This window comes from Acidobacteriota bacterium (genome assembly GCA_012517875.1).
Classification (GTDB): Bacteria; Acidobacteriota; JAAYUB01; order JAAYUB01; family JAAYUB01; genus JAAYUB01.
The window spans coordinates 1-45,627 of sequence record JAAYUB010000032.1; the positions used below are offsets into that span (position 1 = coordinate 1).

The 45,627-nt window shown below is 65.2% G+C and carries 63 protein-coding genes and 1 pseudogene; 19 read left to right on the forward strand and 45 right to left on the reverse strand.

Annotated elements, in window-relative coordinates; all coding sequences use genetic code 11:
* The 3 genes from GX414_04520 to GX414_04530 form a co-directional block, all read left to right on the forward strand.
* The coding region (locus GX414_04520; protein ID NLI46351.1) for a radical SAM protein at positions 1 to 672 on the forward strand (672 nt) is incomplete at its 5' end.
* On the forward strand, positions 665 to 943 hold the full coding sequence (locus tag GX414_04525; GenBank protein ID NLI46352.1) for a hypothetical protein: 279 nt from the start codon (positions 665 to 667) through the stop codon (positions 941 to 943). The genes GX414_04520 and GX414_04525, both read left to right, overlap by 8 nt.
* Positions 918 to 1,358 (forward strand): hypothetical protein, encoded by a 441-nt coding sequence (locus GX414_04530; protein ID NLI46353.1) that lies wholly within the window; start codon positions 918 to 920, stop codon positions 1,356 to 1,358. The genes GX414_04525 and GX414_04530 overlap by 26 nt, the downstream gene beginning before the upstream one ends.
* 47 nt (positions 1,359 to 1,405) lie before the next feature.
* On the opposite strand, the gene GX414_04535 is transcribed toward GX414_04530, so the two are convergent.
* The 5 genes from GX414_04535 to GX414_04555 all read right to left on the reverse strand — a co-directional run bounded on the left by GX414_04535 (position 1,406) and on the right by GX414_04555 (position 4,677).
* The gene (locus GX414_04535; protein ID NLI46354.1) at positions 1,406 to 1,810 is read right to left on the reverse strand and encodes a 6-carboxytetrahydropterin synthase; all 405 of its coding nucleotides are present in this window, start codon (positions 1,808 to 1,810) and stop codon (positions 1,406 to 1,408) included.
* The gene (locus GX414_04540; protein NLI46355.1) at positions 1,798 to 2,220 is read right to left on the reverse strand and encodes a 6-carboxytetrahydropterin synthase; all 423 of its coding nucleotides are present in this window, start codon (positions 2,218 to 2,220) and stop codon (positions 1,798 to 1,800) included. The genes GX414_04535 and GX414_04540 overlap by 13 nt, the downstream gene beginning before the upstream one ends.
* 40 nt (positions 2,221 to 2,260) lie before the next feature.
* Positions 2,261 to 3,022, reverse strand: coding sequence for an SDR family oxidoreductase (locus GX414_04545; GenBank protein NLI46356.1), 762 nt, complete (start codon positions 3,020 to 3,022; stop codon positions 2,261 to 2,263).
* A 71-nt stretch (positions 3,023 to 3,093) separates the two neighbouring features.
* Entirely contained in the window at positions 3,094 to 4,113 is a 1,020-nt protein-coding gene (locus GX414_04550; GenBank protein ID NLI46357.1) for a hypothetical protein, read from the reverse strand.
* 141 nt (positions 4,114 to 4,254) lie between these two features.
* Positions 4,255 to 4,677, reverse strand: a complete 423-nt coding sequence (locus tag GX414_04555; protein NLI46358.1) for an SHOCT domain-containing protein — start codon at positions 4,675 to 4,677, stop codon at positions 4,255 to 4,257.
* 306 nt (positions 4,678 to 4,983) lie between these two features.
* Here GX414_04555 and def point away from each other — a divergent pair, with 306 nt between their 5' ends.
* The 3 genes from def (at position 4,984) to GX414_04570 (ending at position 7,870) form a co-directional block, all read left to right on the forward strand.
* The gene (gene def, locus GX414_04560; GenBank protein ID NLI46359.1) at positions 4,984 to 5,517 is read left to right on the forward strand and encodes a peptide deformylase; all 534 of its coding nucleotides are present in this window, start codon (positions 4,984 to 4,986) and stop codon (positions 5,515 to 5,517) included.
* 63 nt (positions 5,518 to 5,580) lie between these two features.
* Positions 5,581 to 6,522: a methionyl-tRNA formyltransferase gene (locus tag GX414_04565; protein ID NLI46360.1), complete on the forward strand. Its 942-nt coding sequence runs from the start codon at positions 5,581 to 5,583 to the stop codon at positions 6,520 to 6,522.
* Entirely contained in the window at positions 6,515 to 7,870 is a 1,356-nt protein-coding gene (locus tag GX414_04570; GenBank protein NLI46361.1) for a 16S rRNA (cytosine(967)-C(5))-methyltransferase RsmB, read from the forward strand. The genes GX414_04565 and GX414_04570 overlap by 8 nt, the downstream gene beginning before the upstream one ends.
* A gap of 389 nt (positions 7,871 to 8,259) precedes the next feature.
* Here GX414_04570 and GX414_04575 read toward each other — a convergent pair whose 3' ends face one another.
* The 37 genes from GX414_04575 to GX414_04755 all read right to left on the reverse strand — a co-directional run bounded on the left by GX414_04575 (position 8,260) and on the right by GX414_04755 (position 29,973).
* On the reverse strand, positions 8,260 to 9,099 hold the full coding sequence (locus GX414_04575; protein ID NLI46362.1) for a formylglycine-generating enzyme family protein: 840 nt from the start codon (positions 9,097 to 9,099) through the stop codon (positions 8,260 to 8,262).
* A gap of 160 nt (positions 9,100 to 9,259) precedes the next feature.
* Positions 9,260 to 10,348, reverse strand: coding sequence for a hydrogenase formation protein HypD (hypD, locus tag GX414_04580; GenBank protein ID NLI46363.1), 1,089 nt, complete (start codon positions 10,346 to 10,348; stop codon positions 9,260 to 9,262).
* A gap of 22 nt (positions 10,349 to 10,370) precedes the next feature.
* Positions 10,371 to 11,138 carry a hypothetical protein gene (locus tag GX414_04585; GenBank protein ID NLI46364.1) on the reverse strand — a complete coding sequence of 256 codons (768 nt, stop codon included), beginning with the start codon at positions 11,136 to 11,138 and terminating at the stop codon, positions 10,371 to 10,373.
* Positions 11,139 to 11,167: 29 nt separating this feature from the next.
* On the reverse strand, positions 11,168 to 11,596 hold the full coding sequence (locus GX414_04590; GenBank protein NLI46365.1) for an Hsp20/alpha crystallin family protein: 429 nt from the start codon (positions 11,594 to 11,596) through the stop codon (positions 11,168 to 11,170).
* A gap of 101 nt (positions 11,597 to 11,697) precedes the next feature.
* The gene (rplQ, locus tag GX414_04595; protein NLI46366.1) at positions 11,698 to 12,225 is read right to left on the reverse strand and encodes a 50S ribosomal protein L17; all 528 of its coding nucleotides are present in this window, start codon (positions 12,223 to 12,225) and stop codon (positions 11,698 to 11,700) included.
* 20 nt (positions 12,226 to 12,245) lie between these two features.
* On the reverse strand, positions 12,246 to 13,238 hold the full coding sequence (locus GX414_04600) for a DNA-directed RNA polymerase subunit alpha (protein ID NLI46367.1): 993 nt from the start codon (positions 13,236 to 13,238) through the stop codon (positions 12,246 to 12,248).
* Between the two features lie 17 nt (positions 13,239 to 13,255).
* The gene (rpsD, locus tag GX414_04605; GenBank protein ID NLI46368.1) at positions 13,256 to 13,885 is read right to left on the reverse strand and encodes a 30S ribosomal protein S4; all 630 of its coding nucleotides are present in this window, start codon (positions 13,883 to 13,885) and stop codon (positions 13,256 to 13,258) included.
* A 25-nt stretch (positions 13,886 to 13,910) separates the two neighbouring features.
* Positions 13,911 to 14,318, reverse strand: a complete 408-nt coding sequence (gene rpsK / locus GX414_04610) for a 30S ribosomal protein S11 (protein ID NLI46369.1) — start codon at positions 14,316 to 14,318, stop codon at positions 13,911 to 13,913.
* A 24-nt stretch (positions 14,319 to 14,342) separates the two neighbouring features.
* Complete coding sequence (gene rpsM / locus GX414_04615) at positions 14,343 to 14,699, reverse strand: 30S ribosomal protein S13 (GenBank protein ID NLI46370.1); 357 nt, start codon at positions 14,697 to 14,699, stop codon at positions 14,343 to 14,345.
* A 25-nt stretch (positions 14,700 to 14,724) separates the two neighbouring features.
* The gene (gene rpmJ, locus GX414_04620) at positions 14,725 to 14,838 is read right to left on the reverse strand and encodes a 50S ribosomal protein L36 (GenBank protein NLI46371.1); all 114 of its coding nucleotides are present in this window, start codon (positions 14,836 to 14,838) and stop codon (positions 14,725 to 14,727) included.
* Between the two features lie 17 nt (positions 14,839 to 14,855).
* Positions 14,856 to 15,074, reverse strand: a complete 219-nt coding sequence (infA, locus tag GX414_04625; protein ID NLI46372.1) for a translation initiation factor IF-1 — start codon at positions 15,072 to 15,074, stop codon at positions 14,856 to 14,858.
* A 12-nt stretch (positions 15,075 to 15,086) separates the two neighbouring features.
* Entirely contained in the window at positions 15,087 to 15,836 is a 750-nt protein-coding gene (gene map / locus GX414_04630; protein NLI46373.1) for a type I methionyl aminopeptidase, read from the reverse strand.
* Positions 15,833 to 16,474: an adenylate kinase gene (locus GX414_04635; protein NLI46374.1), complete on the reverse strand. Its 642-nt coding sequence runs from the start codon at positions 16,472 to 16,474 to the stop codon at positions 15,833 to 15,835. The genes map and GX414_04635 overlap by 4 nt, the downstream gene beginning before the upstream one ends.
* A gap of 1 nt (position 16,475) precedes the next feature.
* Positions 16,476 to 17,876 carry a preprotein translocase subunit SecY gene (gene secY, locus GX414_04640; GenBank protein ID NLI46375.1) on the reverse strand — a complete coding sequence of 467 codons (1,401 nt, stop codon included), beginning with the start codon at positions 17,874 to 17,876 and terminating at the stop codon, positions 16,476 to 16,478.
* On the reverse strand, positions 17,869 to 18,321 hold the full coding sequence (rplO, locus tag GX414_04645) for a 50S ribosomal protein L15 (protein ID NLI46376.1): 453 nt from the start codon (positions 18,319 to 18,321) through the stop codon (positions 17,869 to 17,871). Before rplO ends, secY begins: the two co-directional genes overlap by 8 nt.
* Before the next feature lie 10 nt (positions 18,322 to 18,331).
* Positions 18,332 to 18,541 (reverse strand): 50S ribosomal protein L30, encoded by a 210-nt coding sequence (rpmD, locus tag GX414_04650; protein NLI46377.1) that lies wholly within the window; start codon positions 18,539 to 18,541, stop codon positions 18,332 to 18,334.
* Positions 18,538 to 19,044 (reverse strand): 30S ribosomal protein S5, encoded by a 507-nt coding sequence (gene rpsE, locus GX414_04655; GenBank protein NLI46378.1) that lies wholly within the window; start codon positions 19,042 to 19,044, stop codon positions 18,538 to 18,540. Before rpsE ends, rpmD begins: the two co-directional genes overlap by 4 nt.
* 22 nt (positions 19,045 to 19,066) lie before the next feature.
* Complete coding sequence (locus GX414_04660; protein NLI46379.1) at positions 19,067 to 19,435, reverse strand: 50S ribosomal protein L18; 369 nt, start codon at positions 19,433 to 19,435, stop codon at positions 19,067 to 19,069.
* A 24-nt stretch (positions 19,436 to 19,459) separates the two neighbouring features.
* Entirely contained in the window at positions 19,460 to 20,020 is a 561-nt protein-coding gene (rplF, locus tag GX414_04665) for a 50S ribosomal protein L6 (GenBank protein ID NLI46380.1), read from the reverse strand.
* Between the two features lie 23 nt (positions 20,021 to 20,043).
* Positions 20,044 to 20,442 (reverse strand): 30S ribosomal protein S8, encoded by a 399-nt coding sequence (gene rpsH / locus GX414_04670; GenBank protein NLI46381.1) that lies wholly within the window; start codon positions 20,440 to 20,442, stop codon positions 20,044 to 20,046.
* Positions 20,443 to 20,464: 22 nt separating this feature from the next.
* Entirely contained in the window at positions 20,465 to 20,650 is a 186-nt protein-coding gene (locus GX414_04675; protein NLI46382.1) for a type Z 30S ribosomal protein S14, read from the reverse strand.
* A 15-nt stretch (positions 20,651 to 20,665) separates the two neighbouring features.
* Positions 20,666 to 21,217: a 50S ribosomal protein L5 gene (rplE, locus tag GX414_04680; GenBank protein NLI46383.1), complete on the reverse strand. Its 552-nt coding sequence runs from the start codon at positions 21,215 to 21,217 to the stop codon at positions 20,666 to 20,668.
* An 8-nt stretch (positions 21,218 to 21,225) separates the two neighbouring features.
* Positions 21,226 to 21,552: a 50S ribosomal protein L24 gene (locus GX414_04685; GenBank protein NLI46384.1), complete on the reverse strand. Its 327-nt coding sequence runs from the start codon at positions 21,550 to 21,552 to the stop codon at positions 21,226 to 21,228.
* A 13-nt stretch (positions 21,553 to 21,565) separates the two neighbouring features.
* A complete protein-coding gene (gene rplN, locus GX414_04690) occupies positions 21,566 to 21,937 on the reverse strand; it encodes a 50S ribosomal protein L14 (protein ID NLI46385.1) in 372 nt (123 codons plus the stop codon).
* Between the two features lie 9 nt (positions 21,938 to 21,946).
* Complete coding sequence (gene rpsQ, locus GX414_04695; protein ID NLI46386.1) at positions 21,947 to 22,210, reverse strand: 30S ribosomal protein S17; 264 nt, start codon at positions 22,208 to 22,210, stop codon at positions 21,947 to 21,949.
* A 15-nt stretch (positions 22,211 to 22,225) separates the two neighbouring features.
* Positions 22,226 to 22,423, reverse strand: coding sequence for a 50S ribosomal protein L29 (rpmC, locus tag GX414_04700; protein ID NLI46387.1), 198 nt, complete (start codon positions 22,421 to 22,423; stop codon positions 22,226 to 22,228).
* 2 nt (positions 22,424 to 22,425) lie between these two features.
* Positions 22,426 to 22,839 (reverse strand): 50S ribosomal protein L16, encoded by a 414-nt coding sequence (gene rplP / locus GX414_04705; GenBank protein ID NLI46388.1) that lies wholly within the window; start codon positions 22,837 to 22,839, stop codon positions 22,426 to 22,428.
* 3 nt (positions 22,840 to 22,842) lie between these two features.
* Positions 22,843 to 23,496 carry a 30S ribosomal protein S3 gene (gene rpsC / locus GX414_04710; protein NLI46389.1) on the reverse strand — a complete coding sequence of 218 codons (654 nt, stop codon included), beginning with the start codon at positions 23,494 to 23,496 and terminating at the stop codon, positions 22,843 to 22,845.
* A gap of 3 nt (positions 23,497 to 23,499) precedes the next feature.
* Positions 23,500 to 23,847 (reverse strand): 50S ribosomal protein L22, encoded by a 348-nt coding sequence (gene rplV / locus GX414_04715; GenBank protein ID NLI46390.1) that lies wholly within the window; start codon positions 23,845 to 23,847, stop codon positions 23,500 to 23,502.
* A gap of 19 nt (positions 23,848 to 23,866) precedes the next feature.
* A complete protein-coding gene (gene rpsS / locus GX414_04720) occupies positions 23,867 to 24,151 on the reverse strand; it encodes a 30S ribosomal protein S19 (protein ID NLI46391.1) in 285 nt (94 codons plus the stop codon).
* A gap of 17 nt (positions 24,152 to 24,168) precedes the next feature.
* A complete protein-coding gene (gene rplB, locus GX414_04725; protein NLI46392.1) occupies positions 24,169 to 24,990 on the reverse strand; it encodes a 50S ribosomal protein L2 in 822 nt (273 codons plus the stop codon).
* Between the two features lie 24 nt (positions 24,991 to 25,014).
* Entirely contained in the window at positions 25,015 to 25,308 is a 294-nt protein-coding gene (rplW, locus tag GX414_04730; protein ID NLI46393.1) for a 50S ribosomal protein L23, read from the reverse strand.
* Positions 25,305 to 25,931, reverse strand: coding sequence for a 50S ribosomal protein L4 (gene rplD, locus GX414_04735; GenBank protein ID NLI46394.1), 627 nt, complete (start codon positions 25,929 to 25,931; stop codon positions 25,305 to 25,307). Before rplD ends, rplW begins: the two co-directional genes overlap by 4 nt.
* A 13-nt stretch (positions 25,932 to 25,944) precedes the next feature.
* Positions 25,945 to 26,574: a 50S ribosomal protein L3 gene (gene rplC, locus GX414_04740; GenBank protein NLI46395.1), complete on the reverse strand. Its 630-nt coding sequence runs from the start codon at positions 26,572 to 26,574 to the stop codon at positions 25,945 to 25,947.
* A gap of 20 nt (positions 26,575 to 26,594) precedes the next feature.
* On the reverse strand, positions 26,595 to 26,921 hold the full coding sequence (gene rpsJ, locus GX414_04745; protein ID NLI46396.1) for a 30S ribosomal protein S10: 327 nt from the start codon (positions 26,919 to 26,921) through the stop codon (positions 26,595 to 26,597).
* Between the two features lie 349 nt (positions 26,922 to 27,270).
* Positions 27,271 to 28,620: a magnesium transporter gene (gene mgtE, locus GX414_04750; protein ID NLI46397.1), complete on the reverse strand. Its 1,350-nt coding sequence runs from the start codon at positions 28,618 to 28,620 to the stop codon at positions 27,271 to 27,273.
* Positions 28,621 to 28,632: 12 nt separating this feature from the next.
* Complete coding sequence (locus GX414_04755) at positions 28,633 to 29,973, reverse strand: hypothetical protein (GenBank protein NLI46398.1); 1,341 nt, start codon at positions 29,971 to 29,973, stop codon at positions 28,633 to 28,635.
* A 166-nt stretch (positions 29,974 to 30,139) separates the two neighbouring features.
* On the opposite strand from GX414_04755, the gene buk reads away from it, so the two are divergent.
* The 3 genes from buk to GX414_04770 all read left to right on the forward strand — a co-directional run bounded on the left by buk (position 30,140) and on the right by GX414_04770 (position 33,441).
* Positions 30,140 to 31,219: a butyrate kinase gene (buk, locus tag GX414_04760; protein NLI46399.1), complete on the forward strand. Its 1,080-nt coding sequence runs from the start codon at positions 30,140 to 30,142 to the stop codon at positions 31,217 to 31,219.
* A 61-nt stretch (positions 31,220 to 31,280) separates the two neighbouring features.
* On the forward strand, positions 31,281 to 32,177 hold the full coding sequence (locus GX414_04765; GenBank protein NLI46400.1) for a bifunctional enoyl-CoA hydratase/phosphate acetyltransferase: 897 nt from the start codon (positions 31,281 to 31,283) through the stop codon (positions 32,175 to 32,177).
* A gap of 22 nt (positions 32,178 to 32,199) precedes the next feature.
* Entirely contained in the window at positions 32,200 to 33,441 is a 1,242-nt protein-coding gene (locus GX414_04770; protein ID NLI46401.1) for an aminotransferase class I/II-fold pyridoxal phosphate-dependent enzyme, read from the forward strand.
* A 51-nt stretch (positions 33,442 to 33,492) separates the two neighbouring features.
* Here GX414_04770 and surE read toward each other — a convergent pair whose 3' ends face one another.
* Together surE and lpdA are read right to left on the reverse strand one after the other, a co-directional pair.
* A complete protein-coding gene (gene surE / locus GX414_04775; GenBank protein ID NLI46402.1) occupies positions 33,493 to 34,353 on the reverse strand; it encodes a 5'/3'-nucleotidase SurE in 861 nt (286 codons plus the stop codon).
* 68 nt (positions 34,354 to 34,421) lie between these two features.
* Positions 34,422 to 35,819, reverse strand: a pseudogene (gene lpdA, locus GX414_04780) (dihydrolipoyl dehydrogenase).
* 170 nt (positions 35,820 to 35,989) lie between these two features.
* On the opposite strand from lpdA, the gene GX414_04785 reads away from it, so the two are divergent.
* The 10 genes from GX414_04785 to ftsY all read left to right on the forward strand — a co-directional run bounded on the left by GX414_04785 (position 35,990) and on the right by ftsY (position 45,145).
* Positions 35,990 to 36,343 (forward strand): PilZ domain-containing protein, encoded by a 354-nt coding sequence (locus GX414_04785; protein ID NLI46403.1) that lies wholly within the window; start codon positions 35,990 to 35,992, stop codon positions 36,341 to 36,343.
* Positions 36,344 to 36,445: 102 nt separating this feature from the next.
* A complete protein-coding gene (locus GX414_04790; GenBank protein ID NLI46404.1) occupies positions 36,446 to 37,630 on the forward strand; it encodes an alkaline phosphatase in 1,185 nt (394 codons plus the stop codon).
* A 34-nt stretch (positions 37,631 to 37,664) separates the two neighbouring features.
* Positions 37,665 to 38,135, forward strand: coding sequence for a hypothetical protein (locus GX414_04795; protein ID NLI46405.1), 471 nt, complete (start codon positions 37,665 to 37,667; stop codon positions 38,133 to 38,135).
* Positions 38,132 to 39,271 (forward strand): (Fe-S)-binding protein, encoded by a 1,140-nt coding sequence (locus GX414_04800; GenBank protein ID NLI46406.1) that lies wholly within the window; start codon positions 38,132 to 38,134, stop codon positions 39,269 to 39,271. Before GX414_04795 ends, GX414_04800 begins: the two co-directional genes overlap by 4 nt.
* A gap of 63 nt (positions 39,272 to 39,334) precedes the next feature.
* Positions 39,335 to 40,066 (forward strand): PASTA domain-containing protein, encoded by a 732-nt coding sequence (locus tag GX414_04805; protein ID NLI46407.1) that lies wholly within the window; start codon positions 39,335 to 39,337, stop codon positions 40,064 to 40,066.
* On the forward strand, positions 40,063 to 40,725 hold the full coding sequence (locus GX414_04810; GenBank protein ID NLI46408.1) for a ribulose-phosphate 3-epimerase: 663 nt from the start codon (positions 40,063 to 40,065) through the stop codon (positions 40,723 to 40,725). The genes GX414_04805 and GX414_04810 overlap by 4 nt, the downstream gene beginning before the upstream one ends.
* Positions 40,726 to 40,760: 35 nt before the next feature.
* Positions 40,761 to 41,756, forward strand: a complete 996-nt coding sequence (bamD, locus tag GX414_04815; GenBank protein ID NLI46409.1) for an outer membrane protein assembly factor BamD — start codon at positions 40,761 to 40,763, stop codon at positions 41,754 to 41,756.
* A 137-nt stretch (positions 41,757 to 41,893) separates the two neighbouring features.
* A complete protein-coding gene (locus tag GX414_04820; protein ID NLI46410.1) occupies positions 41,894 to 43,105 on the forward strand; it encodes a response regulator in 1,212 nt (403 codons plus the stop codon).
* Between the two features lie 192 nt (positions 43,106 to 43,297).
* Positions 43,298 to 44,167 (forward strand): biotin--[acetyl-CoA-carboxylase] ligase, encoded by an 870-nt coding sequence (locus GX414_04825; GenBank protein ID NLI46411.1) that lies wholly within the window; start codon positions 43,298 to 43,300, stop codon positions 44,165 to 44,167.
* Positions 44,168 to 44,182: 15 nt separating this feature from the next.
* The gene (ftsY, locus tag GX414_04830; GenBank protein ID NLI46412.1) at positions 44,183 to 45,145 is read left to right on the forward strand and encodes a signal recognition particle-docking protein FtsY; all 963 of its coding nucleotides are present in this window, start codon (positions 44,183 to 44,185) and stop codon (positions 45,143 to 45,145) included.
* Between the two features lie 165 nt (positions 45,146 to 45,310).
* Here the strand turns inward: ftsY and GX414_04835 are convergent.
* Positions 45,311 to 45,627: pyruvate kinase (locus tag GX414_04835; GenBank protein ID NLI46413.1), on the reverse strand; the 317-nt coding region annotated here is incomplete at its 5' end.

The following is a 45,627-nucleotide window of genomic DNA, read 5'->3' on the forward strand; positions in this document are numbered from 1 at the left end:
GCCCAGGTGCTCATCCCCATCAAGCGCTACCCGGAGCGGTTCTTCCGCAACATCGTGCTGATGGGCATGGGCGAGCCGCTGCTCAACTACGACGCGGTGATGGCCGCCTTCCGGCTGTTCGTCGATCCGGACGGCATCGCCCTGTCGCGGCGCGGCATCACTCTGTCCACGTCCGGCCTGGTGGACGGCATCCGGCGTCTGGGCGCCGAGCCGCTCCGCCCGAAGCTGGCGATCTCCCTCAACGCCGCCACCGACGAGATCCGCGAGCGGTTGATGCCGGTGAACCGCCGCCATCCGCTGGCGGAGCTTCTCGGCGCCTGCCGCGACTTCCCCCTGGCCCCGGGCGAGCGCATCACCTTCGAGTACGTCCTGATTCGCGGCGTGAACGACACGCCGGCGGACGCTCGGCGGCTGGCGCGCCTGCTTAAGCCCATCCGCTGCAAGATCAACCTGATCCCGTACAACGAGGTCCCCGGCCTCCCCTTCGCCGCGCCGGCCGAAGCGGCGGTCCTCGCCTTCCAGCAGGTGCTCCTCGACGCCCGGTTCACCGCCATGATCCGCAAGTCACGGGGCCGCGAGATCCAGGCGGCGTGCGGCCAGCTGGCCGCCGTCGGCCGGCCGGCGACAGCCGGCCCGGCTGCCCCACTCGAACCCGGAGGATGCCATGCCTGACGACGATGAACGGGTGAACGGCGCAATCGACGCAGTGGGCTTCCACAAGACGACGGATCCCGAAGCCATCGCCGAGCTGCAGGACATGCAGCGGATGTACGAGCGCATCGCCGACGCCATCCGCGACCGGAAGAACGTCCCGTTCACGCGCGTCCTGCAAAACGCCCGGGCCAAGGCCGCGGAAGCCGCGGCGGTCGCCGCCACCGGGCCGGACGCGGAATCGACCGACGCGACAGATGCAGACGATGCTGCCACCGATACCACCGGCTGAGCAGGTGGCCGAGCTGGAACTGCGCGCCGGCCGCCCGGTGTGCTGCCGCGCCGCCGGCTCCAGCATGAAGCCGCTCATCTTTCCCGGCGCCGACCTGGAGGTCCGGCCGGTCCCGGCGGGGGAGCTGCGGCCCGGCGACGTGCTGCTCTTCCATGACGGCACGCGCCTCGTGGCGCACCGGCTGGTGCGCCGCGTCGACGATCCCGATCGGGGGCGGCTGTTCTACGTCCAGGGGGACAATCGGCACGACGTGGAGGGACCCGTTCCGGCCGACGCCATCCTCGGCCGCATCGAAGGGGTGCGCGCCGGCTGGATCCGCTTCCGCCCACAGTCCTGCTGGATCCGCGCCGCCTACCCGCCCCTGCGATGGGGATACCGGTTCGCCGCCCGGATCAAGCGGGCGTTGTTCGACTGAGCGTTGCGACGGGGGGATCGGGGGTTGGGTCCGGCGTCGGGCGCCGCTCACGGTCCGGAATACTCAAAGCTGTTGGTGTCGGTCTCCTGGAGGGTGATCGTCGCGAGCCGCCCCGGCGCCGCCGGCTGCAGGGCCGACCAGATCCACCGGCACAAGTTCTCCGACGTGGGCACCTGGTCGCGGAAGTCGGGGATTTCGTCGTTGATGAAGCGGTGATCCAGCCGGTCCACGACCTGGCGGCGCACCACCCGGTCCAGCTCGGCCAGGTCCGCGATCATCCCGCTGGCGGGGTCCACCTCGCCGGCGATTGCCACCCAGAGCGTGTAGTTGTGGCCGTGGCCGTGGGGATTGGCGCAGCGGCCGTAGACGCGGCGGTTCCGCTCCGGGTCCCACTGGGTCCGGCTCAGGCGGTGGCCCGCCGAGAAGGTGTAACGCCGGATCAGGCGGAGCATGGCGCCTCCGCGGTCCATTCCACGCCCAGGTCGTCGCTCTCCCACAGCCGGATGCGGTGGACCCGTGCGCCCCGGAAGACCGGCTGCAGGAGGTCGCGGATGTACAGCACCAGATTCTCGGTGGTGGGGATGGTGGTCTGGAAATGGGGGATGTCCTGGTTGAGAAACCGGTGGTCCAAGTGGTCCAGCACCGTCTGTTCCAGGATGGCCTTGACGTCCTTCAGGTCGATGATCATGCCGGTTTCGGGGTTCGGCTCACCCGCCAGCGACAGCTCCAGGCGGTAGTTGTGCCCGTGGCCGTGCGGATTGGCGCACGGCCCGAACACGGCACGGTTCTTCGCCTCGTCCCAAGCCGCCTGCCAGTAACGGTGGGCGGCGCAGAAGGTCACGGTCTTGGTGATGAGGATCATCTCGTTCTCCTTGCCCGGCACGGCGGTTCCGCAGCCGCGGTCACGTGAGCGATATCCCGCCGTCCACCGGCAGGTTCACCCCCGTGATCCAGGCCGCCTCGTCGGAAGCCAGGAACACGGCGGCGCGGGCGATGTCCGCCGGCTCGCCCACGCGGCCCAGGGGATGGGCAGGCGCCATCCGCGCCAGGTGCGCGCGGATCTCCTCGGGAGACATGATTGCCTCGAAGATGGGCGTACGCACCACCCCCGGCGAGATCGCGTTGCACCGGATGCCGCGCCCGGCGTGTTCCAACGCCATGCTCCGGGTGAACATCAGCACCCCCGCCTTCGCCGCCGAGTACGCGCTGCAGCCCGGCACGGGCATGTAGCCGAGGGTCGAGGCGATGTTGACGATCGACCCGCCGCCGGCGGCCGCCAGCAGCGGGATCAGACCCTGGGTGAGGACGAACACCGCCTCGAGGTTCACCCGCATGACCCGCGTGTAATCCCCCCGGGGGTCATCTTTCGAGTGAGCGTTCCGGTAGAAGCCGGCACCGTTCACCAGGACATGGACCGCCTCGCCGGCTTCGATCCGGCCGCGCACCCACGTCTGCACCGCGTCGAGATCCTCCAGGTCCAGGTTGTGGATCCGCACCCGGCCCGGGTCCGTGCAACCGACCCGGGTTTCCTCGAGGCGGCCGCGGTTGCGCCCGATGATCTCGACGGCCGCTCCCTCCGCGACGAACTGCCGGCAGATTTCCCGGCCGATCCCGCTGCTGCCTCCGGTGACGATGGCCCGCTTGCCTGCCAGCCGTTGCGCCATACCGGACCTCCTGCCTCGGGTTTGATGATGCGGCCCGCGCCCGGATGCGCCGCTCCGCCCGCGGTCTCCGGTCAGCTGGTGCGCCCCTGCCGCTCAAACAGTTCGTCCAGCCGGGCCCGGACTGCGGCGATCACCGACTCCACGGTGCCCGGCAGCATGCAGCCGGAGGCGCGGGGATGACCGCCCCCGAGCGGCGTCAGGCTGCGGGCGAACTCGCCCACGTTCACGGCGCCCCGCGAGCGGAACGAGATGCGGACGTTGCCGCCCGGCTGCTCCACGAAGAGCAGGCTCACCTCGACGCCGTTGATGAAGCAGATCTCGTCGATGATGTCGCCGGTGTCCTCGGTGGTGGCGCCCGTGCGACGGATCATCTCCAGATCCATCACCGACCAGATGTAGCGTCCGTGCGGGTCGCGCTCCATCCGGTTCAGCACCAGACCCAGCAGCTTCTTCATCGCGTAACTGCGCACCAGGTGCACCCGCTCGGCGGTGTCGGGGAAATTGAAGCCGGTTTCCAGCAGCCGGGCCGCCACCCGGTGCGATGACGGCCGGGTCAGGTCGTACTGGAAGGCGCCGGTGTCGCACAGGATGCCCACGTAGATGAGGTCGGCCAGCCGGACGTCCAGGGGAATCCGCCACGTGGGATCGTCGACGAAAGCGAACAGCACCTCCGTGGTGGAAGCGACCTGACTGCTGCAGATCTCGATGTCGTAGGTGCCGGCGTTGCCGAACGCGTGGTGGTCGATCTTCACCCGCACCGGGCACGCCATGAACAGCGGCCGGACCCGCCCCGCGCGGTCGGCGCCGCAGTCGACCACGATCCCCAGGTCGTAGCCCGTTGCGGCCGCCTCGGCCCGGTCCACCGGGACGATCTCCGGGGCGCCGTGCAGGAACAGGAAACGGGCCGGACAGGGGCGCTCGTTGACGACGTGGATGACCTTACCGCTGCCGGGAAATGCCTGCTCCAGCATGTACTTGACGGCCAGCTCGGCCGCAACGGAGTCGCCGTCCTCCCGTTCGGTGGCCGTGATCAGGACCCGGTCGGCCTGCCGCGCGGCGTCATGGAGGCGCTTCAATTCCGGTTCGAACATGAGATGCCCCATCCGACGGAGAAATAACTGGTCATGTTACCAAAGGGCACGGCCGATTGAAAACAAAAAAGGGACCAACCCCATGGGCCGGTCCCAATCCTGTTGCAGTCGCAGTACTCGCTTCGGCAGCCGCCGGTCTTTTTAGAGCAGGGCCAGCAGCCGGCTCTTTTTCTCTTCGAATTCGTCTGCGGTGATCAGCCCCTCCACCATCAGGGCCTGCAGATCCTTGATGATCCCCGGAATGTCGGCGACATCCAGCGACATCATGATCTCGAACAGGTCCCCCACCTCCACGGCCTCCTTAACCCTCTTGCGCGGTTTCGGCTTGTCCTCACCGCGACGGAAGGACACCGATTCGCCCAGCTTGACGGCGTCCACCAGCCAGTTCACGCGCAGCCAGAACTTGGAGCCGCCTCTCTTGCCGTTGGACCACCAGGCCCGGTGCTTGTAGGCGGAATCCGGCAGCTTGAACGTGGCCAGTTCTTCCATCTGGTCGTAGGTCAGGCTGACGGCGCTCTCTTTCAATGCGGCCAAATACTTCTCGATCGGTTCGTACTTGCTCACGTTCGGAACCTCCTGTTGAAAACAATTTCTGATATGAATGCAAAAGTGATTATAATTCGACTAATTACATTTATCAATAATTTTTACCCAAAAATCATTTATTTTCAATGTATTTTTCCAGCCAGATCCATAATCTACTCTAGAATAAGACGTTACGAATACACTCCAAACGCTCAATACATATATAATCATAATTAAGATTGGGGCGGTGTCCGAACAGAATCTTGTGGCGGACATCTGCTCATTTTTGTATCATATTCATCGTCCGGTGCATCTCACTTGGCGAGAGTGCGTGGGAGTACTTCCATGATATTGCCCATCAAGGTGTACGGCGATCCGGTGCTTCGGCGCAAAGCCGCTCCCGTCAACGCCTTCGATGACGCGCTGACCCGCCTGGCGGCGGACATGGCCGAGACCATGTACCATGCGCCCGGCATCGGTCTGGCGGCGCCGCAGGTGGGCGTGAGCCTGCGGCTCATCGTCGTGGATATCTCCCATGGCGACTTCAAGGACCGCCTCTATGTGATGGCCAACCCGGAAGTGATCGAGACAGCCGCCGAAACCGATCGCTGCGAGGAGGGGTGCCTGAGCGTGCCCGATTTCACGGAATCGGTGGTCCGCCCGCGCTGGGCCCGCATCCGCGGCCAGGACCTGCAGGGCAACACCTACGAGGTGGACGCCCATGACCTGCTGGCCCGCTGTTTTCTCCACGAGATCGACCACCTCGACGGGGTGCTGTTCGTCGACCGGATCATGGCGTTCCGCCGCCGGCTGGCCCGGCAGCGTCTCAAGAAACACTTCGGCACCGTTTCTCTCCCCGACGCCACATTGGCCCTCTGAATCCCTTACGCGCAACGGCGGAAATCTGGGATAATAGCGCAGCCCCACCCGGGCGGAGGCCGTATGCGCATCGCGTTCATGGGTTCCAGCGAATTTTCCGTCACTTCGCTGGCCGCGCTCGTCGACACCGGCGAGACGGTGGCCGCGGTGATCACCCAGCCCGACCGGCCGGCGGGCCGCGGTCTCAGGGTAACGCCGTCACCGGTGAAGCAGTTCGCGACGGCGCAGGGTCTGCCGGTGTTTCAGTACGCGTCCATGAAGAGCGCGGAGGCGCACGCGGGGCTGGTCGCCCTGCAGCCCGACCTCCTGGTGGTGGCCGCCTACGGCCAGATTCTGCCCCAGCGGATCCTCGACGTGCCGCGGATCGCGCCTCTGAACGTCCATGCCTCGCTGCTGCCCCGCTACCGCGGCGCCGCGCCCATCGCCTGGGCGATCCTGCAGGGGGAGACCCGCACAGGCGTCTCCATCATGCGGATCGTCCGCCGGCTCGACGCCGGCGACGTCCTGGTGCAGCGGCCGGAGCCGATCCGGCCCGACGACACGGCCGCCACCCTCCACGACCGGCTCAAGGAGCTGGGCGCCCGCTGCCTGCTGGAGGCGTTGGAGCTGATCCGGGCCGGCCGGGCCACCTACACGCCGCAGGACGAATCGGCCGCCACCTACGCCCCGTCGCTGGGCCGGGAGATGGCCCGGCTCGACTGGACCCAACCGGCGCGCGAGACTCTGAACCGGATCCGCGGCCTCAATCCCTGGCCGGTGGCCCAGACCACCTTCCGCGGCCAGACCTGCAAGATCTGGCTCGCCGAACCGGCGGAGGCGCCTGACGGCGATTCGCGGACGGTTCAGCCAGGCCGGCTCCGGCTCGCCGGCCGGCGCCTGGCGGTCCAGGCCGGCGACGGCGCCTGGCTGCATCTGCTCGAATTGCAACTGCCGGGCCGCGCCGCCGTGGACGGCGAGGCGTTCGCCCGAGGCGCCCGGATCGCCGAGGGGGACGCGTTTGCCTAGCCGCGCGTTCCACCCGTCGCCGCGGCGGCTGGCAGCCGAGCACCTGGGCCGGGTGCTGGCCCGGCGCAGCTGCACGCCCGAGGGACTGGCCGATGAGCCCGCCTACCGGAGCCTGGACGACGCCGACCGCCGGCTCTGCTTCGAGCTGCTGCTCGGCACCCTGCGCCACCTTGCTCTCGTGGACGCAGTCCTGGAGCGGCTGTGCCGCCGGCCGCCGCGCTTCCAGCCGCCGCTGGTGCGCAACATCCTCCGCACCGCCCTCTACCAGTTGTTCTACCTCGAGCGGGTGCCCGACTATGCCGCGGTTGACGAGGCCGTTGGGGAGATCCGCCGCTCGCCGTACCGGGGCATGGGCGGGTTCGCCAACGGGGTGCTGCGCGCCGCGGCGCGCCAGGGCCGGCCGGAGGCGGTCCTGGACGCCGATCCCGCCACGCCGGCCGGCCTGGCCCTGCTCCATTCGCACCCCCAGTTTCTGGTGGAGCGCTGGCTGGAGCGGCATCCTCGCGAGGCGATCGAGGCCTGGCTTCGGCGGGCCAACCGGCCGCCGGCGCACTACCTGGTGGCCAACACGCAGCGCACCGACGCCGCGGCGCTGGCCGCCGCCTGGGCGGCCCGGGGCATCGCCGTCAGGCCGGCCCGGCCGGGGTGGCCGGTGCTCGCCGTAGCCGGCTCTCTGCGCGACGTGGACGGAGAGCTGAACGCGGGGTTGTGCTACCCGCAGGATCTGTGGTCATTCGCCATCAGCCGGCTCGTGCCCGAGCGGCCCTACCGGGCTGTGGCCGACCTCTGCGCAGCGCCGGGCGGCAAGAGCTTCGCCCTTTCCCTGCGTTTTCCGGACACGCGCTTGACGGCCATGGACAGCCACCCCGCCCGGCTGGCGGTGCTGGCCCGCCGCGCTGCCGCGCTGGGCCTGGACCGGATCGCCACCGTGGTCGGCGACGCCGCCGCTCCGCCGCTGCCGTCCGCTGGCTACGATTTGGTGCTCGTGGACGCCCCCTGCTCCGGCACGGGCACGCTCCAGCACAATCCCGACCTGCGCTGGAAACTCAAACCCGAAGACATCCTCCGCCTGAGCCGCCTGCAGCGCCCCATCCTGGCGGCGGCCGCCGGTCTGGTGGCCCCCGGCGGCATCCTGATCTACGCCACCTGCTCCACCGAGCCGGAGGAGAACGAGGCGGTGGTGAGCGATTTTCTGGAGCGTGAAGTCGGCGCCTTCCGCCCGCTCTCCCCCGACGCCGCCGGAACACAGTTCATCACCCCGGACGGATATTTCCGAACATTCCCCGCCGCCACTGAAGGCGAAGGCTTCTTCGCCGCGGTGATGGAGCGGCAGACAACCGCCGAGTGATCTGCCGAAGCACCTCGCGTGCTCGGTGCGCGTGGTCGACCCCGGCAGGATCAAAAGTCCCTTACGCTGCCGCCGCACGCGAGTTCGAGCCCGGCACGATCAACCGATCCGCCCGATCAGTTGTCGCGAATCATCCAGAAACAAGTGATGAGAAATTCGAGTAGAGACTCCCGAAGCCCGAACCGCAAGACCTGAAATCCAAATGGTGGGAAAGCGTATCGAGTGTCGATGACGATGACAATTTCGATCCTCGATTACGATCACGATTACGAATCACGAGCATGAAGAGCCATCAACTCCTAGCACCTGTCTCCTAACTGCTCACTGTTCACCAACAAAAAAAACCGGGCATGCGCCCGGTTTGAAATTTCCGACGGGTCCGATCGGGTTTACTTGTACAGGTCCTTGTACTTGGCCTCGTCTTCTGGGGTGGCGTCCTTGGCACAGCGGAAGCCCACGCCCAGCTGGTAGTTGTTGGGGAAGGCGGCGCGGGCCGCCAGTGGGTACTTCGTCCCGTCGATGTACAGCGACGCCCCCTTGACCACCATCAGCTTGATGCCGTAGTTCCGGTCCTTGGCCTTGGTGCCGGGATACGGATCGTAGTAGCTGGAGGTCCATTCGAAGATGTTGCCCAGCATGTCGTGGGCGCCGTAGAAGCTCACGTCGCCCTTGCTCTCGCCGATGTTCATCAGCACGCGGCTGCCGCTGTTGGCGGCGCCGTCAATCCATTCGTCGCCCCAGGGAAATTTGCGCGGCTTCTGGGTCTTCTCGTCCCACAGCGCGGCCTTCTCCCACTCCTCCTGGGTGGGCAACCGTTTCTTGGCCCACTTGGCGTACGCCTCGGCGTCGGAGTAGATGACGTTGTAGATGGGGTGCAGCGGCTTGTTCGGGTCGCAGACGCGCCAGTTGCCCTTGGTGGCGTAGCCGGATTCGGCCACGAACTGGAGGAATTGCTCGTACGTCACCTCATATTTGTCGAGCCAGAACGCCTTGAGATCCACCTCGTGCGGCGGCGAACTGGTCCTGGTGACCGCGTCCTCAAACGGCCCGCCGATGATGCACTTGCCGGCAGGGACGAACACCATCTCGTTGTAGTCGATCTCCGGCGCGGCGGGTTCCACCGGCGTCGGTTCCGACGTCGGCTCCGGCTGCGTCCCGCAGCCCATGGACAGGAATAGAAAAACGACGGTCAACAGGAGCATGAAAAACCAAACAAACTGTTTGCTCATTATGCCTCCCAAAGCTGACTGATGATCAGAATTGATTGCGACCCGGACTGGTTCCACGATGCAGCATCCTTGAACACGGGTTTTTATTATAGATGGTTCGCCCGGCGTCCACAACAAAATTCATCGGCCGGCGCGCACCCGTCCGGCGGCCGACGGCGGTTCAGTCCCGCCGATACTTGTACCAGGCGGCGCAGGTGCCTTCCGACGATACCATGCACGCCCCGATGGGCGCCTCCGGCACGCAGGCGGTTCCGAACAGTGCGCAATCCGGCGGCTGGCAGATGCCCTTGAGGATGTCACCGCACCGGCAGCCGGCCGGCTCCGCGGCCGGCTCCAAGGAAACCGGGAACCGCACGGCGGCGTCGAACTCCTGGAACTCGTCTCGCAACGCCAGGCCGCTCCCCGGCAGGAGGCCGATCCCCCGCCAGCGGTCGTCGCACGGCTGAAAGGTCTCCGCCAGCAGGCACTGGGCGGCCCGGTTCCCCTCGGGCCGGACCACGCGGGCATATTCATTGTCCACCGTCGGCGCGCCGCGGATGATCTGCTCCGCCAGCAGTCGAACGCCCTGTAGGATGTCCAGCGGCTCGAAGCCCACCACCGCGCAGGCGACGCCGAAGCGCTGCGGCAGAAATTCGTAGGCCCGCGCGCCGATGACGGCGCTCACGTGGGCGGGGCACAGGTAGCCGTGAACCCCGACGGCCGGGTCGCGGGCCAGCACGTCCATCGCCGGCGGGATGAGCTTGTGCGCCACGAGCACGGAGAAATTGCCCAGCCGCTCCCGCCGGGCCTGCTGCACCGCCGCTGCGACGGTGGGGGCGGTGGTCTCGAAGCCTACGCCCAGGAAGACCACCTGGCGCTCGGGCAGGCGGCGGGCCACCTCGAGTGCGTCGAGGGTCGAGTAGACGACCCGGATGTCCCGCCCGGCCGCCCGCTCGTGGCTGAGTGTGGTGTGCGCGCCGGGCACCTTCATCATGTCGCCGAAGGTGGTCAGCACCACCCCCGGAAGCCGGCCGATGGCGACGGCCCGGTCGATGTAGGCCATCTCGGTCACGCAGACCGGACACCCCGGGCCGGAGATCAGGTTCACCGTTTCGGGCAGCAGGTCGCGGATCCCAAAGCGGTGGATCGCCATGGTGTGAGAGCCGCACACTTCCATGAGGGTGATCCGGCGCCTCAGCGGGAGGCCGCGGATCGTATCCGAGAGGCGGCGGGCATCGTCCCGGCCGCGGAATTCCTGGATGTACTTCATGGGAAGCCCGGCCGGCGGCGCGTCACTGGGCGGCGGGTGCGGCCGGCAGCGCCTGTTTCATGTCATAGGCGAGGTCGCGGACCAGGGTGAGTTCCTGCCGCGTGATGGTCATCTCCATCAGCTGGTTGCGCTCGTTGACGCCGACGGCCACCCCCTGGAATCCGCCTACGTCGATGAAGAACCGGCGCAGAGTCATCTCGCCGAGCGGCGTGGTCACTTTCTGCTCGCCCGAAAAGCTGATCTTGCCGCCAAGTTCCTGGGCGATCTTGGGGATGTACAGGCGGATGGGCACGTTCGGTTCCCGAGAGTGGCCGTACTTGCGTAGGATCAGCGCATACTGGCTGAAGACCGCCTCCTCCAGGATTCGGAAGTCGGCGCTCACCTTGGCCGTCCGGCTCAGCGCCTGCCCGCCCATGATGGCGCTGTCGTTGGCCTTGCCTCCGGAAAAGGTGACGTAGACGTTGCTGGGCCGGTCGTTGACCGTGAAATTGTCGGTGTACTCGATGGGGTTGAACTTGTCGTCCATGATCTCCTTCGTCTGGTAGGCGAAGAAGGTGTTGCCGGCGCCTCGCGGGAGCACGAGCTCGCTCTCGGTTTCCATCACCATCCGGCCGTCCGGCTGACGGGCCAGGACGTACTTTTCAAATCCGACTTCGGCGTTCCGGAAGTAGATGATCAGGCGCCCCTCCTCCAGCACCGTCCGGCCGGCCGGGCCGGCGGAGCCGGTCTGGCCGACGGCCAGCCCCGCCAGGAGAATGGCCCACGCTGCGATCCACATTCTGTGCCCCATGACCGCTCCCTCTCATGCCGAATAGGGTATCACTCGCCGCCCACCGGGATGGCCTTCCGCGTCTGCTGCTTGCCCACCTCGATGGTGAGCACACCGTCGCGGATGCTGGCGGTGACGCTGTCGGGCCGGATGGGGGTTTCAAACCGGAACACCCGGTAGCATTCGCCGAATTCCCGGCCCAACTGGTGGAAATGTTCCTGGGCGGCGTCCGGATACGGCTTCTTGAATCCCTTGACCTTGACGGCGTCCGCTTCCACGACCAGCTCGATCTCATCCCGCCGAACGCCGGGGATCTCGAGCAGAATGATGAACCGGTTTTCGGTTTCGAAGATGTCGCTCAAGGGTGTCCAGACCATCGCGTCGGCCGGGAAGCAGTTGCGCTTCTCCCGGATCAGCCGCTGCATCCGGTTCTGGAGGTGGAACAGATCCTCGAAGTCGTCGAACGGTTTGATTTTCATTGCGTCACCTTGCACAACCACCACCTATCTTACAATCTCCCAATAAAAAAGCCAAGGTTCACCTTGGCTTTGGTATGTCGATCGTCAGGCGGCCGGAAGAATCAGGATTCGGGCGTTTCCTCCGCCTTCGGCTTGCGGGCGCGGGGCGCCCGGGGCTTGGTTTCCTTCGGCTCTTTGGCCTTGGCACCCTTGGTGTCCTTTGTCTCGGCGGGCTCGGCGGTTTTCTTGGTCCGGCCCTTCCCCTTGGCGGGTTTCTTTTCGGCCGCTGCAAACTCGCTGCCCAGCAGCTCGAGCAGGGCGATCTCAGCCTTGTCGCCGGTGCGGTACCCCAGCTTGATGATGCGGGTGTAGCCGCCGTTGCGGTCCGCAAATCGTGGGGCGATCTCCTCGAAGAGCTTGTGGGCGACTTCCTTTGTCTGGATGTAGGCCAGAATCTTCCGCCGGTCATGCAGCGTGCCCCGCTTCCCGTCGGTGATCAGCTTCTCCACCACCGGGCGCAGCTCCTTGGCCTTGGGCAGGGTGGTGATGATCCGCTCCCGCTGGAAAAAGTCCGTGGCCAGGTTGCGCAGGAGGGCTCGGCGGTGCGACGTGGTTCGTCCCAGTTTGCGGCCTTCTTTACGGTGACGCATGGTGCAGCTCCTTCACTCCGTCATTTATCCATGGGTTTACGGACGATCCGTCCGTTCTTGTCCAGGGTCATGCCGAGGGCGAGGCCCATCTCGGTGAGCACTTCCTTGATCTCGTTGAGCGACTTCCGGCCGAAGTTCTTCGTCTTGAGCATCTCGGCTTCCGTCTTCTGGACCAGATCGGAGATCGACTTGATCTCGGCGTTGCGCAGGCAGTTCTGCGCCCGCACGGAGAGCTCCAGTTCTTCGACGGACTTCTGCAGGTACTCGTTGAGAACGTTCTCTTCCTCGGTGACCTCAACCTCGGTCTCCTCCGGCTCCTCCTCGAAGTTGATGAAGAGCATCAGCTGGTCCTTCAGAATCTTGGCGGCCTGGCCGACGGCGTCGGCCGGCGTGACGGCCCCGTTGGTCCACACTTCCAGGACCAGTTTGTCGTAGTCGGTCGCCTGCCCGAGGCGGGCGGCCTCCACCTGGTAGTTCACCTTCTTGATCGGGGAATGAACCGAGTCGAGGGGGATGTAGCCGATTTCCAGCTCCTCCTCGAAGTTGGCCTCCGCCGGCAGGTAGCCGCGGCTCATCTTGACGCGCAGCTCCATCTTGAGGCGACCGCCCTCGCCCAGCGTGGCGATGTGGACGCCCGGATCCAGGATGACCACCTCGGGGTCGGTCTTGATATCGGCGGAAGTGACCGTGGCGGGCCCCTCCACGTCGACGTAGACCGTCTTCACGTTCTGGGTGTGCATCTGGATGGGGATCTGCTTCAGGTTCAGGATGATGTCGGTGACGTCCTCCAGCACCCCCCGCATCGAGGAAAACTCATGCAGCACGCCGTCGATCTTGACGGCGGTGATGGCCGCACCCGGGATCGAGGACATCAGAATCCGCCGCAGGGAGTGGCCGATGGTGGTGCCGAAGCCCCGCTCAAACGGCTGGGCATAGAACTTGGTGTACGTCGCCGTAGCGGACTCGGCTTCGTGCATCAGCCGTTTCGGCTTTTGCAGTTTCGGTATCGTCATGAATCAGGCCCTCCCGCTTATTTGGAGTACAGCTCGACGATGAGCTGCTCGTTGATCTCCAGGTCGACGTTTTCCCGCTTGGGCAGTTCCAGCACCCGGACCTGGACATTGTCCTTGTCCACGGACAGCCAGGACGGCACACCCCGGCTCACGGCCGTTTCGAGATTGTTGAGCAGGAAGGCGTTTTTCCGAAAGCCCTCCGCCACGCCGATGACATCGTCTTTCTTGATCTGGAAGGAGGGGATGCTCACGCGCTTGCCATTGACCTGCACGAGACCGTGACGCACGAACTGGCGGCCCTGGGCCCGCGACGCGGCGAAGCCGCACCGGTAGACCACGTTGTCGAGCCGCCGCTCCAGCAGGGTGAGGAGCACCTCGCCGGTGACCCCTTTCTGCCGTTCGGCCTCCTGGAAATAGCGGCGGAACTGGGCCTCCAGCACGCCGTAGATCCGCTTCACCTTCTGCTTCTCGCGAAGCTGCAGGCCGTAGCCCACGATCTTCGACTTGCGGGTCCGGCCATGCTCGCCGGGCGGATAGGGCCGGCGGGCGACGGCGCAGGTGTCCTTGAAGCAGCGGTCTCCCTTCAGGAAAAGCTTGGTGCCCTCACGGCGGCACAGCCTGCATACGGATTCTTTATATCTGGCCACGGCTGATCTCCTTCACAAAGTTAGGTTAGACTCTCCGGCGCTTCTTGGGCCGGCATCCGTTATGGGGGATGGGCGTCACGTCGCGGATGGTGCGGATCCGCAGGCCGGCGATGCTCAGGGCCCGGATAGCCGACTCACGGCCGGGGCCGGGGCCTTTTACTTCCACATCCACTTCCCGCATGCCGTTGTCGTACGCCAGCTTGGCCGCGGCTTCCGCCGCCTGCTGGGCCGCGAACGGCGTGCCCTTGCGCGAGCCCTTGAACCAGATGGAACCACCGCTCGCGCACGCGACGGTATTGCCCACGGGATCCGTCAGTGTCACGATGGTGTTGTTGAACGTCGAATTGACGTGCGCCACGCCCTGGGCGACGACCTTCTTCACCTTCTTCCGGAGCGTCTTCTTACCGGTGGGGGCTTTTGTTTCCTTCGCCATGTCTCACTCCTGTCGTCCCTGCAATTACTTCTTTTTCCGCCGCGGGCCCTTGCGGGTCCGGGCGTTGGTGTGGGTGCGCTGGCCGCGGACCGGCAGGCCCTTGCGGTGGCGCAGTCCCCGGTAGCAGCCGATGTCCATCAGGCGCTTAATGTTCATCGACGTTTCCTTGCGCAAGTCGCCCTCGTAGCCGCCCTCCTCGAGGAGGATGGCCCGGATCCGGGCGATCTCATCCGCGCTCAGGTCTTTCACCTTTTTGGTATGATCGATGCCCGCACGTTCCAGGATCTCCATGGAACGGGACCTTCCGATCCCGAAAATGTGGGTCAGACCGATGAAGACATTCTTCTGGTCCGGCAGGTTGACACCTTCGATTCTAGCCAAGTTCGTCCTCCATCACTCCGGAATACTAGCCCTGTCTCTGCTTGTGCCGCTTGTTTTCACAAATGACACGCAGGACACCCTTCCGCTTGATTATTTTGCACTTCGGGCAAATCTTTTTTACCGACGCTCGCACCTTCATGGATATTTCTCCCAAAATTACTTGAAACGGTAAATGATCCGGCCGCGGCTCAGGTCGTACGGCGACAATTCCACCAGCACCTTGTCGCCGGGCAGGATCCGGATGAAGTTCTTCCGCATCTTCCCGGACACGTGGGCCAGCACCACGTGCTTGTTTTCCAACTCCACCCGAAACATGGCGTTGGGCAACGTCTCAATGATCGATCCATTCAGTTCAAACGCGTCTTCTTTGGGCATGAACTCCTCGAATTACTCACCCAGCCGAGTCAGGATCTCCGGCCCATCGTCGGTGACCAAGATCGTGTGCTCGAAGTGGGCCGAGTAGCCGCCGTCCACCGTCACCGCCGTCCACCGGTCGGATAGTATGCGCACGTGGGGCGTGTACTCGTTCACCATCGGCTCCAGCGCCAGCAGCATGCCGGCCTTGAGCAGCGGCCCCTGGCCCGGCGGCCCAAAGTTGGGCAGCTGCGGCTCCTCGTGGAGCTGGGCGCCGATGCCGTGCCCAACAAAATCCCGCACCACGGCGAAACCGAACCGTTCCACGTGGCTCTGGACCGCATGGGAGATGTCGCTCAGCCGATTGCCGGCGCGGGCCTGGGCGATGCCCTTGTAGAGCGATCCCTCGGTCACCTCGGCCAGCAGGCGGTGCTTCTCGGACACCTCGCCCATGAGCAGCGTGACCGCTCCGTCGCCGTAGAAGCCGTCGTACACGGCCCCCACATCCACGCTCAGCAGGTCGCCGCTCTTGAGCACGTACCCGGACGGGATGCCGTGGACGATCTGGTCGTTGACCGACGTGCAGAGCGTCTTGGGGTACCCCTGGTAGCCCTTGAACGCAGGCAGACAGCCCTGCGCGCGGATGTACGCCTCGGCCAGAACGTCCAGCTCGCCGGTGGTCGCGCCGGGCCGGGCGTGCTCGCGAAGCTGCTGCAGAACCTCGGCGACCACCCTGCAGGCCCGTCGAACCTTTTCGATCTGGGCGGCCGACTTGATCATCATCCCGCCAGCACCCGCCGGATTTGCTCAAAGAGCGGATCAATGTCCAGGCTGCCGTCCAGGCGGACCAGCGTCCCCTGCGCGGCGTAGTGCGCCGTCAGCGGTTCCGTGTGCTGCCGGTAGACCGCCAGCCGGTTCCGCACCACGTCCTCGCGGTCGTCGTCCCGTTGGACCAGGGCGCCGCCGCACCGATCACATCGGCTTTCCTCGGCGGGGGGTGTGAAAAATACGTTGTAGATCGCCCCGCACACCACGCAGTTCCGCCGGCCGGTCAGCCGCCGGATCAGCAGCTCGTCGGACACATCAAAGAACAAAACCGTTTCCCGGAACGCTCCGGCCAGTCCGGCCAGCGCCCGGGCCTGCGCCACCGTCCGGGGGAATCCGTCCAGGGTGCAACCTCCGGCGCAATCGGACTCCTGGATCCGCTCCCGGATGATGCCGATGACCACGTCATCGGGCACCAGCGCCCCCCGGTCCATGGCCGCCTTGGCCGCCAGGCCTAGCGGAGTGCCGCGGCGCACCGCGTCCCGGAGGATGTCTCCGGTGGAGATCTGTGGATAGCCATACGCCTCGGCGATCCGTTTCGCCTGGGTGCCTTTCCCGGAACCGGGGGCACCGAGCAGTATGACCATCCGCGCCATCTTATCCTCGCCGGCCCCGGATCCGGCCGCGCTTCAGGAACCCGTCGTAGTGGCGCATGATGAGCTGGGACTCGATCTGGTTGACCGTGTCCATGGCCACGCCGACGACGATCAGCAGCGACGTGCCGCCGAAGTAGAACGTCACGCCAAGACCCTGGGTGATGAACTCGGGCAGCGAGTCGTGCAGCCAGTCGCCCACCCAGGGGAACGCCGCCACCCGGATGCCGCTGATGAGAAAGTCGGGGAGCAGCGACACCACCACCAGGTAGATGCCGGCGGCGAAGGTCATCCGGGTCATGATCTTGTCGATGAGCTCGGCGGTGGGTTTACCCGGCCGGATGCCGGGGATGGAGCCGCCGAACTTGCGGATGTTGTCCGCCACCTCGTTCGGGTTGTAAATGATGCCCACGTAGAAGAAGGTGAAGAAGATGATCCCCAGGGCGTAGAACAGGATGTAGAGCGGGTAGCCGTGGGAGAGCTGCTCGGAGATCTTCTCCATCCACGACGCCTTGACCATGAACTTAAGCGTCTGGGGGAGCGCCAGGAGCGATGCGGCGAAGATGATCGGAATGACCCCGCCCGCGTTGACCCGCAGGGGCAGGAAGGTGCTCTGGCCGCCGTACACCTTGCGGCCCACCATCCGCTTGGCGTATTGGATGGGGATTTTGCGCTGGCCGCGCTCCACGAAGACCACAAATGCGATCACCACGACCATCAGGGCGACAAGCACCAGCACCTGGATCAAGGCGCCGTCGGTGACCTTTTTGATCATCCAGGCCACGCCGTCGGGCAGGCCGGCCACGATGCCGGCGAAAATGATGAGTGAGATGCCGTTGCCGATGCCGCGCTCGGAGATCTGCTCGCCCAGCCACATGATGAACGCCGTGCCGGTGGTCAGGGTCAGGATGGTGAGCAGCTTGAACCCGAGGCCGGGATTCAGGACGATGGGCTGGTTGGCCGAGATGCTGGTCTGTTCCAGGAAGAAGGCCGTGGCCAGCGACTGGAAGACGCTGAGCACGATGGTGAGATACCGCGTGTACTGGGTGATCTTCTTGCGACCCAGCTCCCCTTCCTTCGACAGGCGCTCCAAGTACGGCCAGACGATGGTCAGCAACTGGAGGATGATGGAGGCCGTGATGTAGGGCATGATGCCCTGGGCGAAAATCGAGAAGCGCCGCAGATTGCCGCCCGTGAACAGGTCAAGAAAGCCCACCAGCGAGCCGCCGGCCTGGGAGGTGAAAAACTCCTCCAGGGCGGTGGCATCGACGCCGGGAGTCGGGATCCAGGATCCGACGCGGTAGACGGCCAGCATGGCCAGCATGAACAGGATCCGGTTCCGCAACTCCGGGATGGCGAAGATGTTCTTGAAAGACTCGAGGATGCGAGTCTCGCCGTTAGCCATTGATGACCTCGACTTTGCCACCGGCCGCCGCGATGCTCTCGGCAGCGGTGCGGCTGAATTTGTGTGCCCGGACGGTGAGTTTCTTCTGGATCTTCCCGTTGCCCAGCACCTTGACGTCGTGCTTCAAATTGCGGATCAGCCCCGCCTCGGCGAGCAGCTCGGGGGTCACTACCGTGCCGGCATCGAATCGGTTCAGCGCCGCCAGGTTGATGATGGCGTATTCCTTTTTGAAGATGTTGGTGAATCCCACCTTCGGCAGGCGGCGGTACAGGGGCATCTGGCCACCTTCAAAGCCGATCTTGTGCGAGTAGCCGGAACGTGACCGCTGGCCCTTGTAGCCGCGGCCGGCGGTCTTGCCGTTGCCGGACCCGGGCCCCTGGCCCCGCCGCTTGCTTGGCCGGTTGGCGCCGGCGTTCCGTTTCAGGTTATGCAAGCCGATTCCCATGATCTCACCTTCAACCAATGATTTTGACCAGGTGGGGGATCTTGGCCACCATCCCCCGGATCGCGGGCGTATCGTCCCGCTCGACCACCTGGTTGAGTTTGCGCAGGCCCAGACTCTTGAGCACAAGCCGCTGGCTCTTGGGAGTCCCAATCATGCTCCGCACGTACTGGACACGGATGGTTTTCTTGGCTTCGGCCTTCTTGGCGGTTCGGGCGCTCATGACATGAACTCCTCGACGGACTTGCCGCGCTTGCGGGCGACGTGCTCCACCTTCTTCAGGCTGTTCAGGCCCTGGATCGCGGCACGGATGACGTTGTGCGGGTTCTTGGTGCCCAGCGACTTGGTCAGGATGTTGTGGATGCCCGCGGCCTCCATGACCGCCCGCACCCCGCCGCCGGCGATCACGCCGGTGCCCGGGCCCGCCTGCTTCAGGACCACCAGCGCCGAACCGAACCGTCCCATGATGGCATGGGGGATGGAGGTGCCCTTCATCGGAACCTGGACCATGTGCCGCTTGGCCTGCTCGATCCCCTTCCGGATGGCCTGGGGAACTTCCTTGGCCTTGCCCTTACCGAAGCCCACGCTGCCGCGGCCGTCGCCGACCACGACCAGGGCGCTGAAGCTCAGGTTCTTGCCGCCCTTCACGACTTTTGTCACGCGGTTGATGGAAACCACCCGCTCGATGAATTCGGCTTCTTCGGTGTTGAATTGGTTGTCCTTGATAGTCACGGCATTCCACCCCACGTTAGAATTTCAGCCCCGCCTCGCGGGCGGCTTCGGCCAGGTTCTTCACCCGGCCGTGGTAGATGTACCCGCCCCGGTCGAACACGACCCGGGCCACACCCTTGGCCAGGGCCCGCTGGGCGACCAGCTGCCCCACTTTTTTGGCGGCATCGATGTTGCTGCCCTTGGCCACCGCTGCGCGGAGTTCCTTGTCGACGGTCGAGGCCGACACGATGGTCTGGCCGTTCGAATCGTCGATGACCTGGGCGTAGATATGCTTCAGGCTCCGGAAGACACACAGGCGGGGCCGGTCGGTGGTGCCGCTGACCTTGGTCCGCACCCTGACGTGCTTCTTGAGATGGCGTTCCATTCGCGATTTGACTTTAAACATGCTGTCACCCGCTGGTTAGTAGTCTTAAGCCGTCTTCTTGCTTTCCTTGAGCTTGATGGTCTCGTCGGCATACCGGATCCCCTTCCCCTTGTAGGAGTCGGGTTTGCGGAAGCCGCGGATCTCCGAGGCCACCTGACCGACCTGCTGCTTGTCGATCCCCTCGACGGTGATGGTCGCAACGTAATTGTTCAGCTTCTTCGCGCTCTTCTCCGCCTTGATCTGGATCCCGGTGGGGATGGGGTACTCGATCAGGTGGGAGTAGCCGAGGGTCAACACCAGTTTCTTGCCCTGGACCTCGGCCTTGTACCCGATGCCGATCACGTCCAGCTCGCGGCGGAAACCGGCGGACGTGCCGGTGACCATGTTGTTGACGAGGCTGCGGACCAGTCCGTGAAGGGTGCGTTGCTGCTTGGAGTCATCGCGGCGGGCGACATGGATCGCGCCGTCCTTGACTTCACAGGTGATCCCGTCCGGGCAGGCCTGGTGCAAGGTGCCCTTGGGCCCCTTGACCTCGATCATGCCGCCCTTGATCTGGAAGGATACGCCGGACGGCAACTTGATGGGTTTTTTTCCGATTCTCGACATGGTATGAACCACTCCATCCGTCATCAGTACACGGTGCAGATCACTTCGCCACCCACGCCCTGCTTGCGGGCGTCCGCGGCGGTCATGATCCCCTTGGACGTCGACACAATGGCCACGCCCAGTCCGCCGAGCACTTCGGGCAGCTCGTCCGAAGCCTTGTAGACGCGGCGGCCGGGAGTGCTCACCCGTTTGATCTCTTCGATGACGGGCGTGCCATCCGTATCATATTTCAAGGCGATGTGGATGTCTTCCATCTTGCCGCGCCGCTTGGTGATGAAATCCTCGACATACCCTTCCTGCTTGAGGATCTCCACCAGGCGGTGAACCAGCTTCGACTTCGGCAACACCACGACAAAATGCTTCGCCTGGAGCGCATTCCGGATCTTGGTCAGGGCGTTGGCAATGGGGTCCGACACACTCATGGCATTACTCCCAGATCAGTGATCACCAGCTGGCCTTGATGACGCCGGGGATTTCGCCACCCAGCGCCAGGTCGCGAAGGCACAACCGGCAGAGTTCAAATTTGCGAAAGTACGCCCGCGGACGGCCGCAGCGTTTGCAGCGGTTCCGGGTGCGCACCTGAAATTTCGGCTTGCGTTGCGATTTGACAATCAGACATTTCCGTGCCACGGCAAAGCTCCTCGTCTAGTTTTTGCTGAACGGCATGCCCATGAGCCGCAACAGCTCGCGGGCCTCTTCATCCGAACGGGCGGTGGTGACGATGGTGATGTTCATCCCGCGGGCCTTGTCCACCTTGCCATAATCGATCTCGGGGAAGATCAACTGATCCTTCAGGCCCAGGGTGTAGTTGCCCCGGCCGTCGAAGGAGCGGGGGCTGACCCCCTTGAAGTCACGCACCCGCGGCAGGGCGACGTTGACCAGGCGGTCGAGAAACTCGAACATCCGGTCGCGCCGGAGCGTGACGCAGCAGCCGATGGGCATCCCCTTGCGCAGCTTGAAGCTGGAGATGGGTTTCTTGGCCTTGGTGATAACAGGCTTCTGGCCGGCGATGCCGGTGAGCTCATCCACCGCCACGTCCATGACCTTGGGGTTCTTGATGGTTTCGCCCATCCCCATATTGATGACGATTTTTTCAAGGCGGGGGACGGCCATCACGTTCGAGTACTCGAAGCGCTTGCGGAGGGCGTCCACCACTTCGGTGCGGTACTTTTCTTTCAAACGGCTAGTGTATTTCATATCCATCCTCACGATTCGATCGTGGTGTTGCACTTCTTGCACACCCGCGCGGACTTGCCGTCGCCGAGACGGGTCCGGCCGACACGGGTGGGTTTGTTGCAGGCGGGGCATACCAGCTGGACCTTCGACACGGGCATGGCCCCTTCCTTCTGCACGATCCCGCCCTTGATCTGCTTCTGCGGGTTGGGCCGGACGTGCTCATACAGCTGGTTGAGCTTTTCTACAATGATCTGTCCCTTGTCGGGGTCCACATGGATCACTCGGCCGGTCTTGCCTTTATCCTTGCCGGTGCGGACATACACGGTGTCATTGCGGCGAATGTTGAGCTTGGGCATGACGCTATCCTCGTTACAGAACTTCGGGCGCGAGCGACACGATCTTCATGAATTTGCGGTCGCGCAGCTCGCGGGCGATGGGGCCGAACACGCGGGTGCCCACCGGCTCGCCCTGGTTGTTGATGATCACAGCCGCGTTCTCGTCGAACCGGATGTAGGTCCCGTCGCGGCGCCGGAATTCCTTCCGCACCCGGACGATCACCGCCTTGACCACCTGGCCCTTCTTCACCGTGCCGTCCGGGCTGGCCAGCTTGACGGTCGCCGAGATCACGTCGCCAAGGGTCGCCCGGGTCTGGGCGGCGCCGTGCTGGGGTGTGATGGCCATGATCTCCTTGGCCCCTGAGTTATCGGCCACTTTCAGCATGGTCCGCATCTGAATCATGATGGCTTCTCCTTACTTGGCCTTCTCGATGATCTCGATGACTCTCCAGCGTTTCCGCCGGCTGAGCGGCCGGCATTCCATGATCCGGACCTTGTCGCCCACGTTACAGGCGCCCGCTTCGTCATGAGCCATGAACTTGCTGGTCCGGCGGACGATCTTTTTGACCGCCGGGTGCTGGTAGAACCGGTCCACCGAAACCACCACGGTTTTCTGCATGGCGTTGCTGGTGACGGTGCCGATCTTCTCGTTCTTCCGGGTTACACTCTGGTTTTCCATTGCCGCACTTCCGCTCTACTGTTGATTGGATTTCTCACGGATGAGAGTCTTCACCCGCGCCAGCTCGCGCTTGGTCACGGACAGGACTCTCACATTGGTCAGCTGGCCGGCGGCCAGCTCCATCCGGTTTTTAAACACCTGCTGGGCGAGGCGTCGCTCTTCTTCACGCAGCTCATCCAGCGTCTTGTCTCTGAGTTCAGACGTTTTCGCCATGGTCATTCTCCGTAACGGCTGACGAATTTGGTCTTGAGGGGCAGCTTGTGGGCGGCCAGGCGGAAGGCCTCCTGGGCCGTGGCGAGGTCGACGCCCTCCAGTTCGTACAGCATCCGGCCGGGGCGAACTACCGCCACCCAGCCCTCCGGCGCGCCCTTGCCCTTGCCCATGCGGGTTTCCGCCGGCTTCTTGGTGATGGGTTTGTCGGGGAAAATGCGGATCCAGATCTTGCCGCCGCGCTTGATGTAGCGGGTCATCGCGATACGGGCGGCTTCGATCTGGCGGTCGGAGATCCAGCCGCCCTCGATCGACTTGAGCCCGTAGTCGCCGAACGCCACCGTGTGGCCGCGCTGGGCGGAGCCTTTCATCCGTCCCTTTTGCGTCTTGCGATATTTGACCTTCTTGGGCTGTAGCATGACTTACTTCTCCACGGCGGGGAGGTGATCCTTCTTCAGTCGCTCCCCTTTGTAGATCCAGACCTTGATGCCGATGGTGCCGTAGGTGGTGAACGCCTGGGCGAAGCCGTAGTCGATGTCCGCCTTGAGGGTGTGCAACGGCAGCTGGCCGGTGAGGTACCACTCGGAGCGGGCGATCTCCACGCCGTTCAGCCGTCCGGAGCAGCGGATCTTGACGCCCAGAGCCCCGTTCTTGGTGGCGGAGTCGACGGCCCGCTTCATGGCCCGGCGGAAGGCGATGCGCTTCTCGAGCTGGAGCCCGATGGCCTCGGCCACGAGCTGGGAATCGAGTTCGGGATTCTTGACCTCGACGGCTTTGATGTCCACGTCATGGCCGGTGGACTTGCTGAGCTCGCCCCGCAGCTTGTCGATTTCCTTGCCCTTCTTGCCGATCAGGATGCCCGGCCGGGCGGCGTAGATGAACACGTTGAGCTTGTCCGCCGCGCGCTCGATCTCGATCCGGCTGATTCCGGCGTGGTAGAACTTCGCCTTCAGGGCTTTCTTGATCTTGAGATCCTCGTTGAGTAGCTTGCCGAAGCTCTTCTTCTCGTACCACCGGGACTTCCAAGTCTTGTTGTAGCCCAGCCGGAAACCATATGGGTGTACTTTCTGGCCCAAGGTCTACCTCCTGCTGTCCGAAACGTAAATGGTGACGTGGCAGCCGTGCCGGCGCTCGCGGTACGCGCGGCCCATGGGGGCGGGGCGGACCCGCCGGCGCCACTTGGTCGGACCCATGTCGACAAACGCCTGGGAGACCACCAGATCGTCCAGGCTGATGGATTCGTCTGCGTACTCGACGTTGGCGATGGCCGACTTGAGTACCTTCTCGATGTGCTTGGCCGACCGCTTCGTGGAGAAGCGCAGCCGGTTGAGGGCGTCCTCCACCGGCAGGCCGCGGATCTGGTCGATGACCAGCCGGGCCTTTTGGGCCGAACCGCGCACGTATTTCCCTACGGCTCGTTTTTCCATGGCAGCATCCTCTCGCTCGCTACTTGGCCGCCAGCTTCTTGGCGGACTTGGAGGTGTGGCCCTTGAAATAGCGGGTCGGCGCGAACTCGCCCAGCTTGTGCCCCACCATATTTTCCATGACGTACACCGGGATGAACTTTTTCCCGTTGTGGACCGCGATGGTCAGTCCCACCATGTCGGGGATGACGACGGACCGGCGGGACCACGTCTTGATGACCTGTTTCTTGTCGGTATCCCGGTTGGCGTCCACCTTCTTTGCCAGGTGCACATCCACGAACGGGCCTTTCTTGATTGAGCGGGTCATGACGAACTTCCTCCTGCTTACTTCCGCCGTCTGATGATGACGTTGTCGGTCCGCTTGCTGTTCCGGGTCTTGTAGCCCTTGGTGGGCTGGCCCCAAGGCGTGACCGGATGGCGGCCGCCCTTGGTGCGGCCCTCGCCGCCGCCGTGCGGGTGGTCGATCGGGTTCATGGCCGTGCCGCGGACGGTGGGCCGCACGCCCAGCCAGCGGGTCCGACCAGCCTTGCCCGTGGTGATGTTGCTGTGGTCCAGATTGCCCACCTGGCCCAGGGTGGCCCGGCATTCGATCAGGATCCGGCGCAACTCGCCGCTGGGCAGCCGGATGACGGCATACTTCCCTTCCTTGGCCTGGAGCTGCGCAGCGCAACCGGCGCTGCGGACCAGTTGGCCGCCTTTGCCGGGGCGCATCTCCAGGTTGTGGATGAAGGTGCCTACCGGGATGGACCGCAGCGGCAGGCAGTTCCCGACCTGCACGTCGGCCTTCTCGCCACTCATGACGGTGTCGCCCACCTTCAGCGTGTCCGGAGCCAGGATGTAGCTCTTGGCACCGTTGCTGTATTGAAGCCGCGCGATGTTGGCCGACCGGTTCGGGTCGTACTCAATGGCGACCACCTTGGCCGGAATGTCGTCAATGTTGCGCTTGAAATCCACCACGCGGTAGCGCCGCTTGTGGCCGCCGCCCTTGTGGCGGACGGTGACCCGGCCGATGTTGTTCCGGCCGTTGGTCCGCTGCTGGGGCTCCAGGAGCGACTTCAAGGGCTTGATCGGAGTCAGCTCCTCGAAATCCAGGGTGGTGATGTACCGGCGGCTGGGTGTGACTGGTTTATGCGTCTTGATGCCCATCGCTATCTTTCCTGTTTCCCGAGATTAAATGTTGTCGAAATACTCGATCATTTTTTCGCCCGGCTTCAGCTTGACCAGGGCTTTCTTGTACGCCGGCTTGTGGCCCTCGTAACGGCCCATGCGCCGCTTCTTCTGGGGCATATTCAAGATCCGGATCGATTCGACCTTGACGTTGAACAGGCGCTCGATGGCTGCGGCGATCTCCGGCTTGTTGGCGTCGGGATGCACCCGGAAGGCCACGAAACCAGCGTCGTTCTTCAGCGTGACCGATTTTTCGGTCAGATGGGGCTTCCTCAGGATCTGATAGATGTCTTTCATTTTCCAAGGACCTCCTGGACCTGGAGGATGGCGTCCTTCGAGAAGAGCACCTTCTCGTGGTTGAGCAGATCGACGATGTTGAGTCCCGAGCCCGTCACGTACTTGACCTTGGGCAGGTTACGCGCGGACAGGATCGCGTTGGTGTTGTCCAGCGAGTCCACCACCAGCAGGTTGCGCGCCAGCTCCAGCGCGCCCATCACGCCAAGGAACTCTTTCGTCTTGGGGGCTGGGATCTCCAGCCGGTCCACGATCACCAGCTGGTTCTGGCGCAGTTTCTCGGACAGGACGGAGCACATCGCCCCCTGGCGTTTGCGCTTCGGGAAGGCGTAGCCGTAATCGCGCGGCTGCGGGCCGAATACGGTGCCGCCTTTCCGCCAGATCGGGTTGCGGGTCTGGCCGGCGCGGGCGCGGCCGGTGCCCTTCTGCCGCCACGGCTTGCGGTTGCTGCCGCTGACCTCGCCCCGGGTCTTGGTGGCGTGCGTGCCCCGGCGGCCGTTGGCCTGGTAGTGCCGGACCGCTTCCCAGATGAGCGTCTCCTTCAGGGGCACCCCGAAGACGTTTTCATTGAGCTCCAATTGCTCAACGGTTTCGTTCTGCAGATTTTTGACTTCCACGACTGGCATGGCTGCACTCCGCTTAGTTCTTCTTGATCGTGACGTAGCTGCCGGAGTAGCCCGGCACCGCGCCCTTGATCAGGATGATGTTCTTCTCCGGCAGAATCCGGACCACTTCCAGGTTCTTCACCGTCACCCGGCTGTCGCCGAGGTGGCCGGCCATCCGCATGCCCTTGATGACGCGGGACGGATAGGCCGAGGCGCCGATGGAGCCGGGCGCCCGGTGGAACATGGAGCCGTGGCTCGCGCCGCCGCCGGCGAAATTGTGTCGCTTGATGACGCCCTGGAAACCGCGGCCCTTGCTCTGGCCGATGACGACCACCTTCTCGTTGATCTGGAAGACGTCGTCGGCCTTGATCTCCTGGCCCAGCTCGATCTCCGCCATCGCCTTGGTGGGGCGGAATTCCCGCAGCATCCGGGTCGGCGCGGTGTTGGCCTTCAGGAAATGGCCGCGGAGCGGTTTGGTCACGTTCTTCACCGGCCGCTCCTCCATCAGACCCAGCTGGACGGCTTCGTAACCGTCTTTCTCCAGCGATTTCTTCTGGACGACCACGCAGGGGCCCAGCTGTATCACCGTCACGGGAATGACCCGTCCATCTTCGTGAAAGATCTGAGTCATGCCAAGCTTTTTGCCAATCAGTCCTTCAACCATCGGTCACTCCAGCTGTTGATTTATTTATGATCGGAGCCGAACGCCTTGATCTCGACGTCGATAGCCGCCGGGAGATCCATCTTCATCAACTGTTCCAGCGTTTCGGGAGTGGGTTCCAGGATGTCGATCAGCCGTTTGTGGGTCCGGATCTCGAACTGCTCGCGCGATTTCTTGTCGACGTGGGGCGAGCGGTTGACGGTGAACCGGTTGACGGTCGTGGGGAGGGGGATGGGGCCCGACACCCTGGCCCCGGTCCGGAGCGTGATGTCCACGATCTCGGCGATGGACTGGTCCAAGACCCGGTAATCGTACGCCTTCAGACGAATCCTGATGATTTCGTTGATCATATCCTCACCAGCTCAACAAAGTTGTCGTTGTCCGTCCGACAGCCACTGCAGCCGCCATCTCAAGCGAGCCGCGATCGGTCTCGTGCTGGCACGGGGATGCCCGCCGGACCGTGCGTCAAAGTGCCCAAGGTGTGCCGCGCTGCAGTCTAACTGCCGCTTGTCAGGCCTGAAATTGGAACCGGGGGCGGTTCGTAACAGACCTATAGTTCAAATTAGGAGGTCCGAAACCTCACCTCAAAGAAAGAACCGCGATTATACCCATCGCGAAACAGAATGCAAGTGTTTTTTTAACTTTTTTGTGCCGGCCCGCGGCGACCGGCGGTCGGGCACCCGGCCCGGCGGCGGACGCCTACAGGAAGAACTGCGCCAGGCCTAGAAAAACCACGAAGCCGGCGATGTTCGCGGCCGTGGTGGTCACGATGCTGGATCCCTGCGCCGGGTCCAGCTTCAGCCAGTTGAGCACCAGCGGGACCAGGGCGCCGAACAGGTTCGCCGTCAGGGTGCTGAGCAGCAGGCTGACCCCCGCCAACAGCGCCAGCGGGAGCTGGCCCGACCAGACCAGAACCACGCCGGCCAAGACCAGACCGCAGACCAGCCCGAGCAGCAGCCCCACGGCCAGCTCCTTGGCCAGAACCGGCAGCTCTTTCCGGTACTCCAGCTCGCCGAGAACCAGCCCGCGGACCACCACGGTGAGCGTCTGGGTGGAGGTGGTGGCGGTCATCGTCGTCAGCACAGGGATGAGCACGGCCAGCCAAACCCAGCGGTCCAGCGCCTCCCAGAAGAGGGCCACCACCACGGCTCCCAGGATCGCCGTGACCAGCGTCGCGGCCACCCAGTTGAAGCGCAGTCGGACCGTCCGCAGCAGCGGGGTGAGCACGTTCTCCTCGGAATGGATCTTGGCCAGGTGGTACATGTCCTCGGTGGCCTCCTCCTCGATGACGTCGATGACGTCGTCCACCGTGACCACCCCGAGCAGCTTGTTGTTCTCGTCCACCACCGGCACGGCCAGCAGGTCGTAGTTGGCCACGAGCTTGGCCACCTCCTCCTGCGCGGTGCCGGTGGACACCCGCACCGGGTCCGGGAGCATGATGTCCTTGAGCTGGACGGCCGGCTCGGCGAACACCAGCCGGCGGAAGGAGAGCACGCCGATCAGGTTGTTGTGCTCGTCGGTGACATATACATAGAGATAGTACTCCGACCGGAACCGGGTCCGGATGATGCGCAGCGCCTCCTCCACCGACAGGTCCTGGTCCAGCGCCAGGTAGTCGGTGTTCATCAGACCGCCGGCGGTGTCCTCCTCGTAGAGCAGCATCTTCTCGAAAAACAGCCGCTTGCCCGGCGGCAGGCTGGCCAGCACCGCCGCCTTCTTCTCGTCGGTCAGGTAGCCGAGAAAGTCGGTGGCATCATCGGCCGACAGCCGCAGGACCATCGTGGCGATCCGCTCCTCGGCGATGTCGGCCAGCAGGTCCCGGGCCATCTCGTCGGGCAGGTAGGTGATGACGCTCGCGGCGAGTCCCTCTTCGAACAGCACGCCGAGGAACTCCTCCTGCTCCTGGAAGTTGAGCCGGTGAAACACCCCGGCCAGGTCGGAGGGATGGAGTTTGCGGACCACGTTCTTCATGTTGTCCCACGCTTTCATCATGAAGAAGCGCAGGAGGATCTTCTGGGGATGGCTCAGTTCTTCTTCGGGCTTCTTCATCGCCGCCTCCCCTCACGGTTTGTTCGCTGGCCGCGGGAACGAGCGCATGCCGCCGTCGGCCCCGCGCACCGCCCAATCCACCACATCCGTCTCGGCGCAGCGGATCCGGTCGCCTGCCGCGAGCGACCGGGTGAGCACCGGCTGGCTGACCACCTGGATGTCCAGGCCGCCGTCGGGCCAGCCCACCACCTGGGCCCACAGCAGCTCGACACCGGCGCCGGGCGCCTCCCGCCGGAACTGGACGAAACAGGCCGAACCGGCGGGCAGGCCGGCCCGGAATTCGTCCCGCAGGGCGGGCAGCGACGCCTGAACGGCCTGGAGGATGTCCGGCTGGAGCGGCTGGTTCTGCTGAATGTCGAGCTGCTGACCGAAGCCGATCAGTTGCCGCGACAACTCCGCCGTCCACCGGCCAAGATCGCCGTCCGGCTCCACCGGAGCGAGCCGGACCACGGCCTCCTGCGGATCGCCCTTATCCGCTTCGCCGGCGGCCACCGACACGCGCACCCGCTCGCCACCGCGGGCGGCGGCCTCGCGCACCGACACGCTCTGCGATCCCGCCGCCCGGAGGAACGCGGCGGGCAGATCCAGCGTCCGGGGAAATTCACTCGGTCCGGCCGCAGCCAGGCTGCGCGCGATCAGCGCCCCGGCGGCGCCGGCCAGGAGGCTGCGCACGGCAATGGCGTTCTCGGACGGGTAGTCCCGCACCTCGAGTTCCGGACAGGCAAACTTGGCCATCCCCAGCGTGACCATCCGCAGACGGCCCGGCTGGTAGGGATACTGCTGGATGAGCACGTGGCGAGGCAGGTCGCACGCCGCCGGATCGAAGCGCCATCCGGCGTAGGCGGCGGGCGTCACGGGCAGCTTTGCGCTGACGTCGTACACGTAGCCGCCCCACGCCTCGGCTGCCGCCAGGGCCACGGCCTGCAGCGCCGGGTAGGCGGACGCCACCTCGTGCGGCGCCACCATGGCCACCAGGGTGAGGGCGCGCTCGGCGGAAGCCGCGGCGATCAGCTCCGATTCGTTGAACCCCTGGCCAAACCGCAGCAGGTACTCCCCGTCGGGGAACACGAGGGTGTCGCGGGTCTGGATTTCGAGCTTGACTGCGCCCGACCTGGACAACATCCGGCGGCCGGCGGCGACCGCCGACGCCCAGTCCGGCCGGCACCGGGCCAGTTCATCGAGTGGCGGCAGCAGGCTGCCGGCGACCGCTTCCGGCAGCTTCGCTCCGGCGGGGACGGCCACGGCTAGATACAGCATGGACTGGGAGTGATACCGAGGCGCGGGTCCGCCGCCGCAGCCCGCGACCGCCAGAACCGTCAGCGCCAGCGCCCAGCGTGTGCGAGTCCAGCTCATCGCCACCTCCTGTCCGTGTTCGACCAGCGGCACTATAGCATAAATCACACCGGTGCCGGTTCAATTTGCCTGCCCCGCAAAAAATCACTTCATCACAAATAATTTTGATATAATGCTTCTCCCTCTTTTACTTTTATAAATATATTGTACCGGCAGGAGCGACGTGATGGCGGAAACATCCCAACGGATACTGGCGATCAACCCCGGCTCCACCTCGACAAAGATCGCGGTGTTCGAGGGCCGCACCTTGCGCTGCGGTCAGACCCTGCGCCACGACGAGCACGTGATCGGACAGTACGCCACCATCACGGACCAGTACGCGTTCCGCCTGCAGGCGATCCTGGACTTTCTCGCGGTCGAGGCCATCCCCCTCGACTCCCTGCAGGCGATCGTCGGACGCGGCGGGCTCCTGCGCCCCATCGAGGGAGGAACCTACTCCGTCTCTGACGCGATGCTCAAGGACCTGCGCGAGAGCCAGATGGGTCAGCACGCCTCCAACCTCGGCGGCATCCTGGCCCACGAGCTGTCGCAGCGGTGCGGTGCGCCGGCGTTCATCGTCGATCAGGTGGTGGTGGACGAGCTCGAGCCCATCGCCCGGCTGTCCGGCCTGCCTGAGCTGCCCCGCGTCAGCATCTTTCACGCCCTCAACCACAAGGCGGTGGCTCACCGCGCCGCCCAGGACCTGGGGGGCAGGTATGCTGATTTCAATTTCATCATCGCCCACTTGGGCGGAGGGATATCCGTCGCCGCCCATCGGCGCGGGCGGGTCATCGACGTCAACAACGCCCTGAACGGCGAGGGGCCGTTCACTCCTGAGCGCAGCGGCAAGCTGCCCGTCGCCGCCCTGGCTCGCCTCTGTTTCTCCGGCCGCTTCACCCTGGCCCAGATCGAGAAGAAGATCACCGGACAGGGCGGCATCATGGCTTACCTCGGCACCAACGACATGCGCAAAGTGGCACAGCGCATCGACGCGGGCGACGCGGAGGCGGGTCTCGTCTTCGAGGCGATGATCTACCAGGTCGCCAAGGAAATCGGGGCGGTCAGCGTCGTGCTGTTGGGCCAGGTGGACGCCATCATCCTGACCGGCGGCATCGCCCACGACACCGCCTTCGTCGCCGGCGTGGAGCGGCGCGTCCGGCACATCGCCCCGGTGCGCGTCTACCCCGGTGAGGAGGAGATGATCGCGCTGGCCGAGGGGGCGCTTCGCGTCCTGAATGGGGAGGAGCCGGCGCGCGTTTATGCGTAGTCCCGTTCATGCCGGTTCCCGCGGGAACCGGACGATACTCATTTAGAAGGAAGGTCCCATGATCCGAACATTCGACGAGATGGTGGCGGACGTCAAGAAGAATCCGACCAAGGTTGTCGCCGTGGCGTATGCCCACGACCCCGATGTGCTGGAGGCACTGCAGACCGCCCAGCGCGAGGACATCGCCCGGGGCGTGCTGGTGGGTCCGAAGGCCCAGATCGAGAAGGCGGCCGCTTCGGTGAAAGTATCCCTGGCACCCTTTGAAATCGTGGACATCGACGACGAGAAGGAAGCCACCAAGGCCGCCGTGAACCTGGTGCGGGAAGGTCAGGCCGACGTGCTGATGAAGGGTCTCTGCTCCACCTCCACCATCCTCGGCGCGGTGCTGGACAAACAGACCGGCCTGCGCGAGTCCAAGCTGCTGAGCCACGTGTCCGCGTTCCAGGTGCCTGCCTACCATAAGCTGATCATTGTCAGCGACGTCGCCATGAACATCGCTCCGACCCTCGAGGACAAGGTCGCCATCACCGAGAACGCCATCGCCGTCGCCCACCGGCTGGGCATCGAGACGCCCAAGGTGGCGATCATCGCCGCGGTGGAGAAGGTCAATCCGGAGAGCATGCCCTGCACCGCCGACGCCGCCATCCTGACGCAGATGGGCGTCCGCGGTCAGATCAAGAAGGCGATCATCGACGGCCCGTTGGCCGTGGACAACGCCTTTTCCAGGAAGGCGTGCGAGATCAAGGGCATCGTCACGCCGGTCGGCGGGGACGCCGACATCGCCATCACCCCCGACATCGAGGCCGGCAACGTATTTTACAAGGTGATGGGTTACCTGGCCATGGCCAAGACCGCCGGCATCATCGTGGGCGCGCGCAAACCCATCGTGCTCACCTCGCGGGCCGACTCCGACGAGACGAAGTTCCTGTCCATCGTCTTCGCGATGAAGGTCTGCTGACCGCCGCCTGAGGAGGAAACCCATGCCGAAACGCTCCGCTCCGAACGCCCCCCGCCCGCCGGACTCCCGCCGGCCGACGCCCGTGGTCCCCGCCGCGCGCACACGGGACATCGAGTACGCCATCCGGGACATCGCCGTCGAGGCCGACAAGCTGCGCAAACAGGGGGCCAAGATTCTGCCGCTGAACATCGGCGACCCGCTCAAGTACGATTTCGCCACCCCTCGGCACATGATTGAAGCGACTTACAAGGCGATGCTGGCCCAGCAGAACGGCTACTCCCCCTCGACCGGGATCGACGCCGCCGTCGCGGCCATCCGGCGGGAGGCCGAACGGAAGGGCATCCGCAACATCCTGTCCCTGTTCGTGGCCCACGGGGCCAGCGAAGCGATCGAGCTGTGCCTCAGCGCCCTGGCCGATCCGGGCGACAACGTCCTGATGCCCTACCCCGGCTATCCGCTCTACACCGCCGTCATGCAGAAGATCCAGTCGGAGATCCGGCCATATTACCTCGACGAGGCCAACGACTGGCAACCCGACGTGGCCGACATCGAGGCCAAGATCGACGCCCGCACGAAGGCCATCTGCCTGATCAATCCCAACAACCCCACCGGCGCCCTCTACCGCCGGGACGTCCTGCTGCAGGTCATCGAGCTGGCCCGCCGGCACAACCTGGTGGTGTTCTCCGATGAGATCTACGACAAGCTGGTCTTCGACGGCAAGGAGCACATCTCCACGGCGTCGCTCGCCGACGACGTGGGCTTCGTGACGTTCAACGGACTGTCGAAATCCTATCTTGTGCCGGGCTGGCGCGTGGGCTGGGCCGTCATCAGCGGCCCGCGGGAGATCATGGGCGACTTCGACGAGGCTGTGCACAAGTTCGTCCGGGCGCGCCTGTGCGCCAACCACCCGGAGCAGTTCGCGATCCAGCCGGCGCTCGAGGGTCCGCAGGACCATCTCGCCGACGTCAACGCCCGCCTCACCGAGCGGCGCGATTACACCATCGACCGGCTCAACGCCATCCCGGGCATCTCCTGCGTCAAGCCGGAAGGCGCGTTCTACGCCTTCCCCAGCATCAACGTGCCCATGGACGACAAGACCTTCACCCTCCGAGTGCTCAACGAGTGCCACGTACTGGTGGTTCACGGTTCCGGCTTCGGCCAGAAACCCGGCACCCAGCACTTCCGGGTAGTGACCCTGCCGGACCGGCCCACCCTCGAGGCCGCCTACGACAAGCTGGAAGCGTTCATGAAACGGATCCGCTGAGCGCGGAACGCCGACGGGATTTCGGAGACGGCGGCCGGACGGCCGCCGTTCTCATTTCTTCGGTAGCTCCAGGCCGCGGGCCAAGGCGTCCAGATCGATGCCGTGGTCATAGCTCCAAGTCATGGGCGTGACGGAGATGTACCCGGCCTGCATGGCCCCCCAATCCGTGTCTTCCGGATAGCTGCGGGGGTCGAGCACACCCTTCACCCAGTACAGATCCCGGCCCCGGATGTTGGTCACCCGTTCGTACTGCCACATCAATTCCACCCGGCTGGCTTTGGTGACGAGGAGCCCCTTGGGATACGCCGCCAGGGCCGGCCCGTTCACGTTGAGAAACGTCTCGGCGGGAAGCGCCGCCGTCAGCAGCCGGACGATCAGCGGCTTGACCGCTGCGGCGAACGCATCGTAATTGGGCGGATCCGTCACGTCCACCGACAGCGCGATCGCCTTGATCCCCCGCAGCGCGGCCTGGCGGGCCGCCGCCACCGTACCCGACAGCAACGACACGGCTCCCGGGTTCGATCCGCGGTTGATCCCCGAGACCACTAGGTCCGGCGTGCGCGGCAGGAACACCTCCAGTCCCATGATCACGCAGGTGGCCGGAGTGGTCGCCACCGAGCATCCCACCGACTGACCGTCGATGACGTATGGCGTCACATAGATCGGATCGTAGGTGGCCAGCCGGTGGCTGACAGCACTCTGGTTTTCCGCCGGGGCCACCACGTAGATGTCGGCGACATCCTTGAGTTGGTGATAAATCGCCTCCAGGCCCGGCGCCCCGATACCATCGTCGTTGGTCAGCAGGATGAGCGGTCGGCACTGGGCGCCGACGGCGGTAGCGGCCAGCACCAACAGCACCAACAGCAGGATCAGGCGATCGGGCTTGCAGTCGGGGCGGGTGAGTGTCGACATGGAACGTCTCTCCTTGTCAGCGATGTGGCGTGCGGCCGGCGGCGGACCGCCCGAGCACGCGCCCGGCGTCACATGTGGATCGCCGCGTCGTGGGCCGCGTGCGCGGCTTCCATCATGGCCTCCGAAATGGTCGGGTGCGGGTGGATGACCGCGGCCAGTTCCTCGGCGGTGCACTCCAGATGAAGGGCCAGCACGGTCTCGGCCACCAGCTCGGTGGCAATGGCGCCGATCATGTGCACGCCGAGGATCTCGCCGGTCTTGGCGTCGGTGACGATCTTGATGAACCCCTCGGTCATGTCCTCGATCTTGCTCTTGCCGATGCCGGAGAAGGGGAACTTCCCCACCTTGACCTCGGGGTAAAGCTCCCGGGCTTTCTTCTCGGTCAGACCGGTGGAGGCCACCTGCGGGGCGGAATAGGTGCAGCCGGGAATGTTGCGGTAGTTGATGGGCTGCGCCGGTCGGCCGGCGATGTGCCGGGCGGCCAGGATTCCTTCGGCCGACGCCACGTGCGCCAGCTGGGGCGTGTCGATCACGTCGCCGATGGCATAGATGTGGGGCACGCGGGTCCGGCCGAACGCGTCCACCGGGATGAACCCGCGGGCCGATTAGAGGCCCGCCTTGTCGAGCCCCAGGCCGGCGGTGTAGGGCGCCCGGCCCACGGCCAGCAGCACCTTGGCGAAGGCGGTTTCCGTCACCTTGCCGGCGACGTCCTTGACGGACAGCACCGCGCCGTCGGGACCCGGTTTCAGGGCTTCCACCAGCGCGCCCACCTGGAATCGGATCTTCCGTTTCTTGAACGCCTTTTCCAACTCCATCGACACTTCCTCGTCCTCGATGGGGAGCAGGTGGGGCAGCATCTCGATCACCGTGACCTCGCTGCCGAGGGCGGCGTAGATCGAGGCGAACTCTACGCCCACCGCCCCGGCTCCGATCACCGCCAGTGACTTCGGCGGCTCCGGCAGGCGGAGCATGTCGGTGCTGGAAAGCACCACCCGGCCGTCGAAGCGGATATGGGGAAGCTGCTTCGGCTCCGAGCCCGTGGCGATGATGACGTACCGGGCCTCGATCGTCTGGGCGGTGCCGTCGGCAGCCTCCAGCCGCAGGGTGTGGGGGTTCTCGAACGAGCCGTGCGCCCGGAACGCTGTCACGTTGTTTTTCTTGAGCAGGAAGGCCACGCCCTTGGTCAATCCGGTCACCACCTTGTCCTTGCGCTGGTGCATGCGGCCCATGTCGAAACGGTAGCCGTCGACGACGATTCCGTGGTCGCCCAAATGAGCCATGTGGGCGTACAGCTCCGCGCTGTGGATCATGGCTTTCGTGGGGATGCAGCCCACGTTCAGGCACGTGCCCCCGAAGGTGGCGTCCTTTTCCACGATGGCGGTCTTGAGGCCGAGCTGAGCGGCCTTGATCGCCGCCACATACCCCCCGGGACCGCTGCCGACGACAACAACATCAAACGCATCCATGGCTGCCTCGCTAATCGGTAGATAGTTCTCCCGGCGGCGCCCCGCGACCGGTGGCGGACACGGGCCCGGCGAGAAACCCAATTGTAGCAGAATTCACCGGACGCCAGCATTTTTCCTTCAATCACCCGCCGTTTCCGATATAATAGACGACTGGTATGGACGATGATCTGATGAGTTCCGATTTTGTGAACGACGCGCTCGACGAGAAGCGCGGCTACCCCCGATACGTGCTCAACGTGCCACTGCGGATGCGCGGACTGAATTCCCGCGGCGAGGACATCGACACCGATATCGAGGTGGTCGATATCAGTGTGGCCGGCATCGGCTTTCGCTCCCATCGCCGATTCGAGGACGGCGACATCCTCTACGTCTCGCTCAAAGGCAAGGACTACACCTCCGACGTCAGCATCCAGATCGTCTGGAAAGAGGGACAGCAGAACCGGTACGGTGCGCGCATCCTCGCCGTCTCGTCCGTGGCGGCGTCCGGCGGGCCGCCATCCCCCAAAGCGCCGCAACCCAGTTGATCTCCCGCCCGGCGCCTCCCGCGCTGCGGCCTCTGTTCAGAACGGGTGGCCCGACGACCCGATTTGCGCGATGTGGTGAATTTGATCCCGTCAAGGCAACGAATGACTAAAAGCGTTCTCAAGCCCATGATCGGCTCCGTATTGCTTCTGATCGCCCTGTCGGCGCTGTGGGCGCTCACCGGCAGCCCGTTCCGAAAACCCCCTCGCCACGTCATCCTCATGATCGGTGACGGAATGGGCATCAACTCCTGGGTGCACGCCCACTATTTCCGGTTCGGGGCCACGGCCGATTCGCAGGACGACCGCTTGGCCATGGAATCCCTCCCGGTCACCGGCCTGGCCTACACGCACTCGGCCGACAACCTGACGACCGATTCCGCAGCCTCGGCCTCCGCGCTGTGCACCGGACGGAAGGTGCTCAACGGCGATCTCTCGGTGGCTCCGGACGGCGCAGTGCTTCCGACGGTCTTCGAAGAAGCCGCCCACGAGGGGCTTGCTGTCGGGCTGGTGACTACCGGACCGGTCACGCACGCCACCCCCGCGGCGGCGTACGCCCACGTACCCGAGCGGAACAACTACCACCAGATCTTCGACTGGCTGCTCCGCACCAGACCGGACCTGGTGTTGGGCAGTGGCACCACCGCCCGCTGGCGGCATCTGCCGTCCGACTTCGCCCGACGGGCCCGCGCTGCCGGCTACACGGTCTGCACGAGCGCCGAAGCGCTCCAATCCGCCCGGTCGCTGCCGCTGCTGGGCGTGTTCGGCGGCGAGCGCCTCCCTTACGAGTGGGACTGGGGCAAAGACACCATGGCTTTGCCGCACCTTTCCGATCTTGTATCAGCGGCTCTGGACCGGCTTGGTTCGGATCCGGACGGTTTCATCCTCATGATCGAAGGCGGCTCCATCGACACGGCCAACCACGACAATTCGCTGGAACGGGCGGTGGGCGAGGTGCTGGAGTTCGACCGCTGCGTGGGACTGGTTCAGGAATGGGTGAAGGCCCACAGCTCCTGGAACAACGCGCTGCTCGTCGTGACCGCCGACCACGAAACGGGCGAGCTGTCGGTGCGCCAACCCGGCAAGCCGTCTCCCCGCGGTCCGGCCCCTTCCTTCAGCCCCGGCGTCGCCCTGCCGGCGAACACGTTTGCGGGCGGCGGCTACGGCTCGGACGATCATTCGGCCGCGGTGGTGGCGGTTTTCGCCCAGGGCGCGGGCAGCAGCGACCTGAGCGGCGTGATGGACAACACCCGAATCCACAAAGTGCTGCGCCAAGCAGTCAAACCGTGAGCCCGTTGCCAAGAGGCTGTTCCCGCGACTGACTATGACACCACCGCGTCTGTACACCCGTCACCTCATCGAAGCACTCGTCGAGCCGGGGCTGGACGATCTCTACGCCGGACTGGTCATCGGCCGGCGCACCCGCCGGGTGGATCTCCCCGGCCGGGTATGCCGGGCCGGAATCATGAAGACCCTGCTCGGCTACGAGGTCAAGTTCGGCAGCTGCCGCAAGAGCTGCCCCGACGAGGTGACCGCCCGCTACCTGGCGATCTTCGGCAGCCTGGGTCTCAACTCGGTTCTCATCCCGTACAACCCGGTGGAGACGGCTGCGGTCCTGCCCGTGATGGAGCGCGCCTACGCTGCGCTGGAGCCGGCGGTCCGAACGTTCGCCGCACAGCACGGGCAACCGGAGCGGACCGCCGCCCTGCGGCGCCGCCTGTTCCGGCGGCTGGCCCAGCGGATCCATACGCTGTCGACCGGCGCGGTGCTCGCCGGCGAGGACGGCGCCCCATGAGCCGTCGGCGCCGCACGGCGCCAACCACTCGGCCGCCGGCCGTACCCGCCGGCGACGCCTCGTGGACATCCCTGCGGGAGTCGCTGGCCGGCTGTGTCAACTGCGGCAAATGTCTGCCGGACTGTCCGCTGTACCAGCTCTCCCGCCGTGAAGAAGACGGTGTCCGCGGCAAGCTCAACGTCCTGCGCTGGCAGATGGACGCAGGGCTCCCCCCGTCGCCCGCCGCCACGCGCCTGTTCTGGCGCTGCCTGCTGTGCCTGCGCTGTCAGGACGCCTGCCCCTCGGGCCTCGAGCTGGTGCGGATCCTGGATGCCGCGCGGACCGCTCTGCACGCCCGCGGCCTGGCGCCCGTCCCCGGCCGGCCGGGCGCGCGGAGGGCCGCCCTCATCGTCCGCGCCGTCCGGCGGAACCGGGCCGCTCCGGTGCGCCTGCCTCTGCGGCCGCGGACGTCCTTACTACCCTTGCCGCCGGTCGGCGACGGCCGTCCGGCGCCGCTGCTGGTAAGCCCTCTGGGCCGCGTGGTGTGGGGAGGAGCGCTGGTCGCCGCGGCGGCGCTCTTCCGTCGGGGCGGCTTCGATCCGGTCGTCCAGGTGCTGCGCGGCCCCAGTCCCGTCCGGCTGCACTGGCGAGGTGACGCCGACGGGTTGCGGACCGTTCTGGCCGCCGCGTTCACCGGCGCCCCGAAGCCGACGACGCTGCTCTTTCTGGAACCGGAGCTGGCGGCTCTGTGGCGGGCGCACGGCGCGCCGGCCCAGGTGATCGATCTGGAGGACTGGCTCCTCAGCGGCGGCGCAGCGGTCCGACTGGATGCCCCACCCGTCACCGCGCTGCCGGCGCCCGTGCCCATGGCCGCTGCCGGCTGGCGGGACTGGCTGGCGCAGTGGCGCGGACTGGCCCCGGCCGCATGGCGGCCGCCGCCGGCCGAAAGCCAGGGGCTACGCGCCGAGCAGCTGGTATCCATTGATCCGCCCGTCGCGCGCGATCTGGCGCGGCGCTGGTTGCGGCTGGCCGGCGCGACCGGCGCCGAGGCGGTGGCGCTCACCTCGCCGCGCACCCAGAGCTGGCTCCGGAGCGGCGGCGACGCCGGCCTCCCGCTGCGACCGCTCGCCATCCTCGCCGCGGGCGGCCCAGCTTGAAATACCTTGAAGCCGCAGGCCAGATGTGCTAATGAATACGGGGCGTTCGTGGACGGGCAATCCATGTCCAGAATCAAACAATTCCTGCTGAAAGTCACTAAGGCGGCCATCTTGACCGCTCTGCCTCTCGCGCTGCTGTTCGTCGGGGCCTTTGTGACCATGCTGATCACCATCCGCGGCCGCGAGGTGATCGTGCCCAACCTGACGGGCATCGAGAAGGATGTGGCCTTGGACCTGCTCAGGAAGAACCGCCTCGGCGGTGTGATCACGGGCTCGCGCTTCTCGTCCGATTTCCCGGCCGGCCAGGTGATCCAGCAGATGCCCGAAGCGAGCAGCCGGGTGAAGGCGGGCAAACAGGTCAAGCTCGTTCTCAGCGAGGGCCGCAAGCAGGTGGAGGTGCCCCGCCTGGTGGGCATGACCCTGCGGGAAGCGCAGGCGGTGCTGGGGCAGGTGGGCCTGCGGATCGGGCTGATCAGTCGCGCGGCCCTGTTGGCTTCGCCCCGCGAGCAGATCGTCGAACAGATCCCGGTGGCCGGCGAGCGGAACATCGCCACGCCCTACGTGAACCTGCTGGTCAACGTCCCGTCCGGCGACTTCAACTACGTCATGCCGGACTTCCGTGGTCTCGAAGCCCACGATGTGACGTCGTTCCTGAACCGGAACGGCTTCCTGCTGCGTCCCACCGAGCACGAGGTCTCCTTCACGCAGCGGCCGGGCTTGGTCCTGATGCACTATCCCGAACCCGGCTATCCGTTCAGCCGGAGTTCACCCATTACGCTGGTGGTGTCCCGATGAGCCGTACACGTTACTTGGCCCCCTCCCTGCTGTCCGCCGATTTCGCCAACCTGGAATCAGCCGTTCGCCTGGTCGAAGCCAGCGGCGCTGCCCTCATCCACCTGGACGTCATGGACGGCCATTTCGTTCCCAATCTGACCATCGGCCCACCGGTGATCCGCGCCCTGCGCCGGATCACCTCCCTCCGTCTCGACGTCCACTTGATGATCGCCAACCCGGAGCGGAGCCTGGACAACTACATCGCCGCGGGCGCCGACATGCTCAGCGTTCACGTCGAGGCCGATCCCCATCTGCACCGCACCATCACCCGGATCCGCGACGCCGGCCGACGCGCCGGCGTGGCGCTCAATCCGGCCACCCCCGCCGCCGCCGTGCAGGAGATTCTGCCCTGGCTGGATTTCATCCTGGTCATGACGGTCAATCCGGGCTTCGGCGGTCAGACGTTCATCCCCACGGTACTGCCCAAAATCCGGGCCCTGCGCGATGCCATCGACCGCCAGGGCCTCAACGTGGACATCTCGGTGGATGGCGGCGTCGGCCCCGACACGCTCCCCCGGCTCGTCGAAGCCGGCGTGACCATCGCCGTGGCGGGCGCGGCCGTGTTCGGGGCGCCCGATCCCGCTGCCGCTATCCGGGACTTGCAGGCTATGCTACAATAGTCGGCCGTTGCCATTCGCCCTGTGGAGGTCCTGCATTGTCCTGGAAGAAATGGTTGTTTGCAGCCGGATTGACCGGCTTGATCCTGCTCACCGCCTGCGGCGGCAAAAAGGCAGGCCTCCAGGAACAGGCGGTCCTGCCGGACAAGACCCTCCACGAAAACGGGCTGGAATTCCTTACCAAGAGCCAGTTCATCAAGGCGCGGCTGTCGTTTCAGACGCTGATCAACACCTACGACGAATCCCCTTACCTGGAGAAAGCCAAATACTACATCGCCTACTCCTACCTGCGTGAGGGGGGCATCGAGAACCTCATCCAGGCGGAGCAGGCGTTCAAGGACTTCAAGCTCTTTTTCCCCGCCTCCGATCTGGCCGACGACGCCCAGGCTCACGTGATCAAGATCAACATGCACATGATGAAGGAACCGAACCGCGACACCACTTACGCCCTGCGGTCCCGGGTTGAAGTGCAGAATTTCCTCAACGAATTTCCAGACTCGCCGCTGGTGAACGAGATGCGGGCGCGCCTGCAATACATCGAGGACACGTTGGCAATGAGCAATTTCCTCAAGGCCAAGTTCTATCATCGCAAAAACTTCTCCAAGGCCTCCGCCTCTCGGCTGCGCGAATGTGTCGCCCAGTACCCGCATTTCCGCTATCGTGACGAGGCGCTCTTCCTGCTGGCGGACTCCCTCGACAAGCTCAAGAACTTCGACGAGAGCACCATTTACTACGCTCAGCTTGCCCGTGGCTTCCCGTTCAGCAAGTACTTTGAAGAGGCGCGCGACCGCCTGCGCAAGCTCGAGAAGCCGGTGCCCGAGGTGGACCAGCGGCTGGCCGAAGAGAACAAGAAGTATTATGAGGAAGGCAAGTCGCTGTTCGGCGGATCCCGGGAGGCCGTCTTCGGCTCCTTCGGCCTCGGTAAGGATGAGCCGTGGCGTCAGATGGAAAAGCAGCGCGACAGGGAAGAGCGGGAGCGTCTGAAGATTGAGGCCGGCAAGACCGAGAAATCGGCTGCCAAGAAGTCCAAATAGGCTGATCCCACCGACCGCCGCCGGCCCGCATCCGGGGAGATTTCCCCTAACTGTATGTATCCGCAAATTTACTTGAGTGACTTTTCGAGTTGTGATGTAATAGATGAAAGTCCGCCAATCCGGATGAGGAGGCGCTGATGGCCCACAAACTGCTGCTCGCCGACGACAGCATCACCATCCAGAAGGTGGTCAGCCTGACCTTCGCCGAGGAGGACTTCGAGGTCATTTGTGTCGGCAACGGCGAGATCGCGATCGAAAAAATCGGCGAGATCCGGCCTGACGTCGTCCTGGCCGACATCTTCATGCCCCGGAAAACCGGTTACGAGGTGTGCGAGTTTGTCAAGCGCACACCCCATTTGCGCCATATTCCGGTCATTCTGCTCGTGGGAACGTTTGAACCGTTCGACAAGAACGAAGCGGCCCGTGTGGGTGCCAACGCCCACGTCACCAAGCCGTTTGAGACCACATCGCTCATCCGGCTGGTGCGGCAGTCGGTATCCAACGCGCCCAAGCCCGAGGCGGCGCCCGCCAAGACGGTGACGCCGCCTGCCCTCGACGCCGATCGGACATTCCAGATCCAGCTCTCGGAGATGGACGAGCGGCTCGGGCGCACCCAGCCCCCCAAGCCGGCCGCTCCCCCTGAGATTTTGGACATCCCGGCCCGGAAAACCCGGGAGCCGGCGCCTCAGGATCTGGAGCGCACCCTGCTCTCCGCGCCCGTCTCGCCGGCAGCTGCACTGGGTCCCGACGAAGTGATCCTGGAGCCCGAAGAGGAACTCATCGTCCCGCCTGCGTCGCCGCAAGCGATGGAAGAGGAGCTGTTCATCCCGGAGGCTCCTGCCATGCCCCCCCCGCCCGCCGCCGAGGCTGAGCTGCTGGCGGTGCCGCCTCTGGCCCGACGCATCCAGCGTCCTCCCGACGAGGACATTCTGGGCATCTTCGAGCTCATCGGCCTAGACCGTCTCATCGCGCGGCAGCACAGCCTCGAGGAGGCAGTGCGTCGTGAGCGTGAGGCCGCCGCGGCCCCGCGGGTCGCCGCCGTGGCCGAGCCCGAACCGGCGGCGCCACCCGTCGAGGCCGAACTCGAGGAAGTCGTGGCGGCTGCTGCTCCCGTGGTCGGCTTCTCCGCCGCGGCGCCCGTCGAGCCCGCCTTCGCCCCGGCCGAGGCACCGACCCCGACCGCCGCGACCGAGTTGACCGAAGACCTGGTCACCCGAATCGCCCGGATGGTCATCGAGCGCCTGAGTGAGAAAGTGGTCCGGGAGATCGCCTGGGAGGTGGTGCCGGATCTGTCCGAGACCATCATCCGCAATGAATTGAAGCGGCTGAAGGACGAGGGCAAGTTCTGACCCGGCCGGCCGCGGCGCGCGGCGGCGACCCGGACGGCCACATCCCCGCGCATCCACCGATGCAATCCGTCCCTCACAGCATCATCCATTGACGGACTGTTGGTTGGCCCACGACCGAGCCGCGGCTGGACGCGTCGCCGATTTTAGGTATAATGTGGTGTTTTCGCCGCATTCCGGCGAGACATGGCAACCATGAATCGCAAACCACATTCACCGCAATCCAGCGCCCCTGCGGGCGCCGAATCGTCCCGGGCCCCCGGCAGCCCGGGCGGCTGCCCCTATGCGCCCATGGCGTGTGAACTGGAAATGTTCCGCCACATCCACCACGTCCGCGGCTTTGGAGAGGTGGACTCCACCAACTCCACGGCCCGCGCGCTCGGGGAGGCCGGCGACATTCCGCCGGGCACCCTGGTGGTGGCCAACGCCCAGCGCGCCGGGCGGGGCCGCCTGGACCACACCTGGTACTCTCCGGCCGGCCAGGGGATCTATGCCTCGCTGTTTCTGGCACCCATGGTGACGCTGGCGCAGGCGCACTGCGTGACCCTGGTGACAGGGCTGTCGGTGGCCCAGGCCCTGTCCCTGGCCCACCCGACGCTGGCCCGCCACCTCGACATCAAGTGGCCCAACGACGTCCTGTGGCAGGGCCGCAAGCTGGGCGGCATTCTCGTGGAGTCCAGCCTCCAGGACAACACCCTCCGGCACCTTGTGGTGGGAATCGGGATCAACGTGGCGCAGACGGCTTTCCCCGAGGACATCCGAACCCGCGCCGTCTCGGTGGCTCAGGCCGCCGGCACCATCGTCTCCCGGCACGATCTGCTGGTGCGCGTTCTGGGCTGTCTCGACGCAAACCTCGGCCGCTTGGGCGACGGCGCCTGGCCGGACCTGCGCCGGCAGTGGGAGGAGTCCTCCTCGTTTGCCCGCGGCCGCAAGGTCAAGTTCTTCGAACGGGGCCGACCGCTCCTGGGCACCACCTGCGGTCTGATGGACGACGGGGCGCTCGGCGTGCAGCTGCGGGACGGTGAGCGCAAGGCGCTCTACCACGGCGAAATATTCGAATACTGAACGGGATGTGACATCATGGTGACCGGCTTCTTCAACAAGCTCAAACACGCGGTCAAGAACACCAAGGACCAGTTGGTGGGCCGCATCGAGAACCTGATCCTGGGCGAGAAGCAGTTCAGCGCCTCGACGCTGGAGCAGCTCGAGACCATCCTCATCGGCGCCGACATCGGGGTCAAGACCACCGAGGAGATCCTGGACCGCGTCCGGCAGGCGGTCTCCCGCGACGCCCTGCACGATTTCGACACTCTGGCCGGCCTGATCAAGGGCACCCTGCTCGAGATCCTCTCCCAGCCCGCCGCGGCGCCGGCGGGCCCGGCCAAGCCGGGGCCGGCCAAACCGATGCCGGTCGCCCCGCTGGACGGTCAGCCGCGGGTGGTGTTCATCGTGGGCGTCAACGGCGTGGGCAAGACCACCACCATCGGCAAGCTGGCGCACCGGCTCAGCCAAGCCGGCCGGAAGGTGGTCATCTGCGCCTCCGACACTTTCCGCGCCGCGGCCATCGAGCAGGTGGAGATCTGGGCCCAGCGCTCCGGCGCGTCGCTGATCAAGAAGAGCCAGGGCGCCGACCCCGCTGCGGTGCTGCACGATTCGCTGGACGTCGCCGCGCGGGACCGCGCCGACGTGGTCATCGTGGACACCGCCGGCCGGCTCCACACCAAAACCAACCTGATGAAGGAGTTGGAAAAGATGCACCGCCTGGCCGCCAAGCGGGTGCCGGGAGCCCCCCACGATGTCTACCTCATCATCGACGCCACCACCGGCCAAAACGGCCTGGTCCAGGCCCGCGAATTTCTCAAGACCACGGGCGTCACGGGACTCATCGTGACGAAGCTCGACGGCACCGCCAAGGGGGGGGTCGTCGTGGCGATCGCCCGCGAGCTCCGGCTGCCCATCCGCTACGTGGGCGTAGGCGAGAAAATGGAAGATCTCATCGACTTCAGTCCCGAGGACTTCGTCGAATCCCTCTTCGCTTCTTAGTCTCTTTCGTAATCATGATTTGTAATCGCAATCGTGCTCGTAATCGTCATCGAGGCTCGGGGCTCGATGCTCAGTAGCGTTTCACGGGCTTCGGAAACAGGTGCTGGGACCTGGGTGCTGGATCCCAGAACCCAGATCATAGTAACCATTCACCCGTTCACTCATTCACCGACTCACCGATTCACCGATTCCCTCTTCCTCCCACGCTTCGACGATTGCGCGCAGCTCCGCCACCGCCGCCACCGGCGCCGGCCCCACTGCCGTCTCTTCAGACAGGATGAAGCCGGTGGCGCCATGCATCAGGGCGTAGTGGAGCGCCGCCCGCTCCGCCCGGGTCACCGCCTGGCCTGCGGCGCCCGACGGCAGGAGACCGCCGGCCAGGAACATGCCCTTGCCCGCCGCGCGCGCCGCCTCGAGCAGCCGCCGCTCGATCCCCGGCAGCCGGGCCGGCGGCACCTGGGTGCCCAGATCGCCGCGGGCAA

Excerpts from the sequence above, each read along its gene's own strand:
- GX414_04525 (NLI46352.1), top strand. The coding sequence starts at position 665 with ATGCCTGACGACGATGAACGGGTGAACGGCGCAATCGACGCAGTGGGC.
- GX414_04530 (NLI46353.1), top strand. The coding sequence starts at position 918 with ATGCTGCCACCGATACCACCGGCTGAGCAGGTGGCCGAGCTGGAACTG.
- GX414_04535 (NLI46354.1), bottom strand. The coding sequence starts at position 1,810 with ATGCTCCGCCTGATCCGGCGTTACACCTTCTCGGCGGGCCACCGCCTG.
- GX414_04540 (NLI46355.1), bottom strand. The coding sequence starts at position 2,220 with ATGATCCTCATCACCAAGACCGTGACCTTCTGCGCCGCCCACCGTTAC.
- GX414_04545 (NLI46356.1), bottom strand. The coding sequence starts at position 3,022 with ATGGCGCAACGGCTGGCAGGCAAGCGGGCCATCGTCACCGGAGGCAGC.
- GX414_04550 (NLI46357.1), bottom strand. The coding sequence starts at position 4,113 with ATGTTCGAACCGGAATTGAAGCGCCTCCATGACGCCGCGCGGCAGGCC.
- def (NLI46359.1), top strand. The coding sequence starts at position 4,984 with ATGATATTGCCCATCAAGGTGTACGGCGATCCGGTGCTTCGGCGCAAA.
- GX414_04565 (NLI46360.1), top strand. The coding sequence starts at position 5,581 with ATGCGCATCGCGTTCATGGGTTCCAGCGAATTTTCCGTCACTTCGCTG.
- GX414_04575 (NLI46362.1), bottom strand. The coding sequence starts at position 9,099 with ATGAGCAAACAGTTTGTTTGGTTTTTCATGCTCCTGTTGACCGTCGTT.
- hypD (NLI46363.1), bottom strand. The coding sequence starts at position 10,348 with ATGAAGTACATCCAGGAATTCCGCGGCCGGGACGATGCCCGCCGCCTC.
- GX414_04585 (NLI46364.1), bottom strand. The coding sequence starts at position 11,138 with ATGGGGCACAGAATGTGGATCGCAGCGTGGGCCATTCTCCTGGCGGGG.
- GX414_04590 (NLI46365.1), bottom strand. The coding sequence starts at position 11,596 with ATGAAAATCAAACCGTTCGACGACTTCGAGGATCTGTTCCACCTCCAG.
- rplQ (NLI46366.1), bottom strand. The coding sequence starts at position 12,225 with ATGCGTCACCGTAAAGAAGGCCGCAAACTGGGACGAACCACGTCGCAC.
- GX414_04600 (NLI46367.1), bottom strand. The coding sequence starts at position 13,238 with ATGACGATACCGAAACTGCAAAAGCCGAAACGGCTGATGCACGAAGCC.
- rpsK (NLI46369.1), bottom strand. The coding sequence starts at position 14,318 with ATGGCGAAGGAAACAAAAGCCCCCACCGGTAAGAAGACGCTCCGGAAG.
- rpmJ (NLI46371.1), bottom strand. The coding sequence starts at position 14,838 with ATGAAGGTGCGAGCGTCGGTAAAAAAGATTTGCCCGAAGTGCAAAATA.
- infA (NLI46372.1), bottom strand. The coding sequence starts at position 15,074 with ATGCCCAAAGAAGACGCGTTTGAACTGAATGGATCGATCATTGAGACG.
- map (NLI46373.1), bottom strand. The coding sequence starts at position 15,836 with ATGATGATCAAGTCGGCCGCCCAGATCGAAAAGGTTCGACGGGCCTGC.
- GX414_04635 (NLI46374.1), bottom strand. The coding sequence starts at position 16,474 with ATGGCGCGGATGGTCATACTGCTCGGTGCCCCCGGTTCCGGGAAAGGC.
- secY (NLI46375.1), bottom strand. The coding sequence starts at position 17,876 with ATGGCTAACGGCGAGACTCGCATCCTCGAGTCTTTCAAGAACATCTTC.
- rplO (NLI46376.1), bottom strand. The coding sequence starts at position 18,321 with ATGGGAATCGGCTTGCATAACCTGAAACGGAACGCCGGCGCCAACCGG.
- rpmD (NLI46377.1), bottom strand. The coding sequence starts at position 18,541 with ATGAGCGCCCGAACCGCCAAGAAGGCCGAAGCCAAGAAAACCATCCGT.
- GX414_04660 (NLI46379.1), bottom strand. The coding sequence starts at position 19,435 with ATGTTTAAAGTCAAATCGCGAATGGAACGCCATCTCAAGAAGCACGTC.
- rplF (NLI46380.1), bottom strand. The coding sequence starts at position 20,020 with ATGTCGAGAATCGGAAAAAAACCCATCAAGTTGCCGTCCGGCGTATCC.
- rpsH (NLI46381.1), bottom strand. The coding sequence starts at position 20,442 with ATGAGTGTGTCGGACCCCATTGCCAACGCCCTGACCAAGATCCGGAAT.
- rplE (NLI46383.1), bottom strand. The coding sequence starts at position 21,217 with ATGAAATACACTAGCCGTTTGAAAGAAAAGTACCGCACCGAAGTGGTG.
- GX414_04685 (NLI46384.1), bottom strand. The coding sequence starts at position 21,552 with ATGCCCAAGCTCAACATTCGCCGCAATGACACCGTGTATGTCCGCACC.
- rpsQ (NLI46386.1), bottom strand. The coding sequence starts at position 22,210 with ATGGAAAACCAGAGTGTAACCCGGAAGAACGAGAAGATCGGCACCGTC.
- rpmC (NLI46387.1), bottom strand. The coding sequence starts at position 22,423 with ATGGCGAAAACGTCTGAACTCAGAGACAAGACGCTGGATGAGCTGCGT.
- rplP (NLI46388.1), bottom strand. The coding sequence starts at position 22,839 with ATGCTACAGCCCAAGAAGGTCAAATATCGCAAGACGCAAAAGGGACGG.
- rplV (NLI46390.1), bottom strand. The coding sequence starts at position 23,847 with ATGGAAAAACGAGCCGTAGGGAAATACGTGCGCGGTTCGGCCCAAAAG.
- rpsS (NLI46391.1), bottom strand. The coding sequence starts at position 24,151 with ATGACCCGCTCAATCAAGAAAGGCCCGTTCGTGGATGTGCACCTGGCA.
- rplB (NLI46392.1), bottom strand. The coding sequence starts at position 24,990 with ATGGGCATCAAGACGCATAAACCAGTCACACCCAGCCGCCGGTACATC.
- rplW (NLI46393.1), bottom strand. The coding sequence starts at position 25,308 with ATGAAAGACATCTATCAGATCCTGAGGAAGCCCCATCTGACCGAAAAA.
- rplD (NLI46394.1), bottom strand. The coding sequence starts at position 25,931 with ATGCCAGTCGTGGAAGTCAAAAATCTGCAGAACGAAACCGTTGAGCAA.
- rplC (NLI46395.1), bottom strand. The coding sequence starts at position 26,574 with ATGGTTGAAGGACTGATTGGCAAAAAGCTTGGCATGACTCAGATCTTT.
- rpsJ (NLI46396.1), bottom strand. The coding sequence starts at position 26,921 with ATGATCAACGAAATCATCAGGATTCGTCTGAAGGCGTACGATTACCGG.
- mgtE (NLI46397.1), bottom strand. The coding sequence starts at position 28,620 with ATGAAGAAGCCCGAAGAAGAACTGAGCCATCCCCAGAAGATCCTCCTG.
- GX414_04755 (NLI46398.1), bottom strand. The coding sequence starts at position 29,973 with ATGAGCTGGACTCGCACACGCTGGGCGCTGGCGCTGACGGTTCTGGCG.
- buk (NLI46399.1), top strand. The coding sequence starts at position 30,140 with ATGGCGGAAACATCCCAACGGATACTGGCGATCAACCCCGGCTCCACC.
- GX414_04770 (NLI46401.1), top strand. The coding sequence starts at position 32,200 with ATGCCGAAACGCTCCGCTCCGAACGCCCCCCGCCCGCCGGACTCCCGC.
- surE (NLI46402.1), bottom strand. The coding sequence starts at position 34,353 with ATGTCGACACTCACCCGCCCCGACTGCAAGCCCGATCGCCTGATCCTG.
- GX414_04785 (NLI46403.1), top strand. The coding sequence starts at position 35,990 with ATGAGTTCCGATTTTGTGAACGACGCGCTCGACGAGAAGCGCGGCTAC.
- GX414_04790 (NLI46404.1), top strand. The coding sequence starts at position 36,446 with ATGACTAAAAGCGTTCTCAAGCCCATGATCGGCTCCGTATTGCTTCTG.
- GX414_04795 (NLI46405.1), top strand. The coding sequence starts at position 37,665 with ATGACACCACCGCGTCTGTACACCCGTCACCTCATCGAAGCACTCGTC.
- GX414_04800 (NLI46406.1), top strand. The coding sequence starts at position 38,132 with ATGAGCCGTCGGCGCCGCACGGCGCCAACCACTCGGCCGCCGGCCGTA.
- GX414_04805 (NLI46407.1), top strand. The coding sequence starts at position 39,335 with ATGTCCAGAATCAAACAATTCCTGCTGAAAGTCACTAAGGCGGCCATC.
- GX414_04810 (NLI46408.1), top strand. The coding sequence starts at position 40,063 with ATGAGCCGTACACGTTACTTGGCCCCCTCCCTGCTGTCCGCCGATTTC.
- GX414_04820 (NLI46410.1), top strand. The coding sequence starts at position 41,894 with ATGGCCCACAAACTGCTGCTCGCCGACGACAGCATCACCATCCAGAAG.
- GX414_04825 (NLI46411.1), top strand. The coding sequence starts at position 43,298 with ATGAATCGCAAACCACATTCACCGCAATCCAGCGCCCCTGCGGGCGCC.
- ftsY (NLI46412.1), top strand. The coding sequence starts at position 44,183 with ATGGTGACCGGCTTCTTCAACAAGCTCAAACACGCGGTCAAGAACACC.